A 55,035-nucleotide genomic window follows, 5' to 3' on the forward strand; every position below is an offset into this window, starting at 1 on the left:
CGCGGTACGCCAGAGCGGCGTCACCGGGCGCGACCACCTGTCGGCCCAGCAGAGCGCGCTGCCGTGCCGCTCCAGCACCGTCCGCAGCTCCCGCTCCGCTTCCCACCACGAGGCGTGGCGGAATTCGACGGCCACCCGGACCGCGTCGGGAAAGCAATTGAGGCACGCGTCCAGCGCCGGGACGTCCGCCCGGTAGTCGGGCGGCAACTGGAGCAGGACGGGCCCCAGCCTGTCGCCGAGGCCGGCGGCGCGTTCCATCAGGCGGTGCACCGGCTCCTCGGGGTCGTGCAGCCGCTTCAGATGGGTCAGGTAGCGGCTGGCCTTGATCGCGACGACGAACCCCTCGGGCGTCCGCTCCCGCCACGACCCGAAGACCTCCGTCGTGGGCAGCCGGTAGAAGGTGTTGTTGTTCTCGACGGTGGCGAACTGCCGGGCGTACTCCTCCAGCCACAGCCGCTGTGGCTGCCGGTGCGGGTAGAGGACGCCGCGCCAGTCCTTGTACTGCCACCCCGAGGTTCCGACGAGCATGGGCATGATCCGATCCCTGCCCGCCCGGGCGGGGGCCACCGGCCGACCCGCACGCCGATTACCCCGTCCGGACCGCGTGCCAGGGCCGGCCGGGCGGGGTGTCATCCTGGTGGGCGGGTTCGTGGCCGCTGTCCGGCCGGGTTGGTTTCCGTTGCCGGGAGTGCGCGCTGAGTACCGTCGTGGCCGAGTCGCTGTCGTTCGCCCTGTTGCTGGGTGTGCTGGCCTTCGCCGTCGTACGGCCGCGCGGGCTGCCGGAGGCCGCCGCCGCCGTCCCGGCCGCCGGATTGCTCGTGGGGCTCGGGGTGGTCTCCCCGCACGCCGCGTGGGAGCGGATCCGGGAGCTGCTGCCCGTGGTCGGGTTCCTCGCGGTGATTCTGGTGCTCGCCCGGCTCTGTGCGGACGAGGGGCTGTTCCGGGCGGCCGGTGATGCGGTGGCCCGGCGGTGCGGGCGCAGTCCGAGGACCCTGCTGGGCGGGGTGTTCGCCGTCGCGGCCGTGATCACCGCGGCACTGAGCCTCGACGCGACGGTGGTGCTGCTGACCCCGGTCGTGTTCGCGACCGCAGCCCGGCTGGGGGCCCCGCCGCGGCCGCACGTGTTCGCGACCGCGCACCTGGCGAACTCCGCCTCCCTGCTCCTGCCGGTCTCCAATCTGACCAACCTGCTCGCCTTCGCCGCCAGCGGCCTCTCCTTCACCCGCTTCGCCGCCCTGATGGCCCTGCCCTGGCTGGCCGCGATCGCGGTCGAGTACGGGGGCTTCCGCCGCTTCTTCCGCACCGACCTGGCCAAGCCCGTGGAGCCTCCGCAGGACGCGGCGGGCCCGGCGCCGGTGCCCCGGTTCACGCTGCTGGTCCTCGCGCTGACGCTGGCCGGCTTCGCGGCGGCCTCCTTCGCGGGGGCGAGCCCCGCCTGGGCGGCGCTCGCCGGAACCCTCGTCCTCGCCGGCCGCGCGCTCGCCCGGCGCCGTACGACGCTCCGACGGCTCGGCGGCTCCGCCGCACCCGCGTTCTGCCTGTTCGTCCTGGCGCTGGGCGTCGTCGTACGGGCCGTGGTCGACCACGGCCTCGGCGACGCCCTCGCGACCGTCCTGCCGGGCGGTGACTCCCTCCCGGCCCTGCTGGCGGTCGCCGCGGTGGCCGCGCTCCTGGCGAACCTGATCAACAACCTGCCCGCCGTCCTGGCCCTGCTCCCGCTCGCCGCCCCGGCCGGCCCCGGGCCCGTCCTCGCGGTGCTGATCGGCGTGAACATCGGCCCCAACCTGACCTACGTCGGCTCGCTCGCCACCCTGCTGTGGCGGCGCATCCTGCACGATCACGACGACCGCGTCGCCCTCGGCGAGTTCACCCGGCTCGGCCTGCTGACCACCCCGGCCGCGCTCGCCGCCGCCGTTGCCGCACTCTGGGCTTCCCTGCAGGTCATCGGCCCCTGACCCGGGCCGGGGCGTACGCCGATCTGTACACCCTCCCTAGGTGCGCCTAGCCTTGAAGTACAAGAACTCCAGGGGGGAGGACGACGAACGTCGTCCAGCGATCGGGAGCAGCCATGACCTGGAGTATCTCCGGCAACTACCTGGCCGGATGCTCATGCGCCGTGGTGTGCGGCTGCGCCGTCGACGCGAAGCCGCACGACCCGCAGGGGCGTGAGGAATGCCTTGGGTGCGCCGCCTTCCACGTGGAAGAAGGGCGCTTGGACGAGGTGGACCTGTCCGGGGTGGACTTCGTCCTCTACAACCACTTCCCCTCCAACCTGACCTCCGGCAACTGGAAGGTCGCACTCGTCATCGACGAGGGAGCCACCGACGAACAGACCGACGCCCTGGAGCGCATCGTGTCCGGTCGCGAAGGCGGTGCGTTCGGTGAGCTCTCGCAGTTTTACGGCGAGTACCTGGGCCTGGAACGGGCGAGCGTCTCCCTGTCCGACGGGGAGAGTCCCCGACTCAGCGTCGGCGGGAAGACCGAGCTCACGTTCGAGCCGCTGAGGGGGCCCGATGGCGGGCCCACGACGATGAAGAACGCGATGTTCGGATTCTCGCCGGAATTCACGCTGGGCCGCACCACCGGCAGTTCGAACGCGTTCGGGCTGTCGTTCGAGGGCGCGTACGGCGAAGTGTCCGACTACACCTTCTCCAGCGACCAGCCCGAGGGCGCCCCGACAGGCCGCGGCTGACCCACGACTGACGGAGCCCGCATGGCCGGGGTGGCCATCGGCGGCACCGGCCTGCGCCGGGCTTTCGCCCGCCTCGACGCACGCGGCCACCTTCCGGATCGAGGCCGCCGCCGAACGGGCCGCGCCCACCGCCCTCGGCAGCGCCGCCGTGCCCCGGGTGAGCCGCGTCTCACCGGGGCGCCGCCACTTGTTTATGCAACGAGTTGCATAGCAGGATCGGGGCATGGCGCTCGACCACGCGATCCTCGTCTCCCTGCTGGAGATGCCGGGCTCAGGCTATGAACTGGCCCGGCGGTTCGACCGGTCCATCGGCTACTTCTGGACCGCCACACACCAGCAGATCTACCGCGTCCTGGGACGCATGGAGCGCGACGGCCTGCTCACCGTCCGAGAGGTGCCGCAGCAGGCCAGGCCGGACAAGAAGGAGTACTCCGTCGCCGCCCCCGGCCGCGCGGCCCTCTCCCGGTGGCTGCACGAGCCGATCGAACCCGAGAGCCTGCGCCACGACCTCGCCGTGAAGATCCGGGGCGCGGCCTTCGACGATCCGGCCGCGCTGATCCGCGAGGTGGAACGGCACCACCAGGTGCACGGCGACCGGCTCGCGCACTATCTCGCCGGGGAACAGCGTGACTTCACCGGACCCGATGCCCCCGCCCCGCTCGACGCCGGACAGGAGCTCCAGCACGTCGTGCTGCGCGGCGGCATCGCGTACGAACGGATGACGATCGCCTGGCTGGACGACGTCCTCGCCACCCTCCACCGCCTCGGCGTGACACCACGGTCCGCCTGAAGCCCGTCGCAAACACCGCACCGCACCGCACCGCCCTGCCTGTCACGGCACCCCTCATGTCTCCTCCGAAGGTGAACCTCCATGGCCGACTCCCTGCTGTTCAACCCGCACACCTACGACCCCGCGCACTTCGACCCCGAGACCCGCAGGCTGCTCCGCGCCACCATCGACTGGTTCGAGGAGCGAGGCAAGCGCAAGCTGATCGAGGACTACCGCTCCCGCGCCTGGCTGGGGGAGTTCCTCGCCTTCGCGGCCAAGGAAGGCCTGTTCTCCACCTTCCTCACCCCGGCCTCCGCCGCCGGGCAGGAGGACCAGCGCTGGGACACCGCCCGGATCGCCGCCCTCAACGAGATCTTCGGGTTCTACGGCCTCGACTACTGGTACGCGTGGCAGGTCACCATCCTCGGTCTCGGCCCGGTCTGGCAGAGCGACAACGCCGCCGCCCGCGCCCGCGCCGCCGAACTCCTCACCCAGGGCGAGGTCTTCGCCTTCGGACTGTCCGAGCGGACCCACGGCGCCGACATCTACTCCACCGACATGCTGCTGGAACCCGACGGCAACGGCGGATTCCTGGCCAGTGGCTCCAAGTACTACATCGGCAACGGCAACGCCGCCGGGCTCGTCTCCGTCTTCGGCCGCCGCACCGACATCGAGGGCCCGGACGGGTACGTGTTCTTCGCCGCCGACAGCCGACACCCCGCGTACCACCTGGTCCAGAACGTCGTCGACTCCTCCAAGTACGTCAGCGAGTTCCGTCTGGCCGCCTACCCGGTCTCCCCGGACGACGTCCTGCACACCGGCCGCGCCGCCTTCGACGCGGCCCTCAACACCGTCAACGTCGGCAAGTTCAACCTCTGCACCGCCTCGATCGGCATCTGCGAGCACGCGATGTACGAGGCCGTCACCCACGCCCACAACCGCATCCTCTACGGCCGCCCCGTCACCGCCTTCCCGCACGTGCGCCGCGAGCTGGCCGACGCGTACGTCCGCCTCGTCGGCATGAAGCTGTTCAGCGACCGCGCCGTCGACTACTTCCGTTCGGCCGGTCCCGAGGACCGCCGCTACCTCCTCTTCAACCCGATGACGAAGATGAAGGTGACCACGGAGGGCGAGAAGGTCATCGACCTGATGTGGGACGTCATCGCCGCCAAGGGCTTCGAGAAGGACACCTACTTCGCCGAGGCCGCCGTCGAGATCCGGAGCCTGCCCAAGCTCGAAGGCACCGTCCACGTCAACCTCGCGCTGATCCTCAAGTTCATGCGCAACCACCTGCTGGAGCCGGTCGACCACCCCGCCGTGCCGACCCGCCTCGACGCGGCCGACGACGCCTTCCTCTTCCGGCAGGGCCCGGCCCGCGGCCTCGGCTCCGTACGCTTCCACGACTGGCGCCCCGCCTTCGACGCGTACGCCGACGTGCCGAACGTGGCCCGCTTCCGCGAGCAGGCCGACGCCCTCTGCGAGTTCGTCGCCACCATCGCCCCCGACGAGGAGCAGAGCCGTGACCTCGACTTCCTCCTCTCGGTGGGCCAGCTGTTCGCGCTCGTGGTGCACGCCCAGCTGATCCTGGAGCAGGCCCGCCTGACGGACCTGGACCGGGACGTCCTCGACGAGCTGTTCTCCGTGCTGGTCCGCGACTTCTCCGGCCACGCCGTCGAACTGCACGGCAAGGACTCCGCCACGGCGGCACAGCAGACCTGGGCACTGGGCGCCGTACGCCGCCCGGTCGTCGACGAGGCCCGCGCGGCGCGCATCTGGGAGCGCGTCGAAGCCCTCTCCGGCGCGTACGAGATGGCGCCGTAACCGCGGCGCCCCAGCGGGCCGGCTAGGTACCGGAACCGGTGAGGAGAAGGGCGGGCAGGTCGGCGAAGGAGCCGAGGACGTGGTCGGGGGTCCCCGAGGCCGCGCGGTGCGTCTCGGGGAGGTACTTGCCCGTCCTCACCAGGACGCCCGTGATGCCGGACCGCTGGGCTGCCAGCACGTCCGACTCGATGTCGTCGCCGACCATCAGCGCTTCGGACGCGTCGACACCCACATGGGCGAGGGCGCTCGCGAAGAACGCGGGCGCCGGCTTGCCCGTCACCTCCGCCTCGGTACGGGAGGCCTTCTCCAGGCCTTCGAGGAAGGCCCCGGTGTCCAGGTCGAGGCCGCCCTCGCTACGCCAGTACAGATTGCGGTGCATGGACACCAGCCGGGCCCCGCGCTGGAGTTGCCGGAAGACCCGGTTGAGGGCCTCGTAGCCGAACTCGGCGCCCGCGCCGCCGAGCACGACCACGTCCGCGTCCCCCTCCGCGTCCCCCTCGTCGACGAGGGGGACCCCCGGCAGGTCGTCCCGTACGTCGCCGCTGTTGAGGAGGAGGCAGCGGGCCCCGGGGTAGTGCTCGCGCAGGTACGCCGCCGTGGCGGCCGGAGCGGTCAGAACGTCTCCGGCGCCGACGGGGAAGCCCAGGTCGGCCAGGCGCGCGGCGATGGCGGCACGGGTGCGGGAGGTGTTGTTGGTGACGAGCGCGAGCCGAAGGCCGGCTGCGCGCAGCCGCTCCATGGCCGCGACCGTTCCGGGCAGCCGCTTCCAGGAGACGGTCAGGACGCCGTCGATGTCGATCAGGACCGCACGGATTGGCTCCATGGCGCCGACCGTAGCCCAATCTCCCGCCGGCCCGTGGCTGATAATTCGGTGTCAGACAGAGGGGTGGGGTGCGCATGGGGTCGTTGAACGCATCGGCCGAGGCCGTGTCGGGAACGGACAGGTTCGACTGGTTCTGCGAGACGGTGTCGAGCGATCTCCTGCCCGTGTCCGTCAGCAGCCGGCACACGACCGACTTCCGTGCGAGCATCGCCGATCTGGAACTCGGCGACCTGCGGTTGTCGACCTTCGCCTTCTCCCCGGTGCAGGCCCGCCGCACGGCGGCCCACGTCAGGCAGGGCGATCCCGAGCACTACCAGCTGACACTGGTCAAGCACGGCGTCTTCAACTCGTCCCAGCAGCGGAACGAGTCGGTGATCACGGGGGACATGGTGCTGATCGACACCTCGTACCCGGCACAGAACCACACCACCAGCGCCGACGGCCGGGTCGAGGCGGTCATGCTGCAGATTCCGCGTGCGGCCCTGCCCCTGCAGCCCGATCGGGTGGAGGGCCTCCTCGCGCGGCGCATCCGCGCCGACCGGGGGACGGGGGCGATCCTCGGCGGATTCCTGGACACCGTGCTCACCCACAGCGCGGGCTGCCGGCCCTCGGAGCTGGCCGCCATGGGGGCCGTCGCCCGCGACCTGACGGCCGCGTGCCTGGCGCAACAGCTCGGCAGCCCTGAAGAGGCGCCGGCCGAGGCGAGGGCGCAGGCCATGCTGCAACGGGTCACACGTTTCATCGACACCAATCTCGGCGACCCCGAGCTGACGCCCCGGGCGGTGGCGGACCGGCACAACATCTCCCTGCGCTGCCTCTACACCCTCTTCGAGGACCAGCCCATGAGCGTGGCGGCCGCCATCCGCCAGGGCCGGCTCCAGCGTGCCTTCGATGACCTGGCGCGTCCGGAGCTGAGCACGCGGCCCGTGCGGACCATCGCGCTGCGCTGGGGTTTCTCCAGCGCCACCGTGTTCAGCCGGGCCTTCCGCGAAACCTACGGAATGACCCCCACCGAACACCGCGCGGCCGCCTCGGCGGGCCGCTAGGAGCGGGCTCCGTGCCCGCCCCCGAGCAGCCTCGTGCGGAACAGGCCGAGCACCTGGTCCAGCGCCGCCCGGGTGGGTTCGCCGGGGGCGTCGATCAGGTGCTCGGTCAGCACGGAGTGCGGGGGAAGCACGGCGTCGGGGTTGGCCGCGGCGTTGTCCAGCTCGACGGCGACGAAGGCGTCGCCGAGCTCGCGCCGCAGGAACGCGAACCGGTCCCCGGGAACGAACCGGTCGCCCTTGAACCGCACTCCCATGACCTGCAGACCCTCCCGCTCGCAGCGCCCCCGTACGACGGCGAGCTCCTCGGCGCTGATGTCGATCGTCCGCGACCGGCCGGCCGAGACGGCCACCGGCAGCGACGGCTGGGACAGCACCGGGGCGATCAGCCGGGCGTCGGTGGCCATGGCCAGGGCGAAACCGCCGGTCAGGCACATGCCGACGGCTCCGACGCCCGGGCCGCCGCACCGCTCGTGCTCCTGGGCGGCCAGGGCGCGCAGCCAGGAGACGACCCGGGAACTGCGGCCCGTGGCCAGCAGGGTGAACTCCCGGCTCACGCACACCTTGAGGATCGATGACATCGTGTACCGCGCGGTGCCCAGCCGGCCGTGCGCATCGGGATGGGGATCGTGACCGGGCTCGCCGAACAGCACCGGGAGCACGGCCGTACACCCGATCTCCGCGACCCTGTCCGCGAACTCCAGCACCTTCGGGGTGATGCCGGGGATCTCGGCCATCACGATCACGGCGGGGCCGGTGCCGCGCCGCAGGATCCGGCGTTGGGTCCCCTCGTGCGTGAACGTGCTCTGCTCGTACCCGGTCAGGTCGTGGTCCGTCATGCCTCTTCTCGTCCCCTCCGTGAACAACCTCGCCGATCGGGGCGAGTGTGGCACGCGGCGAACCGCCGCCCGGACCGGGCCCGGTGATGAGCCGAGCGGGTGGACCCCGCGCTGTCGGAGCGGCGGGCGGCAGCTTGGTGGGGCGGGCGCGCGTAGCGTCCGTGGCCCGACGTTGGCAGACGCCGCGAGGAGACAGGATGTCCACGGCCGACTCCCGTTCGACGGGCCGCTACGAAGACGAACTGGGTCACGCGAACCCGCTGGAAGCGGCCCGGCTGCGGGCCATCACGGAGGCATTCGACCCCGACACCGAACAGCGGCTCTCCGCACTGCGACTCCCGGAGGACGGGCGCTGCCTCGAGGTCGGCGCGGGGACCGGTACAACGGCCGTCTGGCTGGCCGCCCAGTGTCCGCGCGGCCACGTCACCGCCACCGAACTCGACGTCACGCTCATGCCGCGCGACCGCCCGGACAACCTCGACGTGGTGCACCACGACGTCACGGTCGACGAGTTCCCCGAGCACTCCTTCGACCTGATCCATGCCAGGTTCGTCCTCATGCACCTGCCCCAGCGCGAGCAGGTGGTCGAGCGGATGCGTCGCTGGCTGGTGCCGGGAGGCACGCTCCACCTGGAGGAACTCGTCAACTTCCCGTGCACCGGCATGCCCGAGACATCGCCGCTGCGCCGCAGCATCGAGACCGCGTGGGCGATGCTGGCCGACTCGTACGGGATGGAGCGCAACTGGGGAACGCGTGCCGCTTCCGTCCTCAACCGCTGCGGTTACCGGGAGGTGACGGCGGAGGCCTCACTGCCCGCCTCCCACCCGGGCGCCCCGGTCGCGGAGGTCTCGCGGCTGTCCCTGATCACCATGACCCCCGCGCTGGTCGAACGCGGCCTGCTCAGCGAGGAGGAGCTCGAAGCCGGACTCGCAGAGCTGCGCGACCCGGCCCGCGTCTCCTTCCCCCTGGCCGTCATCGCGGTCCGGGGCCGCCGCTGAAGGGGCTGATCAGTGCTGTCGGGTGCGGTCGAGGACGGCGGGATCGGGAGCCGGGAAGCGTGTGCCGGTGATGCTGTCCGGCACGGGGGTGCCCGCGGTGGAGGCGAAGGGGATGAACCCGGCCCAGGCTTCGACGGCGTCGTCCTTGGGCTCGTCCCGGGCGAAGCCGCTGCGCGTCTTGATCGAGAACTCCTCGATGGGCATGGTGAGCACCGCGGTGTACTCGGCTTCCTCCCTGCTGGGGCGGCGGGCCGCGTGGGGGCCGGAGAGGCGCCCGGGGACGACGCATTCCACGATGCGCGCGAGGGCGTCGGCGCGCTCTTCCACATCCTCGATCGCGGTGGCCCGCCCGAAGACCATGACGGACCGGTAGGCCGCCGAATGGTGGGAGGCGGCCCGGCCGAGGATGAGGCCGTCGATGAGGGTCGCCGTGACACAGACCGGGGTGCCCGCCGCGGCGGCGCTCATGAAACGCCCGTGGACCGAGCCGTGCAGGAACAGCCGGTTCCCCTCTCGCATGTGCAGGGTGGGGATGACCACCGGCCCGTCGTCCGTGCCGAAGCCGACGTGCACCGTGAGCGCTTCGTCCAGGATGGTGGGCAAGGTCCCCTCCAGGCACCCCACTTCACGCTCCGAGGTTCTGTCCGGCCGCGACGCAAGGTTCGCAGCGGAACCGTTCGGACGCTGCGGAGGCGGAACTAGGCTTTGCTCCACCCGGTCGTGCTGGAATACGCGTCAAGCAGGTCCACCACGAAGACCAGGGTCGAGCCCGCCGGGATCAACGGCGAGGGAGACTGATTGCCGTAGCCGAGACGCGGGGGAACGACGATCTCGCGCCGACCGCCGACCTTCATCCCCCTCACCCCCCGGTCCCAGCCCTTGATGACCCTGCCGCTGCCCAGGGCGAACTTGAACGGCTCGCCCCGGTCCCACGAGGCATCGAACTCCTTCCCGGACTCGAAGGTCACCCCGACGTAGTGGACCCGGACCACCATGCCCGGCTTCACCTCGGCCCCGTCCCCGACGACCAGGTCCCGGATGGTCAGCTCGGTGGGAGCGTCACCCTCCGGAACGTCGACCTCGGGCTTCGCCAGTTCACTCATCGCAGCCTCATCACTCACAGTCGAAAGCCCCCGCACGGACCAGCCGGACACGTGGACACCCCGTGCAACAGATGGTCACGCTACCGAGACGAGGCAGCCCGCTCAGAAGAAGCCCGGCTTCTTCGGGGAGTAACTGACCAACATGTTCTTCGTCTGCTGGTAGTGCTCCAGCGTCATTTTGTGGGTCTCGCGGCCGATGCCGGACTGCTTGTAGCCGCCGAAGGCGGCATGAGCGGAGTTTGATGAAGCTCCGTAGAGCCGACAGGAGTCTGACCAGCCATGATGTCTCCGGCGCCGCGCGGTCAGCGGGTTTCGCCCTGGGCGACTTCGATGCCGTCGTGCAGGTCGTCGGCAGCCTGGAGGGACGCGCCGGCTGAGAGCGCCAGGCAGGCCACCAGTACCAGGACCGCGGCGCGCCGGGTGAAGGGCTGGGCCGTCCCGGCCTCCGTGTCGTGGCCGAGGAGGGCAGCCACGCGGCGGGGAACGGGCCCAGCGGTCGCCGAGAGAGCCATGCCGGGGCGCTTGCGGCCGGCTGCGGAAGATGCGTGTGCGGCGAGTGCGGCCCGGCCGATGGCCCGGGCGGTCAGAGGCCTGCTGCCTGCGGCGCGGGCGGCGGATTCGTCGGCGCTGCGTTCCAGTGCGTAGGTGAGCGGCTCACGCAGGGTCGGCAGCGCCGGGTGGCACAGCCCGGCCAGGTCGGCCACGGCGGTGAAGAGGTGATGGCGCTCCCGGAGGTGGGCACGCTCGTGGGCGATGAGGACCTCACGTTCGGGCGCCGTGAGTGCGTGGAGCATGCCGGTCGTCATGACGATGCGGCCCGGGCGTCCGGGCAGTGCATAGGCGTCGGGGTGCTCATCGGACAGGACGACGAGTTCGCTGTTCGCGTCGGCCGCAAGCCTCGTGGCGTGGCGGAGCTGGCTCCAGCGGCGCCGCGCGCCCCGTACCAGCCGGACGGTGCACCAGGCGAGCAAGGACGCGGCAGCGACAGCGGTTGAGATGACGGTGCCGGGTGATCCGCTGCTGAGCGGGGTGAGCAGGTGGCCCAGTGCGGCGACTGCGTGGAGATGGGTGGCGCCGGGGACGATCAGCAGAGCCAGGGCGCAGGTGCTGGCGGTGGCCAGACCGGCCGCGGTCACTGTCAGCAGCCACATGGCCTGCCGCGGCTGCAGGTTCGAGGCCAGCCGCCTGCCCGCCGGTGCGACCAGGAACGGCAAGAGGAGGGGGATCCAGGCGGTGTCGATCACGCCGAGTCTCCTTCCCCGTCGAGCAGGGCGCGCAGCAGGCGCTCGTCCTCGCTGCTCAGCTGGGAGACGAAGCGGCTCAGTGCGGCCTCGCGGTCCTCGTCCTTGGCGAGTTCGGCGTGCATGCGGCGGGCGGTGAGGCCGGAGGCGTCCTCGCTGGGGACGTAGACGAACCCGCGGCCGGACCGCTTCCGGGTCACGGTGCCCTTCTCGTACAGGCGGGACAGGATCGTCGTCACGGTCGTACGGGCGAGGGCCCCGCCCACTATCTCCTGGACCTGGCCCGGGGAGAGAGGGCCGTCCGCGGCCCAGAGCGCCGCCAGCACGCTGGCCTCCAGCTCGCCGGCCGGGCGTCGCTCCGCGTTCTTGTCGCCCATGGGTGCGCTCCTCCACACATCGATCGTCTACAGTGCTGTAGACCGTCTACGGAACTGTAGTCGTCAGTCGGCAGGGTGTCGTCCCGGGCCCTGCTCTTCTCACCCTATGGGAGCTGTTCGACATGACCTTGCCCGCTCTCGCCGCGGCGTCGCAGGCGCTCGGCCCGCAGGCCGTCAACCTGCTGGACGCCGGTTCCCTCCTGTCGGCCTTCGGTGCGCTCGGGGTCGCGGTCGTCCTGTTCGCCGAGACCGGCCTCCTCGTCGGGTTCTTCCTGCCCGGTGACTCCCTCCTCTTCACCGCCGGTCTCCTCTGTGTGCCCGGCAACACCGGACCGGTCCACCTCTCCCTCCCGCAAGTGCTGTGTGCGGCCGCTGCCGGAGCCCTGCTCGGAGCCCAGACCGGCTACCTCCTCGGGCGGCGCGGCGGACGCACCCTGCTGGCCCGCAGCCGCAGCCGCAAACTCCACGAGGGCGCCGCGAAAGCCGAAGAACTCCTCGACCGGTACGGACACGCCAAGGCGATCGTCCTGGCCCGTTTCGTGCCGATCGTGCGCACCGTCCTGAACCCGATGGCCGGGGCCCTGAACGTGCCGGCCCGCGTCTTCACGCTCTGGCAGGTGACCGGCGGGCTCGTATGGACGGTGGGCCTGGTGCTGGCCGGCTACGCCCTCGGCTCCTCCGTGCCCAATGTCGACCGCTACCTCCTGCCGATCGTCGCTCTCGTCGTACTCATCTCCCTCGCCCCGCTCGCCGTGGAAGTCATCCGCCGGCGGGGCGGCCGCACCTCGAACGGAAGCTCGCAGTGAGCCTGCTCGCGCTGGACGGCCCCGCCGTCGACGGAAACCTGTACACCGGGATCACCGGCCTGGCCCAGCGGGCCCCCGGCTGGCTCGACGGCCTGGTCACCGCCTGGTCCGACTACGGCCTCGCCCTCTTCGCCCTGCTGATGCTGGCCGCCTGGTGGCGCGCCCGGGTGACGATGGATCCGGCCAGGACCGCCATGGCGCTCGCGGCACCCCTCGTCGTGGTCGCCGCGTTCCTCGCCGACACCGGCATCAAGTCGGTCTTCCGGGAGCAGCGGCCCTGCCAGACCCTGCACGCGGTCACGCTGGAGGCCTGCCCGCCGCTGGGCGACTGGTCGTTCCCCAGCAACCACGCCGCCATCGCCGCCGCGGCGGCCGCGGCCCTGTGGGTCACCGACCGCCGACTCGCGGCGGTCGCCGTGCCGGCCGCGCTGCTGATGGCCTTCTCCCGGGTCTGGGTGGGCGCCCACTACCCCCATGACGTCGTACTCGGCCTGGCCGTCGGGGCGTTCATCGCCTGGCTGCTGACCCGCGCCGCCCGCCGCGCGGCCCCCCTCGTGCAGCGGCTGAGCGGCACGCGGCTGCGACCCCTGGTCGCCGCCCGGTGAGGGCCCCCGCTGCATCACGAGCCACCCGCTGGGGTCTGGCCGCAGCGCTGTGCGCAGCCCTGTTCGCCGTACTGACCGCGCTCGTCGCAGCCCACCACGGCAGCCCGTACCCGCTCGACGAGAGCCTGCACCGCTGGTCTGTGCGGCACCGTCCCGCCCTCGCGGTCGCCCTCGCGCGCGGCGTCACCGCGACCGGAACCGGACCCGTCCCGTACCTGTGCGCCGTGATCGCCGGACTCGTCGCCGGATGGAGCCGGGGTGCCCGTGGCCAGCTGCTGACGGCCGCGGGCGCGCTCGGATTCCTGCTGCTCGCCCAAGGCCTGCGCTACGCCGTCCTGAACAGCGTGGCCCGCCCGCGCCCGCCCGTCGCCGACCGGGTGACGCACGCGTCCGGGTTCTCCTTCCCCTCGGGCCACACCGCCACCTCGGCACTGGTGGCCGGGCTGCTGGCCTGGGCGGTCTGGCGCGCGGCCTCGCCCGCCGTCGCCCTGCTGTGGTGGGTCCTGTTCGCCTGCTGGGCCGTCGCGGTCGGCCTGACCCGCGTCTACCTCGGCGTGCACTGGCCCACCGATGTCCTCGGCGGCTGGCTCTACGCCCTGACCTGGCTCGCTGCGGCCATGGCTGTAGGTGCCCGGGCTGGGCGACGCCGGGTGCCCCAAGCGGCCGTCGAGTCAGGGGCGGTCCGTGGCGACGTGCGGTGGAGGCCGCGGCCGCGCCCTGGTGGCAGTGGAGAACAAGGGATCCAAGGTCACCGAGCTGTACGTGCTCTTCCCCGATGACCGCGTCGTCGCGGAGCGCGAGAACATCGGTCCGGGCACCAAGGCCACCATCACCGCCGAGATCAAGGCGGGCGACTACGAGTTCGCGTGCAAGTCCGGCATGAAGGGCGACGGCATCCGCACCAAGGTCAAGGCCACCGGCAGCGGCGGCGAGAAGCGCAGCCCCGAACTGGATGCGGCGGTCGCGTCCTACCGCAGCTACGTGCTCGCGCAGGCCGAAGAGTCCCTCCCCGCGGTCAGGACGTTCACCGACGCCGTCCGCGCCGGGGACGTGGAAGCCGCGAAGCGGGCCTTCGCCTCCTCGCGGCGCGGCTGGGAGCGCACCGAGCCGGTCGCCGAGTCCTTTGGGGACATCGACCCGAAGACCGAGGTCCGCGAGGACGGCCTGGAGCCCGGTCAGCACTGGACCGGCTGGCACCGGCTGGAGAAGTCCCTGTGGGCCGACGGCAGGATCGGCGACGAGGAGAAGGCCCTCGCTTCCCAGCTGGACACCGACATCGCCCAGTGGCACAAGCGCGTCGGCACGGCCGAGATCACCCCCACCTCCATGGCCAACGGCGCCAAGGAACTGCTGGACGAGGTCTCCCGCAACAAGGTGACCGGCGAGGAAGACCGCTACAGCCACACCGACCTCGCCGATTTCAAGGCCAACGTCAACAGCACCCGTCGGGAGTTGTTCTACTGGGCGACGGTGCTCACCACCTTCGCCCTGGGCACCGCGGTGGGCGACCTTACGGCCGGGACCCTTCACCTGGGCTACCTGCCCTCCGGGTTCCTCTTCGCCGCCCTGATCGCTCTGCCGGTGCTGTTCCGGCGGTTCCTCGGGCTGAACGCGGTGGCCGCGTTCTGGGCCGCGTACATCCTCACCCGGCCGCTCGGCGCCTCGTTCGCGGACTGGATGGGCGTCCCCGTCTCGCGCGACGGGCTCGGATGGGGGACCGGCGCGGTCAGCCTCGCCCTGCTGGTCCCGATCGCCGTGCTCGTCGGGTACCTCCAGGTGAGCCGCGCTGACACGCCCGTCCAGCAGGTCCCCGTCGCACAGGCCCGGCTGACCCGCTCGGGGCCTGCCCGGCGCCAGGTCAGCCTTGTGCGCCGGGCAGGAGCAGGGTGAACGTGGTCGGTTCGGCACGGCGCAGGCTCAGCCTTCCCCCCGCCGCTTCCGCGAGCTCCCGGGCCATCGCCAGGCCGATCCCGCTGCCGGAGCCGCCCGTCGCCCCGCGCGCGAAGACCGCCGCAGCGTCCAGAGTGAGCGTCCCCTCGTCGGCCACGTCGACGGCGACGGCCCCGGCCGTCTCGCGGGCGGTGACGGCGGTCGTACCCCGGCCGTGGCGCAGGGCGTTGTCGAACAGGACGTCGAGGATCTGCGCCGTGGTACGGCCGGGAACCTCGAAGGAGTCGGCCCCCGGCTGTGAGCGCACCTCCAGCCGTCGACCGGCGGCGGCGAGTACACCGTGCCACCGCGACTCCGCCCGCTCCAGCACCCGGCCGAGCGGCTCGCGGGGGAGCGGAGGCCCGCCGCCGGCCCCCGACCGGGCCAGCCGCAGTACCTCCTCGACCGTCTCCTCCAGATGGCGTGCCGTCTGCAGGGCCTCCCGCACTGCGGGGCGCAGGTCCGAGCCCGGCGGGAGCTGCTGGGCGGCCTCCAGGCCGAGTTGGAGACCGGTCAGGGGAGTGCGCAGCTGGTGTGAGGCGTTGGCGCTGAAGTCGCGCTCCCGGCGCAGGAGTTGGGTCAGCCGCTCGACCATGGTGTTCTGGCTGCGCGCCAGCTGGTCCAGTTCGGTGATCCCGCAGGGCGCTGCCCGGGCGCCGAGGTCGCCGGCGGCGATCTCCCGGGCCGTACGGGAGAGTGCCTCCACCGGAGCGCTGAGCGCGCGGGCCTGCCGACGTGCCACCAGGACCGCCGTGGCCAGCGCGACCAGGGTCACTCCGAGAAGCAGCGCCCAGGCCCACAGCACGCGCGTCCAGACCGACCGGGCGGGGACCGTGGCCCGCACCACCGCGATCACCTTCTCGGCGGAGACCACCGGAACGGCGACGACCAGGTCCGCCCCGGTGCGGCCACTGACGGCCTTGCCGACGGCCGCCTCACGGGTCACCCGGTCCGCGACCGGCACTCCGGTGCCCGCGCGCAGCCGCGACGCGAGGTCGTACACCCCCAGCCTCCCGCCCGGCCTGGGCGGTGTCAGCTCAAGGGTGTCGCCGGAGGCGAACTCCGGCCCCACCGTGACCGTCGCGGCCAGGGCCGTACGCTCCAGGGCGCCGCGTTCGTCCTCGAAGAAGGACCGGTGGATGACCCAGGCGAGCGGCCCGGCCAGCAGGACGAGGGCCACCAGCGCGGCGGACACCGCGACACGCACCACACGCTGCCTCATGCGCCCATCATGGCGTCCGGCATCCGGTTTTGCCGTCGTCTAACCGTCGCCGCCCCGGCGCTTCACCTCCCGCTGCCTAGCGTGGAAGGCACCTCGTCCTGCGGAGGTCCTCATGAACGTACGCGGCACGCTCGCCCCCTGTGCGGGAGTCGTCCTCCTCGCCGCAGTCCTCGCCGGATGCGGTGCGTCCGGCTCCGCCACGGCCGCCGGCCCGAAGCCGCCACCGCCCGCCCCCGCCGAGTCCAACCCACCCGGTGACATCCCCGACAACCAGGCCTATGTGCCCTTCGTGCCGCCCGGCGCGGGGTTCACGATCAGCGTGCCCGAGGGCTGGGCGCGCACCACCACCGGCCCCGTCACCACGTTCACCGACAAGCTGAACCGCATCGAAGTGTCCGAGCACCCCGCCGCGAAGCCGCCCACCCCCGCCTCGGTGACCGCAGGGGACGTGCCGTCGCTGGCCAAGACCGTCCCCGCCTTCGCACCCGGCAAGGCCACCGACGTCAGCCGCAAGGCCGGCACTGCCGTCCTGTACACCTACCAGGGCAACTCGGCCGCGGACCCGGTCACGGGCAAGGCCGTCCGCGACGCCTTCGAGCGGTACGTCTTCCACCACCAGGGCCGTGACGTCGTCGTCACCCTCTCTGGACCGGTCAACGCCGACAACGTCGACCCCTGGCGGACCGTCACCGACTCACTGAGGTGGCGGTGATGGACTCGGGCACTGGCCGCGCGGGCACCGCGCCGGCCCTCGACGCACGCGAGCTGTACCGCTTCTACCGCGCCGGGGAGGAGGAGACCCTCGCCCTGCGCGGAGTGTCCCTCACGGTGGCCCCGGGAGAGCTCGTGGCCGTGGTCGGCCCCTCCGGCTCGGGGAAGTCCACCCTGCTGGCCTGCCTCGCAGGCCTCGACGAGCCCGCCGGCGGGTCCGTACGGATAGCGGGGGAGCGGATCAGCCACCGCCCGGAGGCGGAGCGGGCCAAGATCCGGGCCCGCCGGATCGGCATCCTCCTCCAGACGGAGAACCTGATCGCCCACCTCGACGTGGCACGCAACATCCGCCTCGCCCGCACGGCCGCCGGCCGCCACGGCACCCCGGCGCAGGACATCGACGTAGTCCTGGACCAGGTGGGCCTCCTCGGCCGGGCCCACGCCCTGCCCCGCGAACTGGCCGGTGGCGAACTGGCGCGCGCCGCACTGGCCGTGGCCTTGGCCAACGACCCGGACCTGCTGCTCGCCGACGAGCCCACGGGAGAACTCGACGGGAGCACCGAACGCCGCGTCCTGGAATTGCTGCGGGCCCGAGGCAGCGACGGACGGCGGGGCGTGCTCCTCGTCACCCACAGCACCGCCGTCGTAGGGGGCGCCGACCGGGTCCTGACCCTCCGCGACGGAAGGCTCCGGCCATGACCGGCCGGGTGCTCGTCGCCTGCCGGGACGTCGGGCGGACGTACGGGCGCGGGCCCGCGGCGGTGGTCGCCGTACACGGCACGAACTGCCAGGTGGACGCCCATGACCGGATCGCCGTCATGGGGCCCTCGGGGTCGGGCAAGTCCACCCTGCTCCACCTGATGGCCGGACTGGAACAGCCGACCAGCGGCGAAGTGGTGTGGCCCTGGTACGCGGAAGGCGCCGGCCCGCAGGCTTGGGTACGGGCGAGGGCGATGGCCATCGGGGTCGTCTTCCAGAGCCCCAGCCTCATCGCCACCCTGGACGTCGCAGAGAACACCGGGCTGCCGCTCGTGCTGTCCGGTGAGAGCGCCGACCCCGCCCGTGTGCGGGCGCTCGCCGCCCTGGAGCGCGTCGGTGTCGCAGACCTCGCCGACAGACTGCCCGACGACATCTCGGGAGGCCAGGCGCAGCGCGTCGCGGTCGCCCGGGTGCTGGCCTCCCGGCCCCGGCTCGTCCTGGCCGACGAACCGACCGGCCGTCTCGACCGCACCACGGGCCGCCACGTCGTGGACGTCCTGCTGTCGGCGGTGGACGAGATCGGCGCCGCCCTGGTGGTGAGCACCCACGACCCGGCCGTCGGAGAACGCCTGCGGACCCACTGGACCATGCGCGACGGCCGACTCCTCCTGTACCCGGACGGAGGCACACCGTGAACACCGGCCGGCCGGTAGGCAGGGGCCGGCACTGCCGCGGCCTCCTTGCCCTGGTCGCGCTCTTCCTCGTACCCGCCGCTGCGCTCTTCGCAGCGCTGCCCCACCTCGCCTTGGCCGACGAACCGGCGGGACGCAGCGACCTCACCATCGTCGGGCGCATCGACGACCTCCTCCAGGACGTGGTGCCCGAGACCGGGGCCGCAGGTGCCGGAGGAGGCACACCGTGATCACCGCCTGGCTGGCCGGCCTGCTCCGCCACCGCGGCGGCAGGCTCCTCGTGGCCGCGCTCACCGTAGCCCTCGCCGTCGCACTCATCGCCGCGCTCGGTACGTTCCTGACCGCCTCCCGCTCGACGATGACCGCACGCGCCGCCCGGTTCGTCGCCGTCGACTGGCAGGTACAGCTCCAGCCCACCGCGCAGCCCGCCACCGTGCTCGACACGATCCGCCACACCCCCGGGATCCGCACCGCACTGCCCGTCACCTATGCCCGCAGCACCGGCTTCCAGACGAAGGCCGCAGGTTCCGTACAGACCACCGGCGACGGCGTGGTGCTCGGCATCCCCGACGGCTACCGCAGCGCCTTCCCGGGCGAGATACGGCCGCTGACCGGCGCCCGGGACGGAGTCCTCCTCGCCCAGCAGACCGCCGCCAACCTGCACGCCGAACCCGGCGACACCGTCCGCATCGCGCTGCCGGGCTCGGCCGACACCACCGTCACGGTCGCCGGAGTCGTCGACCTGCCCCAGGCCGACTCCCTGTTCCAGAGGGTCGGTGCCCCGCCCCAGTCACAACCCGCCGCCCCGCCCGACAACGTCGTGCTCCTGCCCGCCGCCCTGTTCGACTCCCTCACCGCGCGCACCAGGGCCCTGGATCCCGCCGCCGTCACCACGCAGGTGCACGCAGCCAGGGACGGGGGCCTGCCCGCCGACCCCGCCGCCGCTTTCACGGCCGTCACCGGAGCCGCCCACCACCTCGAAGCCCGCCTCTCCGGAGCCGTCCAGGTCGGCGACAACCTCGGCGCGGCCCTGGACGCCGCCCGCCAGGACGCCTTGTACGCCCAGCTGCTCTTCCTGTTCCTCGGAGCCCCCGGCGTGGTCCTCGCAGCCCTGCTCACCTCCGCCCTGGTCAGCGCCGGAGCGGACCGCCGCCGCCGGGAGCAGGCCCTGCTGCGCACCCGCGGCCTGGACCGGCGCCGGGTCGCCGCGCTCGCCGCCGTCGAGGCCGGCGCCATCGGCCTGGGCGGCGGCCTGCTCGGCATCGCCCTCGCCGCCCTGGCCGGCCGGATCGCCTTCGGCCCGGCCTCGTTCGGGGCCGCCGGCCTCGTACCGCTGCGCTGGGCCCTCATCGCCCTCGCCATCGGTGCGGCCGTCGCGGCCGCGACCGTCCTGCTGCCCGCCGTACGGGACCAGCGCACCATCACGGTCACCTCCGCGCGCCGCAGCCTCCCGTCAACCGGCACCCCCCTGTGGCAGCGCACCGGATTCGACTTCATCCTGCTGGCGGTCGCGCTCCTCCTCTTCCGGGCCGCCGCCGGCAACCAGTACGCCCTGGTCCTCGCCCCCGAAGGAGTGGCGAGCATTTCGGTGTCCTACTGGGCCTTCCTCGGCCCCGCGCTGCTGTGGCTGGGCTCCGCGCTGCTCCTGTGGCGCCTGACGACGTACGCCTTCGCCCACGGCCGGCGCCCGCTCACGTTCCTGGTCCGGCCGCTGACCGGCACCCTCGCCGCCGCTACGGCCTCCGGCATGGCCCGCCAGCGCCGCGTCCTGGCCCGCTCCGTCGTCCTGCTCGCCCTCGCCGTGTCCTTCGCACTCTCCACCGCCGCCTTCAACGACACCTACCGCCACCAGGCAGAAGTGGACGCCCAGCTCACCAACGGCGCCGACGTCACCGTCACCCGGTCACCCGGCGCGACGACCGGCCCCGACGCCGGGCACGCCCTGGCCTCCGTCCAGGGAGTGCGCCACGTCGAACCGCTCCAACACCGCTTCGCCTACGTCGGATCCGACCTCCAGGACCTCTATGGCGTCAACCCCGCCACCATCACCTCCGCAACCGCGCTCCAGGACACCTATTTCGCGGGCGGCAGCGCCCGGAGCCTCCTGGACAAGCTCGCGGCCCGCCCCGACTCGGTCCTCGTCAGCGAGGAAACGGTGAAGGACTTCCAGCTCACCCCAGGCGACCGGCTCAACCTGCGCCTCCAGGACGACCGGACCAAGCAGCTGCGCACGGTGCAGTTCCACTACGCGGGCGTCGTCAAGGAGTTCCCGACCGCCCCCAAGGACAGCTTCTTCGTCGCCAACGCCGCGTACGTCGCCCGCGAGACCGGCAGCGACGCCGTCGGCGCCTTCCTCGTCGACACCGGCGGCGTACACCAGCAGGCCGTCGCCGCCCGGCTGCGCGAGCGACTGGGCGCCACGGCCACGGTCACCGACCTCACCCAGACCCGATCCGCCGTCGGCTCCAGCCTCACGTCTGTGGACCTCGCCGGACTGACCCGGATCGAACTCGGCTTCGCCGTGGCTCTGGCCGCGGGCTCCGGAGGGGCGGTACTCGCCCTCGGTCTGACCGAGCGCCGCCGGACCCTCGCGGTGGCGAGCGTTCTCGGCGCCACCCGGCAACATCTGCGCGGCATGGTCTTCGCCGAGGCGGCCACCGTCGCCCTCGCCGGCCTCGCCGGGGGCGCTCTCATCGGCTGGGCCCTCGCGCAGATGCTCGTGAAGGTCCTCACTGGCGTCTTCGACCCGCCGCCGTCCTCCCTGTCCCTCCCCTGGCCCTACCTGTCCCTGACCCTCCTCGCGACGCTCGCGGCCCTCACCGCCGCCGCCCTGCACGGCGCCCGCGGCTCCGGCCGCCCCGCCGTCGAAGAGCTCCGCGAACCGTGACCAGCCCATAACCTCACACCATGAGCACCGGTACCGCGGGGCGCCCGCCCACCGCCCTGGTCATCGAGGACGACGACACCATCGGCCGCCACCTGGAGCGCGGACTGCGCGGCAACGGCTACACCACCACCTGGTGCCGCACCGGCTCCGCCGCCCTGACCGCCGCCCACCACAACCCGCCCGACCTCGTCCTCCTCGATCTGGGCCTGCCCGACCTCGACGGGATCGACCTCGCCCGCCGCCTGCGCGAGGACCTTCCGGACCTCCTGATCGTCATCCTCACCGCCCGCACCGACGAGATCGACGTGATCGCGGGACTGGACTCGGGCGCCGACGACTACCTGGTCAAGCCCTTCAGCATGACCGTCCTCCTCGCCCGCCTGCGCGCCCACCTGCGCCGCAGACCTCCATCCGAGGCGCAGCAGGAGAACGAGCCCATCCAGCTGGGAGACCTCACCGTCGATACGGCAGCCCGGCGTGTGCTGGTTGCGGGCGAGGAGGTCCCCCTGCGGACGAAGGAGTTCGAACTCCTCGCCGAGCTCGCCCGCCACCAGGGGAGCGCCGTCTCCCGGGAGACGCTGATGGCACAGGTGTGGGACGAGAACTGGTTCGGCCCGACCAAGACCCTCGACGTCACCATGGCCTCCCTCCGCCGCCGACTCCACACGGCCGAGGCCGCGGCACCGGGCACCGTCCACCTCCCGCAGATCACGACACTCCGCGGCCACGGCTACCGACTCGACCCGACGCCTTCCGGATGACCCGCCACCCTCGGTGCCCTAGAAGAAGCCGACCTGCCTCGGCGAGTAGCTGACCAGCAGGTTCTTGGTCCACTGGTAGTGCTCCAGCATCATCTTGTGGGTCTCGCGGCCGATGCCGGACTGCTTCGTCCCTCCGAAAGCAGCGTGGGCCGGGTAGGCGTGGTAGCAGTTCGTCCAGACGCGGCCCGCCTGGATCGCGCGGCCCGCGCGGTAGGCGGTGTTGATGTCGCGGGTCCACACGCCCGCGCCCAGGCCGTACGCCGTGTCGTTCGCGATGCGGACGGCGTCGTCGAAGTCCTGGAAGGAGGTCACCGACACCACCGGGCCGAAGATCTCCTCCTGGAAGATCCGCATGCGGTTGTCGCCCTCGAAGATGGTGGGCTCGACGTAGAAGCCGCCCGACAGGTCCCCGTCCAGCTCCCGGCGCTCGCCACCGGTGAGGATCTTCGCGCCCTCCCGCTGGCCGATCTCCACGTACGAGAGGATCTTGCGCAGCTGCTCCTCCGAGGCCTGGGCGCCGATCATCGTCTCCGTGTCCAACGGGTGGCCCGGCACGATGAGTTCCGTGCGGGCCACCGCCGCGTCGAGGAAGTCCCCGTACCGGCCGCGCTCGATCAGGGCGCGCGACGGGCTGGTGCACACCTCGCCCTGGTTGAGGGCGAACATGGTGAAGCCCTCCAGGGCCTTGTCGCGCAGGTCGTCGTCCGTGGTCCAGATGTCGTCGAAGAAGAGGTTCGGGCTCTTGCCGCCCAGTTCGAGGGTCACCGGCTTGAGGTGCTCGGCCGCGTACTGCATGATCAGCTGCCCGGTCGAGGTCTCCCCGGTGAAGGCGATCTTGGCGACGCGCGGGCTGGAGGCGAGCGGCTTGCCCGCCTCCTCACCGAAGCCGTTGACGATGTTCACCACGCCCGGCGGCAGCAGGTCGGTCACCAGGCTCAGCCAGTAGTGGACGGAGGCCGGGGTCTGTTCCGCCGGCTTGAGCACCACGGTGTTGCCCGCCGCCAGGGCGGGAGCGAGCTTCCACACCGCCATCAGGATCGGGAAGTTCCACGGGATGATCTGCCCGACCACACCCAGCGGCTCGTGGAAGTGGTAGGCCACCGTGTCGTCGTCGAGCTGGCTCAGGGCCCCCTCCTGGGCGCGCAGGGCTCCCGCGAAATAGCGGAACTGGTCGATGGCGAGCGGGAGATCCGCCGCGAGGGTCTCGCGGACCGGCTTGCCGTTCTCCCAGGTCTCCGCTACCGCGAGGGCCTCCAGGTTCTGCTCCATCCGGTCCGCGATGCGCAGCAGGATGGTCGACCGCTCCGCCACCGAGGTCCGCCCCCAGGCCGGCGCGGCCGCGTGGGCCGCGTCCAGCGCGCGCTCCACGTCCTCCGCCGTGCCGCGCGCGACCTCCGTGAAGGTCTGGCCGTTGACGGGGGAGGGGTTCGCGAAGTACTCGCCGCGGGCGGGTCCGACGTACTCGCCGCCGATGAAGTGGTCGTAGCGGGACGCGTACGACATGAGCGCCCCCTCGGTACCGGGCGCAGCGTAACGGGCCATGGTGTCCTCCCACGTGACGGGCGCCGGCCACCGTCGGACAGCGCTCGGGGGAGGCTAGGAGCGGACAGGTTGCGGATACGTTGCACACGTGCTGCGGTCGCGCCACGACGGCTTCGTTATGCCGAGCTCGCGGTCCAGGGCGTGTACGCGGGCCAGCGCGGCCGGCCTGCCCTCGGGCGGCAGCGCCGCGGCCAGGGCCCGCCACGCCTCCGGATCGTCCGCGCCCCACGGACTGCACACCCAGTCGGTCAACAGCCCGGCGTCCGCACGGGCGATGACGGCGGCCCGCGCCTGGTCCTCGATCCGGCGGCGCAGCCGCACGATGCCGGGCGCGGTCGAAGCGGGGAGGAGGGGGCCGGGGTAGTGGTGGAGGGCGGCGGAGACCGCGCCGGCGGCCAGGTGCCGGGTCAGCGTGGTGAAGTCCGCGTCCAGCGGGCCGGCGGTGCGGTAGGGGCGCGAGAGCGGGGCGGCCGGGCCCAACAGGGCGCGCAGGCGGGAGATTTCGGCGCGTAACGTCACCGGTGACACCGACTCGTCCTCGTAGAGTGCGATCGCCAGTTCTTCGCCCGACAACCCCTCCGGATGGTGCGCCAGCAGCGCCATGATCTCGCTGTGCCGCCGGCCCAGCCGCACCGTCCGCCCGCCGGTGACCAGCAGCGCCTCGTCCTGGCCGAGGGCGGTCAGGGTGTCCCCGACGGCGGGCGGTGCCGGGTCGAGCAGGGCCAGTTGGGCCTCCGCGGCCCGGGCCACCGCCCGGACGAGCGCGAGCGAGTGGGGGTGCGCGAGGCCGTCGCCGCCGGTGATGTCCACCGCGCCCAGCAGCCGGCCCGTCCGCGGATCCCGAACCGGGGCCGCCGCACAGGTCCACGGATGGACCCGGCGGCTGAAGTGCTCGGCCCCGAAGACCTGAACGGGCTCGCCGACCGCGACCGCCGTACCGGGGGCGTTCGTTCCCATCGCCGTCTCCGCCCACCGCGCGCCCGGGACGAAGCCGAGCCGCTCCGCGCGGCGCAGCGTGTCCGGTTCGCCCTCCACCCAGAGCAGGCTGCCGCGCGCGTCGCACACCGCCAGCAGATGCGCCCCTTGTGCGGCGAACTCCCCGACGAGCTCCCGGAACAGCGGCATCACGCGGGAGAGCGGGTGCTCCTCGCGGTACGGCCGCAGTTGCGCCTCCGCGAGCTCCACGCGGGGCGCGCACTCCGGGCTGACGCGGGCCCGAGCGCACCGCCGCCAGGACCGCGCGATCACCGCCCGGACCGGGGCCTCGACCCGCCCGTCCCGGGTGAACACGGCATGGGCCCGCCGCAGTTCGCGCGTGCGCTCGGCGGGATCGGCCCCGCCCGGCAGCGCCACCGAAGGATCGTCCATGTCACCCTCCCGTGGTGCCGCGGTACCCGGAGCGCCCCATCGTCGTCCCGGCACCGGGCCACGGCAAGCGGTACGTCGGCCACTGCGGGTGGCTGCGTCGGCCACGGCGGGGTCGCTACGTCGGCCGGTCCGGGCCGAAACGTGGTTGGGGGGCGGCTTCGCGGGGTGCGGGGTCCGGTGCGTGCTCCGGGTCCGCAGGGTCCGATGGGTCAGGGGCTTCCGGGTCCGCCGGGTCAGGGGCTTCCGGCGGCGTCGGGTCAGGGGCGACACGAGGCGAAGCGAAGGGCGCCCCCTGGAGTGGGAGCGCCCTTCCTTGTGCACTGAGTGTTCCGGCGCGGCCTAGGCGAAGAACGAGGAGAACTTCTCCCGTACGGCCTCGCCGTACTCGTCGAGCTGCTTCCCGTCCCGTGCGGAGAGGAAGACCAGGCCGAGGTCCAGGGAATCAAGCAGGGACCGGGTCGCCGGGTAGTCCTCGCCCGCGCGGGCGTTGACCATCACCTCGTGCACGCCCGGCAGTGCCCTCAGCGCGTCCTCGTCCGGCTGGGTGACACACCGCGTGGCCTCGTCCAGGCTGAAGAAGATGATCGCGCCGTCGCGGGGGAGGGAATAGCTGCCGCCCTCCGTGGAGAGGGGGGTGTTCCTCAACTTGTGCGCGACGTATTCGCACTCCCGGTGGATCTGGGAGACGCCCGTCAGCTTGAACGTCTTCAGAGGATGTCCCGCGCCGTGGGCACGTGCGCCGAAGTCGATCAGGCGCGGGCCGGTGTGGGCGTTGTACATGATCTCCATGTGCGAGGGCCCGACATGCACCCCGAGGGCGCCCAGAACGTCCTCGGCGTACCGGGTGATCTCACTGGCCGGCGGTCCATCGGGGGAGATCCACTGGATCCGCTCGTAGATGAAGTCGCCTTGGGCGGAGAGACGCTTGTCGTAGCGGCTCAGGCCAAGGATCTCGTGGACCCCGTCGTGGGAGAACGTATCGACCACGTACTCGATCTGCGGCGCGGGGAAGAGCTCCTGCACCAAGGCGCTGGGACTGTCGCCGAAGAACCCCGGTGCGCCGAGAATGCTGCGGACCGCCGCCTGCAGCTCGCCCGAGTCCTTCACCATCCGGACGCCCACCGATCCGGCACCCGTGGAGGGCTTGACGACCGCGGGCAGGGACGCGCTGTGCTCGGAGATGAGCTCCTCGGAGAGATCGGTTCCCGGTGCGATCGCCTGCGTCCGCAGGCAGGGGACGCCGTTCTCCTTCAGGGCGGAGAACATGAACTCCTTGTCCCAGCGCTTGCGGGACTCGCCCGCACTGTTCGCCGGGCACTGTGGGATCGCCTCCTGCAGGTACTCGACCAGTGCGATGCCGGACTCGGTACCTGCAATCACGTACGCGACGTCCTGCGCGACGCAGTGGGCCAGCAGGCGCTCCCGGTCACCCCCGAAGTCGCGCTCGAAGTCGAGAGCACCAGGTGTGCTCCCGCTGCGCAGCCCGGCGGCCAGCGCTCGCCCGGTGTCCAGGAGCATGACCGGGACGCCGGCATCGGCCAGAATCGGCGGGTAGAGAGTCCCGGAGCTGACGGGGTCCACGATGAGGACCTTAGACGGCTGCTTCGACTCGCTCACGAGTCACCACCTTTTCCTTGCCTGTCGCCACCAGAAGGACGGCGAGTACGAGGCCGACCACGGCGATTCCGATCCAGAAGACGACCCGGTCGTGCAGGACTCCCCATGCTCCGACGGCAGGTCCGAGGGCGATGCCGGTGGACTGTGCGGCGGACAGGTAGCCCTGGTACCGCGCGTTCTCGGCAGGCCCGGCGAGTTCGGCGACCGAGGAATTTCCGAGCGGAGCGAAAATGGCCTCGCCGAGAGAGAAGAACACGAAGCCGATGATGCAGACCGCCCACGCCGAGGAAAGACCGCAGACCGCCAGCCCGACACAGGTCAGGACAGAACCGACTGCGAAGGCCTTGCCCCAGTTGAATTTCGCCGTCAAGGTGCTGAGCGGAAGCTCGAAGACGATGATCACGATGGGGTTGATGAGGAGGAGGATCGCGTAGAGGCGATCGCCTCCGCTGAGACGGTCGAGAGAAAGGGGAATTCCGCTCTGGTGCTGTGCGTAAACAGCGATCGTGACACCGAAGGCAACGATGACGGACCAGATCCGAATCTTCTTGCGCTGAGCGGTGGCCTGGTCCTCGGCGCGAGCTTCTTCGGCCTTGGGGGCGGCCTCCTTCGGCGCACTGCTCGACGTCTGCGGGCGTATCCACTTCTGCCCCGCGACGAGAAGCACGCCGGCCGCGAGTGATCCGACTGCGGACATCGTGAAGAGAAGCGGGAACTGTGAGAATCCCACGATTCCTGCCACGGCCGGAGCCGCGACCATGCCCACGTTGAGGAATATCCGGTAGAAGGCGAAGGCGGTGACCGTGGGGCCTTCGTACTCTGAGGATGAAACCAGCGCGGCTGACGGTCCCACGAAGGACTGCGAAATCGCAACACTCACGGCGGCGACCGGAATGGAAGCGTACGGGCTGTCCGTCAGGAAGGAGAGGGCGAAGAGCAGCGGGACGTTGATGAAGCAGCCCGCCGCGAGAACCCGGAAGCTACCGAGCTTCTCCGCTGTCCTGCCGCCGACGATCGACCCGAGTATTCCTGCCGTGCCAACGGCGAGCAGCGCGAACGCGACCGTGCTGGACGTCGCCTTCATTCCTTGGAAGAAGACGGCTGCGAAAAGCCCGAGGAACCCTACGCACCGATTGATCAGGGTGGCAACCGAAACGATCCAGATCTGCGCAGGGAACCTTCGCAGATCCTGCATGCTCAGGCTCAACGCGCCCCACTCAGAAAGTCACCGTGAGAGACAGTGTGAGCGGCCTTGCCGCCCTCGGGGATGATGAAGTAGACGCAGCCCTGCTCGCCGGCCGTGGACTGGTGAATCGTGCCTGCCGGCAGTTCGATCCGAGTGCCCGCGGTCGCCTTGTCCTCGGTCACCGTCTCCGGTCCCCCGCCGTGGGCGGCGTACTCGACGACCATGTAGCCCGAGAGGACGACAAGGGTCTCGTGAACCGAGTGACTGTGCCAGGAGTGCACCTTCCCGGGGGCGTCACGCTGCAATTCGATTCCTCCCTGGGTGGGGAGGAACTTGGCCGCGGCCTCGGCGATTCCCAGCTCGGGTTCCTGAATAATCATCGTTTCGGTCATCTCGGATTCCTTTCGTGTGACAAAGCTGATGGGGCACTTGCCTCGCGCGATGACGTCCTGTCCATCGTCCAGGTAGTACTGGCGCCATTCGCTGTTCGTTTCTTCGCCAAAATTGCCGAGCATGGCGGTGAGCGGCGCGGTGTCGTATTCGTCGATTCGGCCTCGGATCACCTTGCGCGCATTGTCACCCGGCTTCGTCCCGTGCTTGATGTCATCGAAGACGAACCTCGGCTGGAAGGTGATCGCGACGCGCTCGAACTGTCGGCTGCGTCGAGCGGTGTGCAGCGGAGTGTTCACCACGACAAACATGGGAACCCCGTTGAAGCAGTACTCGAACGTGGAGTCGTCCGTGTCCGCCGAGTATTCGGACGGCCAGGGGGTCTCGTCGAAGGAGGACGTCCTTTCGAGTAGCTTCCAGAACTCCTGGTAGTAGCTCTCGTGCGTCTCTTCCGGAGCATTCCACGATTCGAAGAAGACGACCAGCGAGGTGCGCCGTCCCAGCTCTTCGCAGATGGAGGTGAAGGAGCGGAGGGTCGCGGACAGCTGCTCGGCATGGGATCCCGAGTCGATGAAGCCGTACCGCAGGGTTTTCCGTACTACTGCGTCGACGCCGAAGATGCAGGGAAATTTGTCTTCGGGGTCGAGCATCCGTCCTTCGAAGGAGGCGATGGCCTCGGACTGCCAAACATGCGGCGGGAAAGGAGTCGAGCCCGGAACGGTAAGGAATTCAGAATTCAGTGCGTCGGTGGACACTGTAATGCGACCTCAGATTTCTCGTGGATCTCTACGGCCCATTCACCATGTCATCCGAACTGCTTCGAATTCAATTCCTCGCGGAGTGGTAAAGATCACTGCCGCGAAATTTCCACACCTCTCCCCTCGTTTGGAATTCACCTTTCATTTTCTCTGCTTCCACTATCGGCCGGGCGTCGAGTGCCGGGTGCGAAGCCGACGAAGCATGCGCGCATCCTCGAACCCGACCTCTCGGGCCGCGGACTCGATCGTCGCCCCGTGCCCGATGAGGTGGTCCGCCCGTTCCATGCGCAGCGCCTGTTGGTAACGGAGCGGAGTCATGCCGCTGGTGGCCTCCGCGAACTGGCGGGTAAGGGTGCGGGGGCTGACGCCGGCATGGGCGGCGAGGCGGGCGAGGGGCAGTGACTCGACGTAGTGGGTGTCGATCAGGTCCTGGACGCGGTGGACGTTGTCGTCCAGGTGGTTGCGATGGCGCAGCATCGCGCTGTCCTGGGGTTCGTGGCCGTTGCGACGGGCGTAGACGACCATCTCCCTGGCAGCCTTGGCGGCGAGACCTGGTCCGTGCCGGGTGGCGAGCAAGTGCAGAGCCAGGTCGATGCCGCTGGCGATGCCCGCCGCGGTCACCACCCGGTCGTCAGAGGTGAACAGCACGTCCCGGAGCACGGTCGCCCGGGGATGGCGGGCGGCGAACGCGTCCTGGAGCTGGTGGTGAGTGGTGCAGTTCCGACCGTCCAGAAGGCCCGCCTGGCCCAGGACCTGCGCTCCGACGCACACGCTGGCGACAGTGCCACCCGAAGCATGGTGCGCACGCAGCCATTCCAGTGTTTCGGGACTCACTTCCGCATCCCGCAGGACGGGCGCCCGCCATCCCGGGATCACGACCAGGTCGTCCTCGCGCAGATCGGGCAGGTGTCGCTGGGCGGTGAGCACGAGGCCCTGCGCGCTGACGATCTGCTCGTGCTCGGAGACGTAACTGAAGGTGTACGGGAGGCCCAGTTCCTCGGCCGCACTGAACACCTGGGCCGGACCGGCGAGGTCGAGCAGGTGGACCTCGGGGAACAGGACGAAGACAACGTGCGTCATGCCGAAGAGGCTGCCAGTTCGTCCACGGTGGCGATGCGGGCGAAGCGGTCACGCAGAACGGCCTGTGTACGTTCGATGATCGCCTCGGCGCCGAGGTCACCGATCGGATTGGTCGTGGTCGCGTCGGGGACGAAGACGACCTCGTATCCCAGGTCGCTGCCGAGTCGGGCCGTGGTCTCCACGCACTGCTCGGTGCGGATGCCGCAGACCCACAGCTCGCCGACGCCGGCCTCGGTCAGCCGCCGCTGAAGGTCGGTGGTGGTGAACGCGTTGTGCGAGGTCTTGTAGAGCACCGGCTCGTCTGGACGCGGCTGCTCCAGTTCGTCGAAGAGCCGGACATGCCCCAGGGCCGGGTCGAACACGCCTCCGCTACCGGGCTCCGTGTGCAGTACCCACACGACCAGATCTCCGTTGTCCCGCGCCAGCCGGACCAGCCGGTTCACGGGCTCGCTGATGCGAGGATGGGCGATGTGCTCCCACAGAGGCCGGGCCCGGAAGGATTCCTGGACATCGATCACCAGCAGCGCGCGATTCATGTACACCATTCTGAACAGCGAACATCGGCGTTCGACAGTCATGATTGTGACCACTAGCGGAACGATCTGGTCACGGTGGCGACGGTACCCATCGCCGCTGACGGCAATCATCGCCAGGGGGCGGCGGCATTCGTACGGCGGGCTTCGGCCGGGTCGATGAGGACCCACTGGTCGCGCCGGCCGGGCCAGGGGGCGGTTCGCCTCGGGGAGGCGGTCGAGTTCGGCGGCGGTGATCACTTGGCGGACTGTTCGCGCGACCGGGAACGCATGGTCGTGGCGGCGCGTTGAGGGGGTAAGTGCTCGACGACAGGAGGAGGTGTCCGCGGATGTCCACCAGCGGAAAGGTCGCGGTTGCCGGAGTCGTGGCAGCCATCGTGTTGTTCTGGGCGGTCGGCTTCTGGGCGGGGCTGCTGGTCCTGATCGGTGTCCCGACGGCGGCTTACTTCCTGCTGGATTCCTCCCAGCGGCGTCGTCTGCGGGGTATATCCAGGAAGCAGATCGGCCGCTGACGGCGGCGCCCGCGGTGGCGGCGCGCGGGCCCGGTCGGCCGTGGCGCCACGGCCGGGCGGCGGCGCCCGCGTCGCCAGGGCGGGCGGCTGCGCGGGGCTGGTCCGGAGCGCCGGCCGGGATCGTCGGCTCCGGTTCGAGAGAGATCCGGGCCGACGGGTCCACGAGCTGCGCCCATACGGACGGACGGCGTGCGCCGCCGCCCGGCGGCGCTCAGTAGTAGTCGCGCATCAAGGCGGTCGCCCACTCGGGCTGCCGCAGGTCGCCGCGCGGTCCGAATTCGGTCATGTACGGCTTGAGGTCGAGCACCGGCGTCCCGTCCACGGCGTCGAGGCCCTCGACGTGGACGTCCAGGCCGTCCACCTTCACCACCCGGCACCGCGACAGGCCGAGCCGGTTCGGCCGGTTCTTGCCCCGCTGGGCGAAGATGCCGACCAGCGGCCAGTCCTGGTTGCCCCGGGGGTGCCGTGCGCCCGTTTCGATCTTCTCCACCGGCACCCGGTCGAAGTGGTAGACCACCTCGATGTGGGAGAAGTCCTCCAGTCCGAACAGCGCCTCGGGACCGAACCGCCGGCCGTCCAGGCGGATCACCGCCGTCTCGCGCCCCCAGTCGTCGTCGACGACCTCCGCGCGGCCGCCCACGACCACGCCGACCGGCTCCGACTCCACCATCACGTCTCCCCTCGTGTGCGAACCGTGGTTCAGGCCGGGCGTACGGCGACGCGGTCCAGCGCCTCCAGCAGGCCCGGCAGATCCGGATCCCCTGCCCGGGGGACCGCGAGGACCTCGCCCGGCTCCTCGTCCAGCAGGACGAAGGCCGCCTCCCCGGTGCGGGCCACCAGCGACCAGCCGGGCCCGTCCGCCCGCAGGGTACGGGCGCCCTCGCCCGCGAAGGAGGAGCGCACCCGCCCGGGCGGCGGCGGGGTCCGCGTGTACCCCTGGGCTTCCTCCAGAGCCCGGGCGAGCCCGGGATGCGCGGCGGCCGCCGCCCCGCCGTCCGTCGCCTCGCGTTCGCGCCAGTCGGCCCACTCCCGGGCGATCTGGTCCGCGCCCATCCGCCGCTGCACCGGACCCCACGCCTCCGCCGAGGGCGGCGACAGCGGGACCCGCCCCGTACCGTCGGCGCCCTGCTCCGGATCGTGCGGTTCGGGGATCCCGGAGGCGGCCACTGACAGCTCCAGCGGCCAGCCGGCCAGCGAGACCACGATCGACCGTTCGTCGGGGGACAGGTCGTACTCCATACCGCAGTCCCACGAGGCGATGGCCGTGGCCACGAGCGAGACGTCGTCCACGACGACCGTCCAGCGCGCGCCCTCCTCGTCCTGGCCGAGCACCAGCCCGTAGCCGTCCCCACCAGGCTCCACGCCCAGCAGGGCGCAGGCCTCGGGGAAGTCGTCGCCCAGGATGCTCGGGAACTGCGCGGGGGTCAGCAGTACGGCGGTCAGCACGTACAGCGAGCCGCCGCCCTCGTCGTCGGACACCTGGCCTCCCGGTAGCTCTTTCGTCGGCGCACCTTAACTACTCGGTAACCCGCACGTCGAGAGCCTACGACCGACGATTTCCAAGCCCGCTACCTGCACGTAGAGTTGGGAGTCCGCCACAGAAAGGGACACCCGGTGCAGCGTTACGACCGGCTGAGGGAGATCCTCCGTCTCGATCCGGACAAGGACTTCCTCGCCATCTACCGGCTCACCGCCACCTATGAGTTCCCCTGGGACTTCACCCGCGCCCTGGAGCTCGCCCTCTTCCGCACGTACGCGGTCCCCGCCATCGGCGGCCTGCTCGCCGAAACCGCCGAGTTCACCGACCGCACCCAGAAGCGCTACGACGACACCGCCCTGCTCCTCGACGCGGTCGTGGAGCACGGCTTCGACAGCGATACCGCTCGCACCGCGATCCGCCGCGTCAACCAGATGCACCGCAGCTACGACATCTCCAATGACGACATGCGCTACGTCCTGTGCACTTTCGTGGTGATTCCGGCGCGCTGGCTGGACGCGTACGGCTGGCGCCCGCTGACCCACCACGAGCGCCGGGCGTCCGCGAACTACTACGCCACCCTCGGCCGCCACCTGGGCATCACGGACATTCCCGGCTCCTTCGGGGAGTTCGAGGCCACCCTGAACGCCTATGAGGAGGCCCACTTCGGCTGGGACGAGGGAGCCCGGAAGGTCGCCGACTCCACCCTCGACCTGATGGCCTCCTGGTACCCGGCGCCGCTCGCCCCCGCCGTGCGCCGCGCGAGCCTGGCCCTCCTCGACGAACCGCTGCTGAACGCCTTCCGGTTCGACCGCCCGCGCCCCGCGGTGGGCCGGCTGGTCCGGGGCGCCCTGCGGCTGCGCGGCCGCGCGGTGCGGCTGCTGCCCCCGCGCGAGGCCCCGCACTACGCCCGCCAGAACCCGGAGATCAAGGGCTACCCCGGCGGCTACGACGTGGGCGAGCTCGGCACGTTCCCCGTGCCCGGATCGGGTGGGTGCCCCGTGCCTCATCCCCGCCGGCCGGCCGGAGCCGAGGCTCAGCCTCCGGCGTGATCCCGGGTCCCTCCGCGGATCCCGGGCGAGGGGCCGACGTACGGGAATAGGTCATGCCCGACGGACGGCCAGCACCAGGAAGCGGGCGTCCTCGTCGGCGTACGAGGTCATCTCCCAGCCCGAACCGGCCAGCAGCGGGCCGAGGTTGCGCTCGGCCCGCAGGTCGTCCGGAGTGAGCTCCCGACCGTGCCGGGCGGCGAGGGCGGCTCGCCCGATCGGGTGAAACAGTGCGAGCCGGCCGCCGGGGCGCACCACCCGAGCCAGCTCGCGCAGGTTCGCGCCCGGGTCGGGCAGGTGGGCGATGAGCCCGGCGGCGAACACCGCGTCCAGCGCCCCGTCGCGCAGCGGCAGCCGGGCCACGTCGGCGAGCAGCAGCGTGCCCTCCTCGGCGCGACCGGCCCGCTGCGCGGCCGCCAGCATCTGCGGGGTGAGGTCGGCGCCGAGCACGGTTCCGGTGGGGCCGACGGCAGCCCGCAGCGGGGTCAGGGCCCGCCCGGTGCCGCAGCCCGCGTCGAGCACCCGGTCCCCGGGCCGCAGTCCGAACTCGGCCACGGCGGTCGCGAACGCGGGCCCGTCCTCTGGGAACTTGCGGTCCCAGTCGGCGGCGCGCACCCCGAAGAACTCCTGCACGTGCGTGTGGTCTTCGCTCATACGCCCATGATCTCGCAACGTCGCGCGGGCGTGTGCGTGCATGTGGCGGTGTGCGCCTGTGTCCGCCCGTGTCCGCCTGCGGACCGTGTGCAAGGTGGTACGTGGCGTGATCGAAGATGAACGTATCTCTGTCATATTCCAGCAGTTCCAGCGGCTTTCGAAATGCGCACCTTGTTCGTGCCCTCACCCGGACTAGCGTCCGGTGGCCATGGGACACCTGGACCACGCCGCCTATGGCTGGCTGACACCCGCGCTGTCATACGTGATGGCATCGATCGGCGCCGCCCTCGGGCTGCGCTGTACCGTCCGCGCGCTCGCCGCGACCGGATCCTCCCGCCGCAACTGGCTCCTCACCGCGGCCTCCGCCATCGGCACCGGCATCTGGACGATGCACTTCGTCGCGATGCTCGGCTTCGACGTCACCGGCACCGAGATCCACTACAACGTGCCGCTCACCATCCTCAGCCTGCTCGTCGCGATGCTGGTCGTCGGCGCCGGGGTCTTCGCCGTCGGCTACGGCAAGGACCGCGGGCGGGCCCTCGTCCTGGGCGGCCTCACCACCGGCCTCGGCGTCGCCAGCATGCACTACCTGGGCATGGCGGCCCTGCGCCTGCACGGTGAGATCGCGTACGACGCGCTCACCGTCGGGCTCTCCGTCGCCATCGCCGTGGTCGCGGCCACCGCCGCCCTGTGGGCCGCGCTCAACATCAAGTCGCCGGTGGCCGTCGCCGTGGCCTCGCTGGTCATGGGCGCCGCCGTCAGCAGCATGCACTACACCGGGATGATGGCCGTCTCCGTCGCCGTCGCCCCCTCGGACGCGGCGCTGCCCGGTGCCACCGCCATGCAGTTCATCTTCCCGCTCGCCGTCGGGCTCGGTTCCTACCTGTTCATCACCGCCGCCTTCGTCGCGCTCTCCCCGACCGCGGACGAGCGCGCCGCCTCGGCCTCGGCCCAGTACCTGGGGGACCACGCCGCGGCGACCCGCCGAACCGACGGGCTCGTGGAGCCGGTAGGGCCGTAGGCCCCCGCAGACCCGCAACCCGCCAACCCGCGGCCCCGGAACCCACAGGCCCGCAGCCGGCGGGCGCGCAACCCGCCCGCACGCGGCCCGCCAACCGGCGGCCCACAGGCAGGCAACCCGCAGGCCGCAGCCGGCAGGCTCGCAACCCGCCCGTCCGCGGCCAGCAGGCAGGCAACCCGCAGGCCCGCGGAGCCGCAGGCAAGCAATCCGCCGACCCCCAGCCGGCAGGCTCGCAACCCGCCCGCCGGGAGGCAGGCAACCCGCAAGCCCGCACAGACGCACCGCCGCAGGCCCGCAACCTGCCGACCCATGGGCAGCCGACCGCAGGCCCGCCGGCCGGCACAGCCGCACCGACCCCGCTCGCGCCGCGAACCCGCACCGTCCCGCTCGCGCCGCGTACCCGCACCGCCCCGGAACGAGGAGCCCATGCGCACACCCCGCAGAACACCGGAAGCAGCGGCGCCGCGGCCGCTCGCGCCTGCGGACGGCCGCGGTAGGGGAACGGGCCGCCGCGCCCACGCCGGGCCCCCGGCCGAAGAGCAGGCGGAGCACGAGCACCACCGGCCCGCCCGGCCAACCCCGCCGCAGCGCGGCCCCCGCCTGCGGCTGCGCCCCGCGACCGTCCGCGCGAAGATCGTCTCGCTGCTGATGGTGCCGGTCGTCTCGCTCCTCGCCCTCTGGGGCTTCGCCACCGTCAGCACCGCCCAGGACATGGCCCGGCTCAGCCGCGTCCAGCGGGTCGACACCGAGATACGCACCCCGGTCGCCGCCGCGCTCGCCGAGCTCCAGGCCGAACGGCGCGCCGCCGTCCGCCTCCTCGCCGACCCCGCCGCCGACCCGGGCGCTGCCCTGGACCAGCAGGCCCGCCGCACCGACGCCGCCGTCCGGCGGCTGCGGCTCGGAGACCGCAACACCGTCGCCGACTCCGGGGACTACCCCTCCGACCTCGTGGTCCGCCTGGGCGCGTTCGTCGCGGACGCCGAGGCGCTCGGCGCGGCCCGCAAGGACATCACCGGCCGCCGCGCCACCCCCGAAGCGGCCTACGAGATCTACACCCGCGTCGTGGACTCGGCCCTCGCCGTCGGGGGCGCCCTGACCGGCGGCGCGGACGCCGAACCGGTCCCCGACTCCCGGGTCCTGCTGGAGTTCGCCCGCGCCGCGGAACTGCTCTCCCGGGAGGACGCGCTGCTCGCCGCACCGGGTCAGCGCACTGCCGAAACGCTCCGGCAGCTGACCGGCACCATCGAGTCCCGCCGCGCCCTCACCGCCGCTGCGGCCCTCGACCTCCCCGCCGCCCAGCAAGCCGCCTGGGAGTCCGTCGCCAAGAGCGCCGCCTACGCCGAACTCACCGGTGCCGAGGACCGGGCGCTGGCCCTCGGCACCGGCAAGGAGGCCCGTGGGGTGCCCACCGGCTGGGAGGCCGCGCACGCCGCCGTCGCCTCCTCGATGCGGGAGATCGAGGAGGCCGCCCACGCCGCGGCCGCCGACCGGGCCGACCCCTTCGCCGAAGGGGCGCTCGGCCCGGCCGGAGCCGCCGTGCTGCTGGGCCTGGCCGCCGTCGCCGCCTCGCTCGTCATCTCCGTCCGCATCGGCCGCGCCCTCGTCGTGGAACTGGTCTCGCTCCGCAACACCGCCCTGGAGATCGCCCACCGCAAACTCCCGTACGCCATGGAGCGGCTCCGGGCCGGCGAGGACATCGACGTCGCCGCCGAGGCCCCGCCCGGGCCGCCGGCCGACGACGAGATCACCCAGGTCGGCGAGGCGCTCGACACCGTCCACCGGGCGGCGCTCAGCGCGGCCGTCGAGCGGGCCGAACTGGCCAGCGGGGTCTCCGGGGTCTTCGTCAACCTCGCCCGTCGCAGCCAGGTCCTGGTGCACAAGCAGCTCACCCTGCTCGACTCGATGGAGCGGCGCGCCGACGACCCGAACGAGCTCGGCGACCTCTTCCGCCTCGACCACCTGACCACACGGATGCGCCGGCACGCGGAGAGCCTGATCATCCTCTCGGGCGCCGCCCCCGGCCGGGCCTGGCGGATGCCGGTCCCGCTCACGAACGTCGTACGGGCCGCCGTCTCCGAGATCGAGGACTACCCGCGCGTGGAGGTCAGCCGGCTCGCCGAGGCGGCCGTCGTCGGCGGGGCCGTCGCCGACCTCACCCACCTGCTCGCCGAACTCATCGAGAACGCCACCCAGTTCTCCCCGCCGCACACCAAGGTGCGCGTCAGCGGCGAGCCGGTGGGCGCCGGGTACGTCCTGGAGATCGAGGACCGCGGCCTCGGGATGGGCCGCGAATCCCTCGGCGACGCCAACCGGCGCATCGAGCAGTCCGAGGCGCTCGACCTCTTCGACAGCGACCGGCTCGGGCTCTTCGTCGTCAGCAGGCTGTCGGCCCGGCACGGTGTGAAGGTACACCTGCGCACGTCGCCGTACGGGGGCACCACCGCCGTCGTACTGATGCCGAACTCCATGCTCCAGAGCGCGATCGCGGCCCCCGGCCCGGCCGCGGAGCCGGCCGCCGGTCCGGAGCCCGAGCCGGCCGGGACCGGGCTCCGGGACGAGGCCAGGCAGCCCTCCGCTCCGGCGGCGGTCGCGGGGCCGGTCGTGGCGGCCGAGGAGCCGCCGCCCGCCATGACCGTCGTACGGGACGACCCGCGCGGTCCGGCCCCGGCCCGCCAGGAGCCGCGCGGCCTCCCGTTTCCGGAGCCGGCCCCCGCACCGGACGGGCCCCGCCCCGCCCCGGTGGCCCCGCTGCGGCCGCGCACTCCGGGCGGCGCGGTCACCCGTACGCCGGTCGCCGCGGCGCCCGTTCCCGCCCCCGCGTCGGTGACGGAACTGCCGCGCCGGGTGCGCCAGGCCAGCCTCGTCCCCCAGCTGCGGGAGGCCCCCGCCCCCAAGGCCCCGGCCGGCGCACACCTCCCCGAGGAGCCGCCGGGACGCAGCCCGGAGCAGGCGCGGGACCGGATGGCGGCCTACCGGGCCGGCTGGGCCCGGGGCGCCCAGGAGAACTCCCCTCACGCAGGCAGCGAAGGAGAAGTGTGATGATCGAACACCAGAGGATCGACTTCAACGGGGCCCGCAGGTCCGGCGAACTGGACTGGCTGCTCGACGACCTCGTCGTCCGGGTCCGCGAGGTCCGGCACGCCGTGGTCCTGTCCAACGACGGGCTGGCGGTCGGTGCCTCCAGCGCGCTGAGCCGGGAGGACGCCGAACACCTGGCGGCCGTGGCCTCCGGCTTCCACAGCCTGGCCAAGGGCGCGGGGCGGCACTTCCACGCGGGGGGCGTGCGGCAGACGATGGTCGAGATGGACGAGGGCTTCCTCTTCGTCGCGGCCGCCGGGGACGGCTCCTGCCTGGCCGTGCTCAGCGCCGCCAGCGCGGACATCGGCCTGATCGCCTACGAGATGGCCCGGCTGGTGAAGCGGGTCGGCGAGCACCTGTACACCCCGCCGCGGTTCGCGGCGCGGCCGCCGGCCGCCGGCTGAAGGCGGCGGTCCGGCACATGAACGGCCAGTGGTACGACGCCGAGGCGGGCCCGCTCGTCCGTCCGTACGCGATGACCGGCGGGCGTACGAAGCCGGGACCCCACGGGGTCCGCTTCGACCTGATCGCGCTGGTCGTGGTGGATCCGGAGGGCACCGACGAGGCGGCCGAGTCCCTGCTCGGCCCCGAACACCGGGCGCTGCTCGGGCTCTGCCGGTCCGAGACCCAGTCGGTGGCGGAACTCGCCGCCGACGCGGACCTGCCCGTGGGGGTGGTGCGGGTGCTCCTCGGCGACCTGCTGGAGGGCGGACACGTCAAGGTCAGCCGGCCGGTACCGCCCGCGCAGCTGCCGGACGAGCGGATTCTGCGGGAAGTCATCGAGGGATTGCGAGCGCTGTGATGGGACAACACGACAACGGGCCCCTCGGGCCGGCCCCCGGCGCGGCGGCCGATCCCGGGGACGACGGCGAACTGGCCGCGCTCGCCCTGAAGATCCTGGTGGCGGGCGGCTTCGGGGTCGGCAAGACCACCCTGGTGGGCGCGGTGAGCGAGATCCGGCCGCTGCGGACCGAGGAGTTGCTGAGCGAGGCGGGCGAACTGGTCGACGACACCGGCGGGGTGGACCAGAAGACGACCACGACGGTGGCCATGGACTTCGGCCGGATCACTATCCGGTCCGGGCTGTCGCTGTACCTCTTCGGCACCCCGGGGCAGGACCGGTTCTGGTTCCTGTGGGACGAGCTGTCGCAGGGGGCGCTGGGCGCGGTGGTCCTCGCCGACACGCGGCGGCTGGAGGACTGCTTCCCCGCCGTGGACTACTTCGAGCACCGGCGGATCCCGTTCGTGGTGGCCGTCAACTGCTTCACGGACGCGCGGCGGTACGGGGCGCACGAGGTGTCGCGGGCGCTGGACCTGGACCAGGGGACGCCGGTGGTGCTGTGCGACGCGCGGGACAAGGACTCGGGGAAGGAAGTGCTGATCAGGCTGGTCGAGTACGCCGGGCGGGTGCACACCGCCCGGCTGCTGGACTCGGTGGAGCCGCAGGCCGATTCGGTGTGAACCGGCGTAGGGAGATGAGGGAGATGAGGGAGAGGAGGGGGGTGGGTTCGGGGTCGAGGTCAGTCCGAAATGCCGCTGATCGCTATCACCTTGTCGATCGGGACCCGGACGAGGAGTTCGCCGGGGACGGCGTTGCGGCGGCCGAAGGCCTCGGCGCGCTCCTCCCCCATGTAGCGGGCGCCGATGGCGGTCGCCCAGGTGAGCAACTCGTCCGGGTCCTCACTGATTTCGGCGCGGCCCTGGAGCACGACGTACGCGAACGTGGAGGGCTTCCCGGTGCGGGTGGAAGGGGACACGAAGGCCCGCCATTCCTCTTGAGTCATCTTCTTCGCCATGGGGACATCCTCCTTGCCGGAAAGGCGCTGGTGGGGAAGGCTTGCGCCACAACACGCGGGGTGAGGCGCGGCCATGTCGGCCGGGTCAACGGGGAGGGGCTGGGAATGGCACTGGACAAGCAGCTCGACTGGCTGCTGGACGACCTGACGCGCAGGGTCCAGCAGGTGCGGCATGCGGTGGTGCTGTCCAACGACGGCCTGGTGACGGGCGCGAGCGCGGGGCTGGCGCGGGAGGACTCGGAGCACCTGGCGGCCGTGGCCGCCGGGCTGCAGAGCCTGGCCAAGGGGTCGGGGCGGCACTTCAGGGCAGGGGAGGTCCGGCAGACGATGGTCGAGTACGACGAAGGGGTCCTCTTCGTCATGGCGGCGGGTGCGGGAAGCTGCCTGTGCGTGCTGAGCGCCTCCGAGGCGGACATAGGCCAGGTCGCGTACGAGATGACGCTGCTGGTCAACCGGGTGGGCGAGCACCTGGGAGTCGCGGAGCGACGCGTCACGGGCGGCTGAGGCGCGGAGCCGTCGCGGAGTTGTCCACAGGCTCTGCGGGGTGTCGTCGCGCTGAGTTACGGTCTTCACACAGAGTAATTGCTACTCGTGGGGGAGGACCGTCATGACGACACAACTGACGACACAACTGACGACACGACTGACGACGTGTGTGCCTGTCGACGTCGATGTCGAGGGCCATGGGGATGAGCTGGTGGGCGGTGTGCGGGCCGCCGGGGAACTGGGGTTGAGCCGGGGCGAGTTCGCCCGGGCCGTCCAGCTGGGGATCGTGCGTGCCGGGCCGCCGGCTTCCAGCGGAGCCGCGCGCTACGCGCGGGCCGAGCTGGAGCGGGTCAGGTCCGCGGAAGGGCGGCCGGGCGCCCTGCGTGAACGGGTCGAGACCGTGGCCGGCGCACAGGCCGCAGCCGAGGTGACGGGGGTCGGCCCGAGCCGCTTCACCCGGCTCGCCCGCTGCGGGTACGTCATCCCGGTGGCCTATCGGATCAACCGGTACCGGGCCGTGGTGTGGCTCTATCTGGCAGCGGAGCTACGGGAGTTCGCGGCCCGGGAGCCGATGATGCTGCGCGGGATCGCACCCCCGCCGGACCGGGAGCTGATGGCGGCCGGGATGGACCTGCGCCCGCCGAAGTGGCGCGGGCGGCACGTCGGGCTGCTGCTGAGACGGACCGCCGAACCCTGGGAGCGCGCGGCGGTCCTGGCCTCCGTACTCCCGGAGGAGGAGCTGCGCCGGGCCGTGCCCGATCCGGCGGAGCGGATCGTCCTGGCCGCGCTGGCTCCGCCCCCGCCGTACGGGCACCCGCAGATCCCGGCCGCCGCGGTGGTGGCGCGGCGGCTGCTGAAGGCCGAACCGCCCGAGGAGGTCCACTGGTACCGCAGCAGCCTGGACTTCGCGCTCAGCGGGGCTCGCGGTCAGTCGAAGTCGACGGGGGAAAGGGCAAGGCCGGGTAGTTAGCGAATTCGCAGGTCACGCAAGGGGTGTTGACGGAGAGCAACGGAGCTCGTTGGTACAGGCAGTCGTCCAAGACAGCTTGTCCCGCAAGGAGCTCCGTTGCCTGTCCATTCTGTCTCGCCGTCGGCGCTGTCGGCCATCACCCGTACGGTGACTGTGGCCGCGGGCCGGTTCGCTCCGGGACATCTGGGAGCGCTGACGCCGGTCGTGCCGTTCGAGCTCATCGATGCGGTTTTGTCCGAGACCGGAACCGTGCAGCGGCGGTTGCGTGATCTGCCCTCGCGGGTCGGCATGTACTTCCTCCTGGCGATGTGCCTGTTCCCCGAGGTCGGGTACCGGCTGGTCTGGGGCAAGCTGACGGCCGGCTTGTCGGGGATGCCGGTTGTCTGGCCGAGCACGAAAGCGCTACGTGATCTGCGCCGCAGACTCGGCAGCGCGCCGGTGCGGGCGTTGTTCGAGGTACTGTCCGGGCCGTTGGCCCAGCCCAGGACGCCGGGGGTGCGGTTCGGGCCGTTCCGGACGGTGTCGTTCGACGGCTGCAGCTCGATCAAGGTGCCTGACAGCGAGCGCAACCGGGGCTGGCTGGGAAAGTGTCCGCACGGCGGATATCCCCAGGTCGAGTTGATGACGCTGGTCGAGACCGGCACCCGGTCCGTGATCGGCGCGGTCTTCGGCCCCACCCGGGAGGGCGAAACCTCCTACGCCACCCGGCTGCTGAACCATCTGGGCCCCGGCATGCTGGTGCTGTGGGACCGCGGTTTCGACGGCAACGACTTCCTCGCCGCCGTGCACGCCACCGGCGCACGGGTCCTGGGCCGCATCAACCAGCGCCGCCGCCCACCGGTCCTCAAGCCGCTTGCGGACTCCTCCTACCTCTCGGTCATCGGCGGCGTCGCGGTACGCGTTATCGAAGCCCGGGTGAGCGTCATCTGCACGGACGGCAGCACCTTCGAGGGCTCCTACCGTCTGGCCACCACGCTCCTGGACGCCCGTCGCTACCCGGCCGACCGCCTCGTTCGTCTCTATCACGAGCGGTGGGAGCACGAGAGTGCCTACTACGCCTTGCGTCACACCATCCTGCACGGACGCGTCCTGCGCTCGCACGACCCAGCCGGCGTCGAGCAGGAGATGTGGGCCCTGCTCACGCTCTACCAGCTCCTGCGCCGCACCATGGTCGAGGCCGCGGAGTCCCAGCCCGGCACGGATCCCGACCGCTGCGGCTTCACCATCGCCTTCCAAACTGCCCGCGACCTGCTGGTATGCGCGGAAGGAATCTTCGAGCAGGGCCTTGGAGCAATCGGCCACCGCGTCCTGTCGGCGCTGTTGCCCGCACGGCGGTCCCGCGTGAGCACCCGCAAGGTGAAGTCACCCATCTCGCGCTACGCGGAACGGAAACTGGACGGCCGCCCTGACAGCAGCCGGGCCCTGACCTCGACGACGATCACTCTCCTGCCGCCGCCAACGCCGCGGCCCGCGCTACCCGCGACGACCGTCCCCCAGTACGCCGGTCCCGGAAAGACCAGCAGCCGCATGGCCCGCGTCCTGGCCATCCTGCAGGCAGAGCCCGAACGGCTCTGGCGAGCACGGGAGATCGCCGAGCTACTCGGCGACGTCACCCTCGTCGCCACCTACCGACAACTCGCCCGCTGGACCGAGAAAGGAATGATCAAAAGAGTCCGCACAGGCCGCTATACAGCTATCGCCCAGGACAACAGATCCCTTGCGTGACCTGCGAATTCGCTAACTACCCGGCCTTGGGGGAAAGGGGGCCGACGTAGACCCAGGCCCCGTCCTCGCGGGAGAAGCCGCTGTGTTCGTGCAGTGAGCCGGTGTGCCGGCCCTCGCGGTAGTGCGCGCGGAACTCCACCGAGCCCTCCGTCTCGAACATCCCGCCGCGCTCGGTGGCGAGGATCTCCAGCCGCTCCCAGCGCTGGTCGGGATCCAGGTCGAGCCGGGCCGGGCGGGTGGAGGGGTGCCAGGAGCGCAACAGGTAGGCCGTGTCGCCGACGGCGAAGGCGCTGAAGCGCGAGCGCATCAGCCGTTCGGCGGTGGGTGCCTGCTTCGCGCCGGAGTGGAAGCGGCCGCAGCACTCGGCGTAGGTGGCGGGCAGCCCGCAGGGACAGGGGTTGGCCGGGGTGGGCATGGGCGTGCTCAGTTCTCGGGGGAGGAGGCGGCCGGTCGGGCCGGCCGGGACGGCTTGGCGGGGTACGGGCGGAAGAGGCCTTCCTGGACCACGGAGACCAGCAGCCTGCCCTCCAGGTCGTAGATGCGGCCGCGGGCCAGGCCCCGGCCGCCGTGCGCGATGGGGGACTCCTGGTCGTACAGGAACCACTCGTCCGCGCGGAACGGCCGGTGGAACCACATGGCGTGGTCGAGGCTCGCCATGTCGAATCCGCGCATCCCCCACAGGGGTTCCACCGGGATGCGCACGGCATCGAGGAGGGTCATGTCACTGGCGTAGGTGAGGGCGCAGGTGTGCACGAGCGGGTCGTCGCCCAGGGGGCCGACCGCGCGCATCCACACCGCGCTGCGCGGATCGGCGCCCTTGAGCTCCTCAGGGGTCCAGCGGAGCCGGTTCACGTAACGGATGTCGAAGGCCTGGCGGCGGGCCATCCGCTCCAGCGCCTCGGGCAGCGCGCCCAGGTGCTCGCGGATCTCGTCCGCGACCTTCGGGAGCGTGTCCGGATGGGGAACGTGGTGAGGAGGGAGTTGGTGCTCGATGCCGCCCTCCTCCGGATGGTGGAAGGAGGCGGTGAGATTGAAGATCGTCTTGCCCTGTTGGACCGCGGTGACCCGGCGTGTGGTGAAGGACCGCCCGTCGCGCACGCGCTCCACCTGGTACACGATCGGCACCCCGGGGATGCCGGGGCGCAGGAAGTACGCGTGCAGCGAGTGGACCGGGCGGTCGCTCTCCGTGGTCCGGCCGGCGGCCACCAGCGCCTGGCCGGCGACCTGGCCGCCGAAGACGCGCTGGAGGGACTCCTGGGGGCTGGCGCCGCGGAAGATGTTGACCTCGATCTGCTCCAGATCGAGCAGATCGACCAGTCTCTCGGCGGGGTTCGTCATCAGAGGCTCTCCACTGTCGGCGGGTCCGGTGGGATGCGGGGTTCGGTCAGAGCGCGCCGAGTTCGCCGACGGAGGTGACCCGGATGACCGCCCGGCCCTCCTCGTCGGAGGCCGCGAGGTCGACCTCGGCGCTGATGCCCCAGCCATGGTCCCCGTTGGGGTCGGCGAAGGTCTGCCGGACGCGCCACAGGCCGTGCGCCGGGTCCTCCTCGATCTGGAGCAGCTTGGGGCCGCGCGCGTCAGGACCGGTGCCCAGGTCGTCGTACTCGTCCCAGTACCCGTCCATGGCCTCGCCCCAGGCGTCCGCGTCCCAGCCGGACTCGGCGTCCAGCTCGCCCAGCACGTTGACGTGGTCGAGGGCGGCCAGCTCCACCCGGCGGAACATGGCGTTGCGGACCAGCACGCGGAACGCGCGCGCGTTGGCGGTGACCGGCTTGACCTGGTCGGCCTTCTCCTGGGCCTGCTCCGCCGTCTCCACCTCCGGGTTCGCCAGCTGCTCCCACTCGTCGAGCAGGCTGGAGTCGACCTGGCGGACCAGCTCGCCGAGCCACTCGATCAGGTCCTGGAGGTCCTCGGACTTGAGGTCGTCGGGGATGGTGTGGTCCAGCGCCTTGAACGCGCTCGCCAGGTACCGCAGCACGATGCCCTCGGTGCGGGCCAGCTCGTAGAAGGAGGTGAACTCGGTGAAGGTCATCGCGCGCTCGTACATGTCGCGGATGATCGACTTCGGGGAGACCGGGTGGTCGCGCACCCACGGGTGGCTCTTGGCGTAGACGTCGTAGGCGTGGGAGAGCAGCTCTTCGAGCGGCTTGGGATAGGTGACGTCCTGGAGCCGCTCCATCCGCTCCTCGTACTCCATCCCGTCGGCCTTCATCTGGCCGACCGCGATGCCGCGCTCCTTGTTCTGCTGGGCGGCCAGGATCTGGCGCGGGTCGTCCAGCGTGGACTCCACGACGGACACCATGTCCAGCGCGTAGGACGGGGACTCCGGGTCCAGCAGGTCGAAGGAGGCCAGGGCGAAGGTGGACAGCGGCTGGTTCAGCGCGAAGTCCTGCTGGAGGTCGACGGTGAGCCGGATCGTGCGGCCCTCCGCGTCCGGGGTGTCGAGCTTCTCGACCACGCCGCCGTCCAACAGCGAGCGGTAGATCGCGATGGCCCGGCGGATGTGCCGCAGCTGGGCCTTGCGCGGCTCGTGGTTGTCCTCCAGGAGGTGGCGCATGGCCTGGAAGGCGTCGCCCGGCCGGGCGATGACCGACAGCAGCATGATGTTGGTGACCTTGAAGCGCGAGGTCAGCGGCTCCGGGTCGGCGGCGATGAGCTTCTCGAAGGTGGTGTCCGACCAGGCGACGAAGCCCTCGGGGGCCTTCTTGCGCACCACCTTGCGGCGCTTCTTCGGGTCGTCGCCCGCCTTGGCGAGCGCCTTCTCGTTCTCGATGACGTGCTCGGGCGCCTGCGCGACCACATAGCCCGCCGTGTCGAAGCCGGCCCGGCCGGCGCGGCCGGCGATCTGGTGGAACTCGCGGGCGCGCAGGGTGCGGACGCGGTTGCCGTCGTACTTGGTGAGAGCGGTGAACAGCACCGTGCGGATGGGGACGTTGACCCCGACGCCGAGGGTGTCCGTTCCGCAGATGACCTTCAGCAGGCCGGCCTGGGCGAGCTTCTCCACCAGGCGGCGGTACTTGGGCAGCATGCCGGCGTGGTGCACGCCGATGCCGTGCCGGACGTAGCGGGAGAGGTTCTGACCGAACTTCGTGGTGAAGCGGAAGTTGCCGATCAGCTCCTGGATCTTGTCCTTCTCCTCGCGGGTGCACATGTTGATGCTCATGAGCGACTGAGCCCGCTCGACGGCCTGAGCCTGCGTGAAGTGCACGATGTAGACGGGGGCCTGCCGGGTCTCCAGCAGCTCGGTGATCGTGTCGGTGATCGGCGTGGTCACGTACTCGTACGACAGCGGGACCGGCCGCGTCGCGGAGCGGACGACCGACGTGGGCCGGCCGGTGCGCCTGGTCAGGTCCTCCTCGAACCGCTTCACGTCGCCGAGGGTCGCCGACATCAGGATGAACTGCGCCTGCGGCAGCTCCAGCAGCGGGATCTGCCAGGCCCACCCGCGGTCCGGCTCGGCGTAGAAGTGGAACTCGTCCATCACGACCTGGCCGATGTCGGCGTGCTTGCCGTCGCGCAGGGCGATGGAGGCCAGGACCTCGGCGGTGCAGCAGATCACCGGCGCGTCCGCGTTGACGGAGGCGTCGCCGGTCAGCATGCCGACGTTCTCGGTGCCGAAGAGCTTGCACAGGTCGAAGAACTTCTCCGACACCAGTGCCTTGATCGGGGCGGTGTAGAAGGTGACCTTGTCCTGGGCCAGGGCGGTGAAGTGCGCGCCCGCCGCGACCAGGCTCTTGCCGGAGCCGGTCGGGGTGGAAAGGATCACGTTCGCCCCGGAGACGACCTCGATCAGCGCCTCCTCCTGCGCCGGGTACAGGGTGATGCCCTGGTCCTCCGCCCACGAGGAGAAGGCCTCGAAGAGGGCATCGGGGTCGGCGTTCGGCGGGAGCTGATCAATGAGGGTCACGCCCCCCATCTTGCCTGGCTTCCCCCCGGATCAGGGAACCGGCGGACAGAACGAAGATCGTCGACGGTACGCTGTGCCGTCGACGCGGCCCGAACGAAACCTTCAACTGGGCCCGACCAGCACAGAACCGGGGCGGAACACGACCATGATGGGTCCGGCGCACTCACTGTCAGGGGCAGCGGCCTGGCTGGGGGTGGGCGCGGCGACCGCGGCCGCCGGACATTCCATGCCATGGCCTGTCCTCGTCGTCGGCGCGCTGATCTGCGCGGGAGCCGCCCTGGCCCCCGACCTCGACCACAAGTCGGCGACGATCTCGCGCGCCTTCGGACCGCTCTCCCGCGGCCTGTGCGAGGTGGTCGACAAGATCTCCTACGCGGTCTACAAGGCGACCCGCTCGCCGAAGGACGCCCGCCGCTCCGGGGGCCACCGCACCCTGACGCACACCTGGCTCTGGGCGGTCCTGATCGGCGCCGGCGCCTCCGCGCTCGCCGCGCTCGCCGACCGCTGGGGCGTGCTCGCGATCCTCTTCGTCCACCTGGTGCTCGCCGTCGAGGGCCTGCTGTGGCGGGCCGCCCGGATGTCCAGCGACGTCCTGGTCTGGCTGCTCGGCGCGACCAGCGCGTGGATCCTGGCCGGCGTCCTGGACCAGCCGGGCAACGGCGCGGGCTGGCTGTTCACCGGGCCCGGGCAGGAGTACCTGTGGCTGGGCCTGCCGATCCTGCTCGGCGCGCTCGTCCACGACATCGGGGACGCGCTGACCGTCTCCGGCTGCCCGGTCCTGTGGCCCCTCCCGATCGCCGGCAAGCGCTGGTACCCGATCGGCCCGCCGAAGATGATGCGCTTCCGGGCCGGCAGCTGGGTGGAGCTCAAGGTCCTCATGCCGGTGTTCGTCCTGCTGGGCGGCTTCGGCGGGGCGTCGGCCCTCGGCTTCATCTAGCCCGAGGGCCCGCCCCCGTCCGGTCAGCCGTGCCAGGACCGCCACAGGGCCGCGTAGGCGCCGTCCGCGGCGACCAGCTCGTCGTGCGAGCCGAGTTCGCTGATCCGGCCGCCCTCGACCACCGCGATCACGTCCGCGTCGTGCGCCGTGTGCAGCCGGTGGGCGATGGCGATGACCGTACGGCCGTCCAGCACCCGGGCCAGGGAGCGCTCCAGGTGCCGGGCCGCGCGCGGGTCCAGCAGCGAGGTCGCCTCGTCCAGCACCAGCGTGTGCGGGTCGGCCAGCACCAGCCGGGCCAGCGCGATCTGCTGGGCCTGCGCCGGGGTCAGCGCCGTACCGCCGGAACCGACCTCGGTGTCCAGGCCGGATGCCAGGGCACGCGCCCAGCCGTCCGCGTCCACGGCGCCCAGCGCCTCCCACAGCTCCGCGTCCCCGGCGCCCGTCCTGGCCAGGCGCAGGTTGTCCCGCAGCGAACCCACGAACACGTGGTGCTCCTGGTTGACCAGCGCCACGTGCTCGCGCACCCGCTCCGCCGGCATCTGCGACAGCCGTGCCCCGCCGAGGGTGATCTCGCCGGTCCGCGGCGCGTAGATGCCCGCGAGCAGCCGCCCCAGCGTGGACTTGCCCGCGCCCGAGGGGCCGACGAGCGCCATCCGGGTGCCCGGCGGCACGGACATCGACACCTGGTGCAGGACGTCCACGCCCTCCCGGTAGCCGAAGCGCACCTCGTCCGCGCGGACCTCACGGCCCTCGGGCCCGACCTTCGCGTCCCCCGCGTCCGGCTCGATCTCCCGTACGCCCACCAGACGGGCCAGGGAGACCTGGGCGATCTGCAGCTCGTCGTACCAGCGCAGGATCAGGCCGATCGGATCGACCATCATCTGGGCCAGCAGCGCGCCCGTGGTCAGCTGCCCCACCGACATCCAGTCCCGCATCACGCAGAAGCCGCCGATCATCAGCACCGAGCCGAGGATCGTCACGTACGTGACGTTGACGACGGGGAAGAGGACCGTCCGCAGGAACAGCGTGTACCGCTCCCACGCCGTCCACTGCTTGATCCGCCGCTCCGACAGAGCGATCCGGTCCCGACCCAGGCGGTGCGCCTCGATGGTGCGGCCGGCGTCCACCGTCTCGGTGAGCGCGGCCGCGACCGCCGCGTAGCCGGCCGCCTCCGAGCGGTACGCCGACGGAGCCCGCCGGAAGTACCAGCGGCAGCCGATCACCAGCACCGGCAGCGCCACCAGCGCGGCCAGCGCCAGCGGCGGAGCCGTCACCGCGAGCGCCCCGAAGAGCAGTCCCGCCCACACCACGCCGATGGCCAGCTGCGGCACGGCCTCGCGCATCGCGTTGGCCAGCCGGTCGATGTCGGTGGTGATCCGCGACAGCAGGTCACCGGTCCCGGCCCGCTCCAGCACGCCCGGCGGCAGCCCGACCGACCGTACGAGGAAGTCCTCGCGCAGCTCGGCCAGCATCCGCTCGCCGAGCATCGCCCCGCGCAGCCGGACCAGCCGGACGAAGAACGTCTGGACCGCGAGCGCCAGCGTGAACAGCAGCGCCACACGCCCGAGGTGGAGCTCGCGCGCCCCCGCCGTCAGGTCGTCCACGACCCGGCCCAGCAGGTAGGGGCCGACCATGGAGGCGATCACCGCGACCGCGTTGACCGTCACCAGCACGACGAAGGCCCGCCGGTGCCGGCGGAACAGGCCGCGCACATAGCCCCGTACGGTCGCCGACGTGCCCACGGGCAGGGTCGCGGCCGACTCGGGGGCCGCCGGATCGTATTCCGGCGGCGCCACGCCGATCATGCGGATTCCTCGATCTCTGTGAGTGCTTCTTCCAACCGGTCCATCTCGACCGCGGCGAGACGCTGCTCCTCCTCGGTCTCGCGGGTGACGACCGCCCGGTAGAGCGGTTCGCCGTGCAGCAGCTCGCGGTGCGTACCGATCGCCGCCACCTTCCCCCCGTCGATGAGGACGACCCGGTCCGCGCGGTCCAGCAGCAGCGGTGAGGAGGCCAGGACCACGGTGGTCCGCCCGGCGCGCAGCGCCGCGACCCCCTCCGCGATCCGTGCCTCGGTGTGCGAGTCGACCGCCGAGGTCGGCTCGTCCAGCACCAGCACCTCCGGGTCGGTGACCAGGGACCGCGCCAGCGCCAGCCGCTGGCGCTGCCCGCCGGACAGCGACCGGCCGCGCTCCGTGATCCGCGCGTCCATCGGATCCTCGACCCCGTCCGGGGCCGACTGCAGCAGCGCGTCCAGCACGTCCGCGCACTGGGCCGCCTCCAGCGCCGCGGCGGCCTCCACCGCCCCCGAGGCCGGTACGTCGAACAGCTCGCGCAGGGTTCCGGACAGCAGCACCGGATCCTTGTCCTGTACGAGGACCAGCGTGCGCGCGGTGTCCAGCGCGAGCTCGTCGAGCGCGACCCCGCCGAGGAGCACCGAGGGCCCGCCGACCGCGCCTTCCTCCCCGTCCATGGGATGGCCGCCGAGACGTTCCGCGAGCCGGCCCGCCAGGTCCGGGTCCCCGCACACGACGGCCGTGAACCGGCCCGCGGGGGCCAGCAGTCCGGTCTGCGGGTCGTACAGGTCCCCGCCCGGAGCCGGGGCCCGCGGAGCCTCGGCGGCGGGGTGTTCGGCGGCGTCCGTACGGGTCAGCGACAGCACCCGGGCGGCCCGCTGGGCGGAGGGCCGGGAGAAGGAGTACGCCATGGCGATCTCCTCGAAGTGCCGCAGCGGGTAGAGCAGCGTGGCCACCGCGCTGAAGGCGGCGACGAGTTCACCCACCGCGATCCGGTCGTCCACGACGAGCGTGGCGCCGTACCAGACCACCGTGATCAGCAGCGCTCCCGGCAGGAGCACCTGGATCGCGGAGATCAGCGCCCACATCCGGGCGCTGCGCACGGCCGCCTTGCGGACCTCCTGCGAGGCCTCGCGGTAGCGGCCGAGGAAGAGCTCCTCGCCGCCGATGCCGCGCAGCACCCGCAGGCCCGCGACGGTGTCGGAGGCCAGCTCGGTGGCCTTGCCCGCCTTCTCCCGCTGGAAGTCGGCCCGTTGGGTGGCGCGGGGCAGCAGCGGCAGCGCGGCCAGGGCGACCAGCGGCACGCCGACCGCCACGACCACGCCCAGCGCGGGCGCGTAGAACAGCAGGCCGACGCAGACGAGGACGACCGCGAAGGCGGCCGCGAGGAAGCGGGAGACCGCCTCGACGAACCAGCCGATCTTCTCGACGTCGCCCGTGGACACGGCGACCACCTCGCCCGCCGCGACCCGCCGGGTCAGGGCGGAGCCCAGTTCGGCGGTCTTGCGCGCCAGCAGCTGCTGCACGCGCGCCGCGGCGGTGATCCAGTTGGTGACGGCCGTCCGGTGCAGCATGGCGTCGCCGAGCGAGATGGCGACGCCGAGCAGGACGAGCAACCCGCCGACGAGCAGCAGCCGTCCGGCGTCCCGGTCGACGACCGCGTCCACGCCCAGCCCGACGGCGTACGGAAGTCCGGCGATGCCGGAGAAGTGCAGCAGCCCCCAGCCCAGGCTCTTGAACTGTCCGCCGAGCTGGCCCCGGCCGAGCCAGACCAGGAACCGGGGACCGGAACGGGCGTCGGGCACCCCGGGATCCGGATACGGAAGATCGCTGATCTGCATGACGCCCCATGACGGTCGAGTGGTTCAAACCGTGCAAGGTTCGCCTTCCGGGCGGGCTCCGGGCAATCGATTTTCCACCGCCAAAGCCCCCTCGCGGGGAGGTTTACGGGCTCGCCGGCCGACGTAGCGCCAGGTCAGGAACGTCGGTCAGGGGCGTGTGGCGTGCTCCAGTTCGAGCAGAACCGAGTAATAGGCGCGTCCGGTGGCCCGGTCCATGCCCACCTCGCACATCCGGTTCGCCGACAGGTGGGCGTCGAAGGGCCGGGCCGTCACCTCCGCCGCCTCGCGCGCCGTCGCCGAGGCCGTCAGCTCCGGGTGCAGCATGCCCCGGTCGCCCGCGAAGGCACAGCAGCCCGCGTCGTCCGGGACCACCACCTCGTCGGCGCACGCCTCGGCGACCGTCCGCAGCTGCGCCTCGTCGTCCAAGTGCCGCATCGAGCAGGTGGGGTGGAGCACCGCCGAGCCCACGGTGCGGCGGATCTCCAGATGCGGCAGCAGTTCCTCGGCCGCCCACACGACGGAGTCGACGATCCGCAACTGCGCGTGCAGAGCCCGGTTGTCGTCCGTCAGGTACGGGACCACCTCGTCCGCGATGCCCAGGGTGCAGGAGGAGGCGTCGACCACCAGCGGCAGCCGGCCGCCCGCGGTCCAGCCCCAGGCGGCTTCCACGATCCGGTTGGCCATCACCCGGTTCCCGGCGACGTAGCCCTTGGAGTGCCAGATCGTCGCGCAGCAGGTGCCGGCCACGTCCCGGGGGATCCACACGGGCTTCCCGGCCCGCTCGGACACGGCCACCACGGCCTCCGGGAGGGAGGGCCCGGGCCGGCCCTCGGGGCCGCCGAAGATCCGGTTGACGCAGGCCGGGTAGTACACGGCGGCGGCCCCCACCCGCCGGGTCTCGGGCAGTTTTCGAGCCGCGGCGCCGGGGATCTGCGGCAGCCACTCCGGAACCAGGTCCGGTCGTACGGCTTTCCGCGCGGCCCCCGTCACGGCCGCGAGGAGCCCGTCCCCGACCCGGTCGGCGGCGGCCACGGCCAGTCGGGCGGCTGCCTCGACGGTCCGGAACCGGCGCGCGGCCAGTGCGGCGGCCCGCTCCTCGCGCGGGCTGTGCCGGCGGTGGCGGAAGTCCTTCATCAGCGCGCCCGTGTCGATGCCCACCGGGCAGGCGAGCTTGCAGGTGGAGTCGCCCGCGCAGGTGTCGACGGCGTCGTAGCCGCAGGCGTCGAGCAGCCCGTCCAGCACGGGGGAGCCGGGCGGCTGGCGCATCATCTCGCGGCGCAGCACGATCCGCTGGCGCGGAGTGGTCGTCAGGTCCTCGCTGGGGCAGGTCGGTTCGCAGAATCCGCACTCGATGCAGGGGTCGGCCACCGCCTCCACCCGCGGGATCGTCTTCAGACCGCGCAGATGGGCCTGCGGATCGCGGTCGAGGAGGATCCGCGGGGCGAGCACCCCGTCCGGGTCCACGGTCCGCTTGGTGCGCCACATCAGCTCGGTGGCCTTGGGGCCCCACTCCAGCTCCAGGAAGGGGGCGATGTTGCGGCCGGTGGAGTGCTCGGCCTTCAGCGAGCCGTCGAACCGCTCCACGGTGAGCCGGCAGAAGGCCTCCATGAAGGCCGCGTACCGCTCGACGTCGGCGGGCTTGGCGGCGTCGAAGGCGAGCAGGAAGTGCAGGTTGCCGTGGGCCGCGTGACCGGCGACGGCCGCGTCGAAGCCGTGCCGCGCCTGGAGTTCGAGGAGGGCCTCGCAGGCTTCGGCCAGCCGGGACGGCGGAACGGCGAAGTCCTCGGTGATCAGCGTGGTGCCGGAGGCGCGGGCGCCGCCGACGGCGGTGACGAAGGCCTTGCGGGCCTTCCAGTAGCCGCTGATGGTGTGCGCGTCGCGGGTGAAGGCATTGGTGATCGAGGGCACTGGGGCCACCAGGTCGAGCCCGGCGAGTACCTCGGCGGCGCGGCGCTCGTACGCGTCGCGGCCGGCCTCGTCCGGAGCACGGAACTCCACCAGCAGGGCGGTGGTGCCCTTGGGCAGGTCCGCCCAGTCCGCGGGGACGCCGGCGACGCTGACCGAGGCGCGCAGGGTGTTGCCGTCCATCAGCTCGACGGCGATGGCGCCCGCTTCGTTGAAGAGCGGCACGGCCGCGGCCGCGGCGGGCAGCGAGGGGAAGAACAGCAGGGCGGAGCAGAGCGAGCGGTCCAGCGGGAGGGTGTCGAAGACGACCTCGGAGATGAAGCCGAGGGTGCCCTCCGAGCCGACCATCAGCCCGCGCAGGATCTCCACGGGGGTGTTGCCGTCCAGGTATGCGTCGAGCCGGTAGCCGGTGGTGTTCTTGATCTCGTACTTGGCGCGGATCCGCCGGACGAGCCCGGGGTCGGCCTCGATCTCCTTCTTGATCTCCATCAGCCCGTGGCACAGGGCCGGTTCGGCACGCGCCAGTTCCTCGTCGGCCAGCGGGTCCGCCGTGTCCACCACGGTCCCGCCGGGCAGGACGAAGGTCAGGGAGGAGAGCGTGCGGTACGAGTTCCTCGTGGTGCCCGCGGTCATGCCGGACGCGTTGTTGGCGACGACTCCGCCGAGGGTGCAGGCGATGGCGCTGGCCGGATCGGGGCCGAGGACGCGGCCGTGCCGGGCGAGGGCGGCGTTGGCCCGCAGCACCGTGGTGCCGGGCCGGATCCGGGCGCGCCGACCCCCCTCCAGCACCTCGACGCCGGCCCAGTGGCGGCGTACGTCGACGAGGATGTCCTCGCCCTGGGCCTGCCCGTTCAGCGAGGTCCCGGCGGCGCGGAAGACGACCTCGCGCTGGCGCCCGTGGGCGTACGAGAGGACCGCCGAGACGTCGTCGATGTCCTCGGCGATCACCACGACCTGGGGTACGAAGCGGTAGGGGGAGGCGTCGGTGGCGTAGCGGACCAGGTCGGAGACCTTCCACAGCACCTTCTCGGGGCCCAGGAGCTCGGCCAGCTCGGTGCGCAGCGGCTCCGGGGTGCCGGCGGCCCGGTGTGCGGGCATCCGGTCGGGGGCGGGGCCGCTGATGCTGCGGGGGCGCAGGGTCCCCGGCTTCGGTTCCAGCAGCGGCATGTGCGACCCCTCGCCTCACTCGCGGCCCGCGCATGCGCGGCCGTCTTCTCAGCAGCGGCGCTCCGCCGGGGCGTCCGACAGGGCGTTCAGCAGGCCGCCGAGCACCTCGCGCTGTTCGGCGGTCAATGGAGCCAGGATCTCCTCTGCCGCGTCGGTTCGCGCGTTGCGCAGACGGCGCAGCGTGGCGCGGCCGGTGTCGGTGAGCTCGATCCGTATGACGCG

53 protein-coding genes and 1 pseudogene (2 of these 54 only partly in view) are annotated in these 55,035 nt (G+C 71.9%); 27 read left to right on the top strand and 27 right to left on the bottom strand.

Annotated features, from left to right (window positions below):
- Positions 1 to 534, bottom strand: the 5' portion of a protein-coding gene (locus ACGFYU_RS04065; RefSeq protein WP_393825656.1) for a DUF72 domain-containing protein. It extends 264 nt beyond the left edge of the window; 534 of the gene's 798 nt are visible here — the first part of the coding sequence; the start codon lies at positions 532 to 534; the stop codon falls past the left edge of the window.
- Positions 535 to 707: 173 nt separating this feature from the next.
- Here ACGFYU_RS04065 and ACGFYU_RS04070 point away from each other — a divergent pair, with 173 nt between their 5' ends.
- The 4 genes from ACGFYU_RS04070 (at position 708) to ACGFYU_RS04085 (ending at position 5,282) form a co-directional block, all read left to right on the top strand.
- Positions 708 to 1,955, top strand: a complete 1,248-nt coding sequence (locus ACGFYU_RS04070; protein ID WP_393825657.1) for an SLC13 family permease — start codon at positions 708 to 710, stop codon at positions 1,953 to 1,955.
- 113 nt (positions 1,956 to 2,068) lie between these two features.
- On the top strand, positions 2,069 to 2,692 hold the full coding sequence (locus ACGFYU_RS04075; RefSeq protein ID WP_393825658.1) for a DUF1326 domain-containing protein: 624 nt from the start codon (positions 2,069 to 2,071) through the stop codon (positions 2,690 to 2,692).
- A gap of 223 nt (positions 2,693 to 2,915) precedes the next feature.
- The gene (locus tag ACGFYU_RS04080; protein ID WP_393825659.1) at positions 2,916 to 3,482 is read left to right on the top strand and encodes a PadR family transcriptional regulator; all 567 of its coding nucleotides are present in this window, start codon (positions 2,916 to 2,918) and stop codon (positions 3,480 to 3,482) included.
- Positions 3,483 to 3,563: 81 nt separating this feature from the next.
- On the top strand, positions 3,564 to 5,282 hold the full coding sequence (locus ACGFYU_RS04085) for an acyl-CoA dehydrogenase family protein (protein ID WP_393825660.1): 1,719 nt from the start codon (positions 3,564 to 3,566) through the stop codon (positions 5,280 to 5,282).
- Between the two features lie 22 nt (positions 5,283 to 5,304).
- On the opposite strand, the gene ACGFYU_RS04090 is transcribed toward ACGFYU_RS04085, so the two are convergent.
- A complete protein-coding gene (locus tag ACGFYU_RS04090) occupies positions 5,305 to 6,105 on the bottom strand; it encodes an HAD-IIA family hydrolase (protein ID WP_393825661.1) in 801 nt (266 codons plus the stop codon).
- 74 nt (positions 6,106 to 6,179) lie between these two features.
- Between ACGFYU_RS04090 and ACGFYU_RS04095 the strand changes: the two genes are divergently transcribed.
- On the top strand, positions 6,180 to 7,151 hold the full coding sequence (locus ACGFYU_RS04095) for a helix-turn-helix domain-containing protein (protein WP_393825662.1): 972 nt from the start codon (positions 6,180 to 6,182) through the stop codon (positions 7,149 to 7,151).
- On the opposite strand, the gene ACGFYU_RS04100 is transcribed toward ACGFYU_RS04095, so the two are convergent.
- A complete protein-coding gene (locus tag ACGFYU_RS04100; protein ID WP_393825663.1) occupies positions 7,148 to 7,987 on the bottom strand; it encodes a dienelactone hydrolase family protein in 840 nt (279 codons plus the stop codon). The two genes, ACGFYU_RS04095 and ACGFYU_RS04100, sit on opposite strands and share 4 nt — an antisense overlap.
- Before the next feature lie 197 nt (positions 7,988 to 8,184).
- Here ACGFYU_RS04100 and ACGFYU_RS04105 point away from each other — a divergent pair, with 197 nt between their 5' ends.
- Entirely contained in the window at positions 8,185 to 8,985 is an 801-nt protein-coding gene (locus ACGFYU_RS04105; protein WP_393825664.1) for a class I SAM-dependent methyltransferase, read from the top strand.
- 9 nt (positions 8,986 to 8,994) lie between these two features.
- Here ACGFYU_RS04105 and ACGFYU_RS04110 read toward each other — a convergent pair whose 3' ends face one another.
- From ACGFYU_RS04110 to ACGFYU_RS04130, 5 genes and pseudogenes are all read right to left on the bottom strand, one after another.
- Positions 8,995 to 9,588, bottom strand: coding sequence for a pyridoxamine 5'-phosphate oxidase family protein (locus ACGFYU_RS04110; RefSeq protein ID WP_393825665.1), 594 nt, complete (start codon positions 9,586 to 9,588; stop codon positions 8,995 to 8,997).
- 95 nt (positions 9,589 to 9,683) lie between these two features.
- Complete coding sequence (locus tag ACGFYU_RS04115; protein WP_393825666.1) at positions 9,684 to 10,088, bottom strand: FKBP-type peptidyl-prolyl cis-trans isomerase; 405 nt, start codon at positions 10,086 to 10,088, stop codon at positions 9,684 to 9,686.
- Between the two features lie 102 nt (positions 10,089 to 10,190).
- Positions 10,191 to 10,322, bottom strand: a pseudogene (locus ACGFYU_RS04120) (aldehyde dehydrogenase family protein); the annotation flags it as partial.
- Between the two features lie 68 nt (positions 10,323 to 10,390).
- Complete coding sequence (locus tag ACGFYU_RS04125; RefSeq protein WP_393825667.1) at positions 10,391 to 11,332, bottom strand: M56 family metallopeptidase; 942 nt, start codon at positions 11,330 to 11,332, stop codon at positions 10,391 to 10,393.
- Positions 11,329 to 11,706, bottom strand: a complete 378-nt coding sequence (locus ACGFYU_RS04130; RefSeq protein ID WP_393825668.1) for a BlaI/MecI/CopY family transcriptional regulator — start codon at positions 11,704 to 11,706, stop codon at positions 11,329 to 11,331. The genes ACGFYU_RS04125 and ACGFYU_RS04130 overlap by 4 nt, the downstream gene beginning before the upstream one ends.
- Before the next feature lie 122 nt (positions 11,707 to 11,828).
- Here ACGFYU_RS04130 and ACGFYU_RS04135 point away from each other — a divergent pair, with 122 nt between their 5' ends.
- The 4 genes from ACGFYU_RS04135 to efeO are packed head-to-tail and all read left to right on the top strand — an operon-like array spanning position 11,829 to position 15,007.
- Positions 11,829 to 12,512, top strand: a complete 684-nt coding sequence (locus ACGFYU_RS04135; protein WP_393825669.1) for a DedA family protein — start codon at positions 11,829 to 11,831, stop codon at positions 12,510 to 12,512.
- Positions 12,509 to 13,117, top strand: a complete 609-nt coding sequence (locus ACGFYU_RS04140; protein ID WP_393825670.1) for a phosphatase PAP2 family protein — start codon at positions 12,509 to 12,511, stop codon at positions 13,115 to 13,117. Before ACGFYU_RS04135 ends, ACGFYU_RS04140 begins: the two co-directional genes overlap by 4 nt.
- The gene (locus tag ACGFYU_RS04145; RefSeq protein WP_393825671.1) at positions 13,114 to 13,896 is read left to right on the top strand and encodes a phosphatase PAP2 family protein; all 783 of its coding nucleotides are present in this window, start codon (positions 13,114 to 13,116) and stop codon (positions 13,894 to 13,896) included. Before ACGFYU_RS04140 ends, ACGFYU_RS04145 begins: the two co-directional genes overlap by 4 nt.
- Positions 13,880 to 15,007, top strand: coding sequence for an iron uptake system protein EfeO (gene efeO, locus ACGFYU_RS04150; RefSeq protein ID WP_393825980.1), 1,128 nt, complete (start codon positions 13,880 to 13,882; stop codon positions 15,005 to 15,007). The genes ACGFYU_RS04145 and efeO overlap by 17 nt, the downstream gene beginning before the upstream one ends.
- Here the strand turns inward: efeO and ACGFYU_RS04155 are convergent.
- On the bottom strand, positions 14,976 to 16,268 hold the full coding sequence (locus ACGFYU_RS04155; protein WP_393825672.1) for a histidine kinase dimerization/phospho-acceptor domain-containing protein: 1,293 nt from the start codon (positions 16,266 to 16,268) through the stop codon (positions 14,976 to 14,978). The genes efeO and ACGFYU_RS04155 overlap by 32 nt on opposite strands.
- 112 nt (positions 16,269 to 16,380) lie before the next feature.
- Between ACGFYU_RS04155 and ACGFYU_RS04160 the strand changes: the two genes are divergently transcribed.
- Genes ACGFYU_RS04160 through ACGFYU_RS04185 form a run of 6 tightly spaced genes read left to right on the top strand, consistent with a single transcriptional unit; the run spans position 16,381 to position 22,018 of the window.
- On the top strand, positions 16,381 to 16,980 hold the full coding sequence (locus ACGFYU_RS04160; protein WP_393825673.1) for a hypothetical protein: 600 nt from the start codon (positions 16,381 to 16,383) through the stop codon (positions 16,978 to 16,980).
- A complete protein-coding gene (locus ACGFYU_RS04165) occupies positions 16,980 to 17,678 on the top strand; it encodes an ABC transporter ATP-binding protein (RefSeq protein WP_393825674.1) in 699 nt (232 codons plus the stop codon). The genes ACGFYU_RS04160 and ACGFYU_RS04165 overlap by 1 nt, the downstream gene beginning before the upstream one ends.
- Positions 17,675 to 18,373, top strand: a complete 699-nt coding sequence (locus ACGFYU_RS04170; RefSeq protein WP_393825675.1) for an ABC transporter ATP-binding protein — start codon at positions 17,675 to 17,677, stop codon at positions 18,371 to 18,373. Before ACGFYU_RS04165 ends, ACGFYU_RS04170 begins: the two co-directional genes overlap by 4 nt.
- Positions 18,370 to 18,600, top strand: a complete 231-nt coding sequence (locus ACGFYU_RS04175; protein ID WP_393825676.1) for a hypothetical protein — start codon at positions 18,370 to 18,372, stop codon at positions 18,598 to 18,600. Before ACGFYU_RS04170 ends, ACGFYU_RS04175 begins: the two co-directional genes overlap by 4 nt.
- Positions 18,597 to 21,257 carry an FtsX-like permease family protein gene (locus tag ACGFYU_RS04180; RefSeq protein WP_393825677.1) on the top strand — a complete coding sequence of 887 codons (2,661 nt, stop codon included), beginning with the start codon at positions 18,597 to 18,599 and terminating at the stop codon, positions 21,255 to 21,257. Before ACGFYU_RS04175 ends, ACGFYU_RS04180 begins: the two co-directional genes overlap by 4 nt.
- Before the next feature lie 20 nt (positions 21,258 to 21,277).
- A complete protein-coding gene (locus ACGFYU_RS04185; protein ID WP_393825678.1) occupies positions 21,278 to 22,018 on the top strand; it encodes a response regulator transcription factor in 741 nt (246 codons plus the stop codon).
- Positions 22,019 to 22,036: 18 nt separating this feature from the next.
- On the opposite strand, the gene ACGFYU_RS04190 is transcribed toward ACGFYU_RS04185, so the two are convergent.
- From ACGFYU_RS04190 to ACGFYU_RS04220, 7 genes are all read right to left on the bottom strand, one after another.
- Positions 22,037 to 23,560, bottom strand: coding sequence for an aldehyde dehydrogenase family protein (locus ACGFYU_RS04190; protein WP_393825679.1), 1,524 nt, complete (start codon positions 23,558 to 23,560; stop codon positions 22,037 to 22,039).
- 54 nt (positions 23,561 to 23,614) lie between these two features.
- The gene (locus ACGFYU_RS04195) at positions 23,615 to 24,928 is read right to left on the bottom strand and encodes a GAF domain-containing protein (protein WP_393825680.1); all 1,314 of its coding nucleotides are present in this window, start codon (positions 24,926 to 24,928) and stop codon (positions 23,615 to 23,617) included.
- Between the two features lie 339 nt (positions 24,929 to 25,267).
- Positions 25,268 to 26,545, bottom strand: coding sequence for an ATP-grasp domain-containing protein (locus tag ACGFYU_RS04200; protein ID WP_393825681.1), 1,278 nt, complete (start codon positions 26,543 to 26,545; stop codon positions 25,268 to 25,270).
- A complete protein-coding gene (locus tag ACGFYU_RS04205; RefSeq protein ID WP_393825682.1) occupies positions 26,520 to 27,740 on the bottom strand; it encodes an MFS transporter in 1,221 nt (406 codons plus the stop codon). Before ACGFYU_RS04205 ends, ACGFYU_RS04200 begins: the two co-directional genes overlap by 26 nt.
- Before the next feature lie 8 nt (positions 27,741 to 27,748).
- The gene (locus ACGFYU_RS04210; RefSeq protein ID WP_393825683.1) at positions 27,749 to 28,876 is read right to left on the bottom strand and encodes a YqcI/YcgG family protein; all 1,128 of its coding nucleotides are present in this window, start codon (positions 28,874 to 28,876) and stop codon (positions 27,749 to 27,751) included.
- A gap of 162 nt (positions 28,877 to 29,038) precedes the next feature.
- Positions 29,039 to 29,959, bottom strand: coding sequence for a GlxA family transcriptional regulator (locus tag ACGFYU_RS04215; protein ID WP_393825684.1), 921 nt, complete (start codon positions 29,957 to 29,959; stop codon positions 29,039 to 29,041).
- On the bottom strand, positions 29,956 to 30,495 hold the full coding sequence (locus ACGFYU_RS04220) for a cysteine hydrolase family protein (RefSeq protein ID WP_393825685.1): 540 nt from the start codon (positions 30,493 to 30,495) through the stop codon (positions 29,956 to 29,958). The genes ACGFYU_RS04215 and ACGFYU_RS04220 overlap by 4 nt, the downstream gene beginning before the upstream one ends.
- Before the next feature lie 326 nt (positions 30,496 to 30,821).
- On the opposite strand from ACGFYU_RS04220, the gene ACGFYU_RS04225 reads away from it, so the two are divergent.
- Entirely contained in the window at positions 30,822 to 31,004 is a 183-nt protein-coding gene (locus tag ACGFYU_RS04225) for a hypothetical protein (RefSeq protein ID WP_393825686.1), read from the top strand.
- Positions 31,005 to 31,215: 211 nt separating this feature from the next.
- Here the strand turns inward: ACGFYU_RS04225 and ACGFYU_RS04230 are convergent, their stop codons facing one another.
- Both ACGFYU_RS04230 and ACGFYU_RS04235 read right to left on the bottom strand, forming a co-directional pair.
- Complete coding sequence (locus tag ACGFYU_RS04230; RefSeq protein ID WP_393825687.1) at positions 31,216 to 31,674, bottom strand: SAM-dependent methyltransferase; 459 nt, start codon at positions 31,672 to 31,674, stop codon at positions 31,216 to 31,218.
- Between the two features lie 29 nt (positions 31,675 to 31,703).
- Positions 31,704 to 32,483, bottom strand: coding sequence for a hypothetical protein (locus ACGFYU_RS04235; protein WP_393825688.1), 780 nt, complete (start codon positions 32,481 to 32,483; stop codon positions 31,704 to 31,706).
- Positions 32,484 to 32,618: 135 nt separating this feature from the next.
- On the opposite strand from ACGFYU_RS04235, the gene ACGFYU_RS04240 reads away from it, so the two are divergent.
- A complete protein-coding gene (locus ACGFYU_RS04240; RefSeq protein WP_393825689.1) occupies positions 32,619 to 33,533 on the top strand; it encodes an oxygenase MpaB family protein in 915 nt (304 codons plus the stop codon).
- A gap of 51 nt (positions 33,534 to 33,584) precedes the next feature.
- On the opposite strand, the gene ACGFYU_RS04245 is transcribed toward ACGFYU_RS04240, so the two are convergent.
- The gene (locus ACGFYU_RS04245) at positions 33,585 to 34,184 is read right to left on the bottom strand and encodes a class I SAM-dependent methyltransferase (protein ID WP_393825690.1); all 600 of its coding nucleotides are present in this window, start codon (positions 34,182 to 34,184) and stop codon (positions 33,585 to 33,587) included.
- Positions 34,185 to 34,392: 208 nt separating this feature from the next.
- Here ACGFYU_RS04245 and ACGFYU_RS04250 point away from each other — a divergent pair, with 208 nt between their 5' ends.
- The 5 genes from ACGFYU_RS04250 (at position 34,393) to ACGFYU_RS04270 (ending at position 39,744) form a co-directional block, all read left to right on the top strand.
- Positions 34,393 to 35,205, top strand: a complete 813-nt coding sequence (locus ACGFYU_RS04250) for an MHYT domain-containing protein (protein WP_393825691.1) — start codon at positions 34,393 to 34,395, stop codon at positions 35,203 to 35,205.
- A gap of 426 nt (positions 35,206 to 35,631) precedes the next feature.
- On the top strand, positions 35,632 to 38,244 hold the full coding sequence (locus ACGFYU_RS04255) for a nitrate- and nitrite sensing domain-containing protein (protein WP_393825692.1): 2,613 nt from the start codon (positions 35,632 to 35,634) through the stop codon (positions 38,242 to 38,244).
- A complete protein-coding gene (locus tag ACGFYU_RS04260; RefSeq protein WP_393825693.1) occupies positions 38,244 to 38,687 on the top strand; it encodes a roadblock/LC7 domain-containing protein in 444 nt (147 codons plus the stop codon). Before ACGFYU_RS04255 ends, ACGFYU_RS04260 begins: the two co-directional genes overlap by 1 nt.
- A gap of 17 nt (positions 38,688 to 38,704) precedes the next feature.
- Positions 38,705 to 39,085 carry a DUF742 domain-containing protein gene (locus ACGFYU_RS04265; RefSeq protein WP_365481238.1) on the top strand — a complete coding sequence of 127 codons (381 nt, stop codon included), beginning with the start codon at positions 38,705 to 38,707 and terminating at the stop codon, positions 39,083 to 39,085.
- Positions 39,085 to 39,744, top strand: a complete 660-nt coding sequence (locus ACGFYU_RS04270; protein ID WP_393825694.1) for an ATP/GTP-binding protein — start codon at positions 39,085 to 39,087, stop codon at positions 39,742 to 39,744. Before ACGFYU_RS04265 ends, ACGFYU_RS04270 begins: the two co-directional genes overlap by 1 nt.
- A gap of 59 nt (positions 39,745 to 39,803) precedes the next feature.
- On the opposite strand, the gene ACGFYU_RS04275 is transcribed toward ACGFYU_RS04270, so the two are convergent.
- The gene (locus tag ACGFYU_RS04275; protein ID WP_393825695.1) at positions 39,804 to 40,079 is read right to left on the bottom strand and encodes a hypothetical protein; all 276 of its coding nucleotides are present in this window, start codon (positions 40,077 to 40,079) and stop codon (positions 39,804 to 39,806) included.
- Between the two features lie 105 nt (positions 40,080 to 40,184).
- On the opposite strand from ACGFYU_RS04275, the gene ACGFYU_RS04280 reads away from it, so the two are divergent.
- From ACGFYU_RS04280 to ACGFYU_RS04290, 3 genes are all read left to right on the top strand, one after another.
- Positions 40,185 to 40,583, top strand: coding sequence for a roadblock/LC7 domain-containing protein (locus tag ACGFYU_RS04280; protein WP_215016362.1), 399 nt, complete (start codon positions 40,185 to 40,187; stop codon positions 40,581 to 40,583).
- A gap of 103 nt (positions 40,584 to 40,686) precedes the next feature.
- Positions 40,687 to 41,535, top strand: coding sequence for a DUF6397 family protein (locus ACGFYU_RS04285; protein WP_393825696.1), 849 nt, complete (start codon positions 40,687 to 40,689; stop codon positions 41,533 to 41,535).
- Between the two features lie 147 nt (positions 41,536 to 41,682).
- Positions 41,683 to 43,260 (top strand): IS4 family transposase, encoded by a 1,578-nt coding sequence (locus ACGFYU_RS04290; RefSeq protein WP_393825697.1) that lies wholly within the window; start codon positions 41,683 to 41,685, stop codon positions 43,258 to 43,260.
- Between the two features lie 16 nt (positions 43,261 to 43,276).
- Here the strand turns inward: ACGFYU_RS04290 and ACGFYU_RS04295 are convergent, their stop codons facing one another.
- From ACGFYU_RS04295 to ACGFYU_RS04305, 3 genes are read right to left on the bottom strand one after another with little or no spacing between them, the layout of a single operon-like run.
- Positions 43,277 to 43,675: a YchJ family protein gene (locus tag ACGFYU_RS04295; protein ID WP_393825698.1), complete on the bottom strand. Its 399-nt coding sequence runs from the start codon at positions 43,673 to 43,675 to the stop codon at positions 43,277 to 43,279.
- Between the two features lie 8 nt (positions 43,676 to 43,683).
- Complete coding sequence (locus ACGFYU_RS04300; protein WP_393825699.1) at positions 43,684 to 44,598, bottom strand: acyl-CoA thioesterase; 915 nt, start codon at positions 44,596 to 44,598, stop codon at positions 43,684 to 43,686.
- A gap of 46 nt (positions 44,599 to 44,644) precedes the next feature.
- Positions 44,645 to 47,167: a DEAD/DEAH box helicase gene (locus ACGFYU_RS04305; protein WP_393825700.1), complete on the bottom strand. Its 2,523-nt coding sequence runs from the start codon at positions 47,165 to 47,167 to the stop codon at positions 44,645 to 44,647.
- A gap of 145 nt (positions 47,168 to 47,312) precedes the next feature.
- Here ACGFYU_RS04305 and ACGFYU_RS04310 point away from each other — a divergent pair, with 145 nt between their 5' ends.
- A complete protein-coding gene (locus ACGFYU_RS04310; protein WP_393825701.1) occupies positions 47,313 to 48,104 on the top strand; it encodes a metal-dependent hydrolase in 792 nt (263 codons plus the stop codon).
- A 23-nt stretch (positions 48,105 to 48,127) separates the two neighbouring features.
- On the opposite strand, the gene ACGFYU_RS04315 is transcribed toward ACGFYU_RS04310, so the two are convergent.
- The 4 genes from ACGFYU_RS04315 to ACGFYU_RS04330 form a co-directional block, all read right to left on the bottom strand.
- Positions 48,128 to 49,909 (bottom strand): ABC transporter ATP-binding protein, encoded by a 1,782-nt coding sequence (locus ACGFYU_RS04315; protein WP_393825702.1) that lies wholly within the window; start codon positions 49,907 to 49,909, stop codon positions 48,128 to 48,130.
- On the bottom strand, positions 49,906 to 51,741 hold the full coding sequence (locus ACGFYU_RS04320) for an ABC transporter transmembrane domain-containing protein (protein ID WP_393825703.1): 1,836 nt from the start codon (positions 51,739 to 51,741) through the stop codon (positions 49,906 to 49,908). Before ACGFYU_RS04320 ends, ACGFYU_RS04315 begins: the two co-directional genes overlap by 4 nt.
- A 147-nt stretch (positions 51,742 to 51,888) precedes the next feature.
- Positions 51,889 to 54,813, bottom strand: coding sequence for an FAD-binding and (Fe-S)-binding domain-containing protein (locus tag ACGFYU_RS04325; protein ID WP_393825704.1), 2,925 nt, complete (start codon positions 54,811 to 54,813; stop codon positions 51,889 to 51,891).
- 48 nt (positions 54,814 to 54,861) lie between these two features.
- On the bottom strand, positions 54,862 to 55,035 hold the end of the coding sequence (locus ACGFYU_RS04330) for a MarR family winged helix-turn-helix transcriptional regulator (protein ID WP_393825705.1). 279 nt of this gene lie beyond the right edge of the window; 174 of the gene's 453 nt are visible here — the last part of the coding sequence; its start codon lies beyond the right edge, outside the window; its stop codon occupies positions 54,862 to 54,864.

Origin of the sequence: Streptomyces sp. NPDC048337, from assembly GCF_043201175.1 — a bacterium.
GTDB lineage: Bacteria > Actinomycetota > Actinomycetes > Streptomycetales > Streptomycetaceae > Streptomyces.

Bases quoted from the DNA above. Each gene is read 5' to 3' on its own strand.
- ACGFYU_RS04075 (WP_393825658.1), top strand. From the start codon at position 2,069: ATGACCTGGAGTATCTCCGGCAACTACCTGGCCGGATGCTCATGCGCC.
- ACGFYU_RS04080 (WP_393825659.1), top strand. From the start codon at position 2,916: ATGGCGCTCGACCACGCGATCCTCGTCTCCCTGCTGGAGATGCCGGGC.
- ACGFYU_RS04085 (WP_393825660.1), top strand. From the start codon at position 3,564: ATGGCCGACTCCCTGCTGTTCAACCCGCACACCTACGACCCCGCGCAC.
- ACGFYU_RS04090 (WP_393825661.1), bottom strand. From the start codon at position 6,105: ATGGAGCCAATCCGTGCGGTCCTGATCGACATCGACGGCGTCCTGACC.
- ACGFYU_RS04095 (WP_393825662.1), top strand. From the start codon at position 6,180: ATGGGGTCGTTGAACGCATCGGCCGAGGCCGTGTCGGGAACGGACAGG.
- ACGFYU_RS04100 (WP_393825663.1), bottom strand. From the start codon at position 7,987: ATGACGGACCACGACCTGACCGGGTACGAGCAGAGCACGTTCACGCAC.
- ACGFYU_RS04105 (WP_393825664.1), top strand. From the start codon at position 8,185: ATGTCCACGGCCGACTCCCGTTCGACGGGCCGCTACGAAGACGAACTG.
- ACGFYU_RS04115 (WP_393825666.1), bottom strand. From the start codon at position 10,088: ATGAGTGAACTGGCGAAGCCCGAGGTCGACGTTCCGGAGGGTGACGCT.
- ACGFYU_RS04130 (WP_393825668.1), bottom strand. From the start codon at position 11,706: ATGGGCGACAAGAACGCGGAGCGACGCCCGGCCGGCGAGCTGGAGGCC.
- ACGFYU_RS04135 (WP_393825669.1), top strand. From the start codon at position 11,829: ATGACCTTGCCCGCTCTCGCCGCGGCGTCGCAGGCGCTCGGCCCGCAG.
- ACGFYU_RS04155 (WP_393825672.1), bottom strand. From the start codon at position 16,268: ATGAGGCAGCGTGTGGTGCGTGTCGCGGTGTCCGCCGCGCTGGTGGCC.
- ACGFYU_RS04160 (WP_393825673.1), top strand. From the start codon at position 16,381: ATGAACGTACGCGGCACGCTCGCCCCCTGTGCGGGAGTCGTCCTCCTC.
- ACGFYU_RS04165 (WP_393825674.1), top strand. From the start codon at position 16,980: ATGGACTCGGGCACTGGCCGCGCGGGCACCGCGCCGGCCCTCGACGCA.
- ACGFYU_RS04170 (WP_393825675.1), top strand. From the start codon at position 17,675: ATGACCGGCCGGGTGCTCGTCGCCTGCCGGGACGTCGGGCGGACGTAC.
- ACGFYU_RS04185 (WP_393825678.1), top strand. From the start codon at position 21,278: ATGAGCACCGGTACCGCGGGGCGCCCGCCCACCGCCCTGGTCATCGAG.
- ACGFYU_RS04190 (WP_393825679.1), bottom strand. From the start codon at position 23,560: ATGGCCCGTTACGCTGCGCCCGGTACCGAGGGGGCGCTCATGTCGTAC.
- ACGFYU_RS04195 (WP_393825680.1), bottom strand. From the start codon at position 24,928: ATGGACGATCCTTCGGTGGCGCTGCCGGGCGGGGCCGATCCCGCCGAG.
- ACGFYU_RS04205 (WP_393825682.1), bottom strand. From the start codon at position 27,740: ATGCAGGATCTGCGAAGGTTCCCTGCGCAGATCTGGATCGTTTCGGTT.
- ACGFYU_RS04215 (WP_393825684.1), bottom strand. From the start codon at position 29,959: ATGACGCACGTTGTCTTCGTCCTGTTCCCCGAGGTCCACCTGCTCGAC.
- ACGFYU_RS04220 (WP_393825685.1), bottom strand. From the start codon at position 30,495: ATGAATCGCGCGCTGCTGGTGATCGATGTCCAGGAATCCTTCCGGGCC.
- ACGFYU_RS04225 (WP_393825686.1), top strand. From the start codon at position 30,822: ATGTCCACCAGCGGAAAGGTCGCGGTTGCCGGAGTCGTGGCAGCCATC.
- ACGFYU_RS04230 (WP_393825687.1), bottom strand. From the start codon at position 31,674: ATGGTGGAGTCGGAGCCGGTCGGCGTGGTCGTGGGCGGCCGCGCGGAG.
- ACGFYU_RS04245 (WP_393825690.1), bottom strand. From the start codon at position 34,184: ATGAGCGAAGACCACACGCACGTGCAGGAGTTCTTCGGGGTGCGCGCC.
- ACGFYU_RS04250 (WP_393825691.1), top strand. From the start codon at position 34,393: ATGGGACACCTGGACCACGCCGCCTATGGCTGGCTGACACCCGCGCTG.
- ACGFYU_RS04255 (WP_393825692.1), top strand. From the start codon at position 35,632: ATGCGCACACCCCGCAGAACACCGGAAGCAGCGGCGCCGCGGCCGCTC.
- ACGFYU_RS04260 (WP_393825693.1), top strand. From the start codon at position 38,244: ATGATCGAACACCAGAGGATCGACTTCAACGGGGCCCGCAGGTCCGGC.
- ACGFYU_RS04265 (WP_365481238.1), top strand. From the start codon at position 38,705: ATGAACGGCCAGTGGTACGACGCCGAGGCGGGCCCGCTCGTCCGTCCG.
- ACGFYU_RS04270 (WP_393825694.1), top strand. From the start codon at position 39,085: ATGGGACAACACGACAACGGGCCCCTCGGGCCGGCCCCCGGCGCGGCG.
- ACGFYU_RS04275 (WP_393825695.1), bottom strand. From the start codon at position 40,079: ATGGCGAAGAAGATGACTCAAGAGGAATGGCGGGCCTTCGTGTCCCCT.
- ACGFYU_RS04280 (WP_215016362.1), top strand. From the start codon at position 40,185: ATGGCACTGGACAAGCAGCTCGACTGGCTGCTGGACGACCTGACGCGC.
- ACGFYU_RS04285 (WP_393825696.1), top strand. From the start codon at position 40,687: ATGACGACACAACTGACGACACAACTGACGACACGACTGACGACGTGT.
- ACGFYU_RS04295 (WP_393825698.1), bottom strand. From the start codon at position 43,675: ATGCCCACCCCGGCCAACCCCTGTCCCTGCGGGCTGCCCGCCACCTAC.
- ACGFYU_RS04300 (WP_393825699.1), bottom strand. From the start codon at position 44,598: ATGACGAACCCCGCCGAGAGACTGGTCGATCTGCTCGATCTGGAGCAG.
- ACGFYU_RS04310 (WP_393825701.1), top strand. From the start codon at position 47,313: ATGATGGGTCCGGCGCACTCACTGTCAGGGGCAGCGGCCTGGCTGGGG.
- ACGFYU_RS04315 (WP_393825702.1), bottom strand. From the start codon at position 49,909: ATGATCGGCGTGGCGCCGCCGGAATACGATCCGGCGGCCCCCGAGTCG.
- ACGFYU_RS04320 (WP_393825703.1), bottom strand. From the start codon at position 51,741: ATGCAGATCAGCGATCTTCCGTATCCGGATCCCGGGGTGCCCGACGCC.
- ACGFYU_RS04325 (WP_393825704.1), bottom strand. From the start codon at position 54,813: ATGCCGCTGCTGGAACCGAAGCCGGGGACCCTGCGCCCCCGCAGCATC.